The organism is Telluria sp. ZB2R32 (assembly GCF_059685715.1).
Genome location: NZ_JCASIG010000003.1, coordinates 112,512 through 167,878 on the forward strand (window position 1 = coordinate 112,512; position 55,367 = coordinate 167,878).

A 55,367-nucleotide genomic window follows, 5' to 3' on the forward strand; every position below is an offset into this window, starting at 1 on the left:
CCGCATGAAACACGCCAAGCCGCGCCGAGTGCCCGGTCGAGAACACATTGATCCCACAATGCCGGCAAAAATAGTGGCCATCGCGCTTCGCAGCGAAGCGGTATTCGCTCAAGGCAGCCGCGCCCGCCAGCAGCCGGAACGCACTGGACGGCACCTGCACCGCCCAGAAGCGCATCTTCGTGCAGATCGAGCAATTGCATTTGATAGTGCCGGCGGCGAGGTCGATGTCGGCCGCGTAGCGCACCGCGCCGCAGTGGCAGCTGCCGTGACAAATTCGCATCGTCCGCCTCGAAAACAAAACCTTCACTCTACCATTGCCGGCCCGCCAAGCGGACGCCGTCGCGCCGGCCCGCGCAATGGGCGTACAATGTTTGCTCGTCCAGAAAACCGCGCCCGCATCATGCTGAAAGTCGATCTTCACTGCCATTCCAATGTCTCCGACGGCGTGCTCGCACCCGCCGCCCTGGCCGCCTACGCGCGCAAGGGCGGGGTCGAGGTCTGGGGCCTGACCGACCACGACGAGGTGGGCGGCATCAAGCCGGCGCGCGCGGCGGCGCAGGCGCAGGGCATGCGCTTCGTGCCCGGCGTCGAAATCTCGGTCACCTGGGCCAACCAGACCGTACACCTGGTCGGCCTGCAGATCGACGAAGACAATCCGGCGCTGCTGGCCGGCCTGGCCAAGACCCGCAACGGGCGCGATGCGCGCGGACGCGAAATCGCCGCCCAGCTGGAAGCGGCCGGCATCCCCGGCGCCTATGAAGGCGCGCTGAAATTCGTCGGCAATCCGGACCTGCTCTCGCGTACGCACTTTGCGCGCTACCTGGTCGAATGCGGCAAGTGCGACACCACCACCGAGGTATTCCGCCGCTTCCTCACCGAAGGCAAGCCCGGCTACGTGCCGCACCGCTGGGCTTCGCTCCCCGAAGCCATGGGCTGGATCCAGAGTGCCGGCGGCATTCCCGTGATCGCGCATCCGGGACGCTATAAATTCTCGCAGACGGCCGAGGACGCGCTGTTCGACGAATTCCGCCAGCTGGGCGGAAATGCGATCGAAGTGGTGACCGGCAGCCATACGCCGGACCAGTACGCCACCTATGCCGAGGTGGCGCGGCGTTACGGTTTCCTGGCCTCGCGCGGGACCGATTTCCATGCGCCGGGAGAGGCACGGGTGGAGTTCGATGCCTTGCCGCCGTTGCCGGCCGGTGTGACGCCGGTGTGGCACGATTGGTTCTGAGCACGCACGCCTGACTGGGCGATACAATGGCGCTGTGCATCTGCCGTCGTGAACGATGCACCGTGTTAGCGTGGTCATTTGCAAGAAAAAACCAACACCATGATCGCGGCCGCTTTAAGCCCAGCATAAGCCTCCCACCCTTGTATTTCCCCTCGGGCACCCCTATCTTGGCATCCTGTTAATGTCAATCGCCCCGGAGGCATCCCCATGAAGCGCATCGTGTTATTCCTCGCCACCAACCTCGCGGTTGTGCTGGTGCTGACGGTCGTCCTGAACCTGCTGGGGGTCGGGCGCGCGGTTTCGGCGCAGGGGATCGATGTCGGCGCGCTGGCCGTGTTTTCGCTGGTGGTGGGCTTTACCGGTTCCATCATTTCGCTCTTGATGAGCAAACCGATGGCCAAGTGGTCCACGGGCGCGCGCGTCATCGAGCAGCCGCAGAACTCGACCGAACTGTGGCTGGTGAACACCGTGCGCCAACTGTCCGAGCGCGCCGGCATCGGCATGCCGGAAGTGGCCGTCTACGATGGCGAGCCGAACGCGTTCGCCACCGGCGCCTTTAAAAACTCGGCGCTGGTCGCCGTGTCGACCGGCCTGCTGCAAGGCATGAACCGCGACGAAGTCGAAGCCGTGCTCGGCCATGAAGTGGCGCACATCGCCAACGGCGACATGATCACCCTGACCCTGATCCAGGGCGTGGTGAATACCTTCGTCGTGTTCTTCGCGCGCGTGGTCGGCTATTTCGTCGACAAGGTGCTGCTGCGTAACGAGGGCGGGCGCGGCATCGGCTACATGGCAGCCGTGTTCGTGTGCGAAATCCTGTTCGGTCTGCTAGCATCGATCATCGTCGCGTGGTTCTCGCGCAAACGCGAATTCCGCGCCGACGCCGGCTCGGCGAAACTGCTGGGCAGCACGGTGCCGATGCAGAACGCGCTGGCGCGCCTGGGCGGTTTCCAGCCTGGTGCGCTGCCTTCTTCCATGAGCGCTTCGGGCATTTCCGGTGGTGGCGGCGGCTGGGGCGCGCTGTTCTCGACCCACCCGCCGATGGAAGAACGCATCGCGGCATTGCAGGCACTGCGCTAAGAAAAAGACATCGAGAGAGGAGTTTGAATGGGCCAGTTTTTCCATATTCATGCTGAAAATCCGCAGAAGCGCCTGATCGCGCAGGCGGCGCAGATCCTCCGCGCCGGCGGCGTGGTCGCGCTGCCGACCGACTCGGCCTATGCGCTGGTATGCCAGCTGGACGACAAGGCGGCGGTGGAGAAACTGCGCCGCGTGCGCGGCATCGACGACAAGCACCACCTGACGATGCTGTGCCGCGACCTGTCGGAAATCGCGCAATATGCGCGCGTCGACAACGTCCAGTACCGGCTGCTGAAAGCCACCATGCCGGGGCCCTACACGGTGATCCTGGAAGCGACGAAAGAGGTGCCGCGCCGGCTGTCGCATCCGTCGCGCAAGACGATCGGCCTGCGCGTGCCGGAAAACCTGATCACGCTGGCGCTGCTGGAAGAACTGGGCGAACCGCTGATCGGCACCACCCTGCAACTGCCGGGCGACGAATACATGCTGTCCGATCCGGACGAAGTGCGCGCGCGCCTGGAAAAGCAGATCGAGCTCGTCATCGACGGCGGCGCCGGCACGCTGCAAGCCACCACCATCATCGACCTCACCGGCTCCGAACCCGTCCTCGTGCGCGAAGGGCGGGGCGACCCCGCAGCATTCGGCCTGTAACGGCTCCGCCCACAAGCCGGGCCTGTGCGCCCGGCTCTGCTAGAATCGCTCCCTTATGGATGAAATCATTCGCAATATCGCAGTCTATGCGCTGCCCGTTCTATTCGCGATTACCCTGCACGAAGCCGCCCACGCCTACGCTGCCCGCTATTTCGGCGACAACACGGCGTATGCGCAGGGACGCATGACGCTGAACCCGATCTCGCACATCGACCTGTTCGGCACGATCATCATTCCGGTCGCGCTCTACCTGACCTCGGGCTTCGTGTTCGGCTATGCCAAGCCGGTGCCGGTCCAGTTCGGCAACCTGCGCAATCCGAAGCGCGACATGGCCTGGGTGGCGCTGGCCGGTCCGTTCGCCAACTTCGTGATGGCGGTGATGTGGCTGATTCTCGCCGTGGCGCTCACCGCGCTGGACGTGGCCGAGGACTTCCCGCACAAGGTGGCGCAGGCCGGCATCGTGACCAATCTGCTGATCTTCGCGTTTAATCTGTTCCCGCTGCCGCCGCTCGACGGCGGACGCGTGGTGACCAGCATGCTGCCCAATACCCTGGCCTATAAATTCGCCAGGATCGAGCCGTATGGCTTCTTCATCCTGCTGGCGCTGCTGTGGTTCGGCGTGCTCTCGTTCTGGGTGCAGCCGGTGATGTGGCTCGGCGCCCAGGCGGTGAAACTGATCGCGTCGCCCATCACCTTCCTGCTGACCTGATGCACGCATCCATCGACAATCCGTCCCTGTGGGTGCGCCGCTTCGCGGGGAGCGTGCCGGCCGGCGAAGTGCTCGACCTGGCTTGCGGCAGCGGGCGCCACGCGCGCCTGGTCGCGGGACTCGGGCATCAGGTGCTGGCAGCCGACCGCGACCCGCAAGCGCTGGCCGCCGCGGCCGGTGCCGGCATCGACACCCTGCAGATCGATCTTGAAGCGGAGGGCGCGCGCTGGCCGTTCGAGCCGGGCCGCTTCGCCGGCATCGTGGTCACGAATTACCTGCACCGGCCGCTGTTTCGAAACTTGCTGGACAGCCTGGCGCCGGACGGCGTGCTGATCTACGAAACTTTTGCGCTCGGCAACGAAGCCTTCGGCAAGCCGAGCAATCCCGCCTTCCTGCTGCGGCCCGGCGAACTGCTGGAACTGGCGGCGCAGGGTGGTCTCACCGTGCTGGCCTACGAGGATGGCGTGGTCGCCGATCCGAAGCCGGCGCGGGTGCAGCGCCTGTGCGCGGCGGGGCGCGCCTTCACTCAAACCGAGGCCAAGCTCGACCATTTAGTTGGTCGGGAATGAACCATATTGGCGGACGATCCGCTACAATCAGATTTTTCCTTTACCGCACGTACCACTGATTATGATTAAGGGCAGCATTGTAGCAATCGTCACGCCGATGTTCGAAGACGGCAGCCTCGACAAGGATGGCCTGCGCAAGTTGATCGACTGGCATGTGGACGAAGGCACCGACGGCATCGTCATCGTCGGCACCACCGGCGAATCAGCCACCGTCACCCCGGAAGAGCACGTCGAACTGATCAAGCTGGCCGTGGACCACGTGGCCGGCCGCATCCCCGTCATCGCCGGCAGCGGCGGCAACTCGACCCTTGAGGCGATCACGCTGACGCGCGCGGCCAAGGAAGTCGGCGCCGACGCTTCGCTGCAGGTGGTGCCGTATTACAACCGTCCGACCCAGGAAGGCATGTACCGCCACTTCAAGGCGATCGCCGAAGCGGTCGACCTGCCGGTCATCCTGTACAACGTGCCGGGCCGTACGGTTGCCGACATGAGCAACGACACCATCCTGCGCCTGTCGACGATCCCTAATATCGTCGGCGTGAAAGATGCGACCGGCAACATCGGCCGTGGCATCGAGCTGCTGAAGATGGTCGACAAGTCCTTCGCCGTGTATTCGGGCGACGACCCGACTGCGATGACGCTGATGTTCTGCGGCGGCGCCGGCAATATTTCGGTCACCGCCAACGTGGCGCCGCGCGCCATGCACGCGCTGTGCGAAGCGGCCATGGCGGGCGACGTCCAGCGCGCCGTCGCCATCAACAACAGCGTGCTCGAACTGCATGCCAAGCTGTTCGTCGAGCCGAATCCGGTGCCGGTGAAATGGGCCCTGGCCGAGATGGGCAAGATGCCGTCCGGCCTGCGCCTGCCGCTCGCGCCCTTGTCGAACGCTTTCCACGACACCGTCCGCGGCGCCCTGCGCAGCGCCGGTCTCGTGCAATCCTGATTACAGATCTGACACCGTAACGATATGACTAAAAGCAACAAGACGACGACCTCCGTTTCCGCGCCTGTGCGCGTGCTCGCCATCGGCGCCGTGGCGCTCTCCATGGCGGCATGCACCACCGTTTTCGAGTCCGACAAGGTGGACTACAAGTCGTCCAAAAAGGCCGCACCGCTGGACGTGCCGCCGGACCTGACCCAGCTGCAAAAAGACAATCGTTACGCCGTGCCTGAGCGCGGCATCGCTACCGCATCCGGCATGCAGGCGGGCGCGGCTGTGCAACCAGGCGCTGCTGCAGGCGTTGCTATTCCCGCCGCTAGCGGCGCGGCCATCGGCCCGGTCTCGACCGATGCCGTGCGCGTCGAACGTGCCGGCGACCAGCGCTGGCTGGTGGTCAAGCAATCGCCCGAGCAACTGTGGCCGCAGGTGCGCCAGTTCTGGACGGATGCCGGCTTCGTGCTGGAATCCGAATCGGCCCCGACCGGCGTGATGGAAACCGAGTGGAACGAAAACCGCTCGAAGATCCCGCAAGACATCGTGCGTCGCACGATCGGCCGCGTGTTCGACAGCGCCTATTCGACCGGCGAGCGCGACAAGTTCCGTACCCGCCTCGAGCGCCTGCCGGACGGCTCGACCGAGATCTACATCAGCCACCGCGGCGCCGAAGAAGTGCTGACCGGCGCGCAGAAGGAAACAACCACCTGGACCGTGCGTCCGAACGACCCGGCGCTCGAAGCCCAGTTCCTGGCGCGCCTGGTGGCCCGCCTGACCGGCGCCACCGAGCCGGCCGCCGTCCAGGCCGCCGAGGCGACGGTGGCGAATGCCGCCGTGGCGCCGCAGCATGCGAAACTGCTGGGCGACCGCGTCGAAGTCGACGAAGGCTTCGACCGCGCCTGGCGCCGCGTCGGCCTGGCGCTCGACCGCGTCGGCTTCACCGTCGAAGACCGCGACCGCGTGCAGGGCGTGTACTTCGTGCGCTACGTCGATCCGGAAGGCGCGAACAAGGAAGGCTTCTTCAAGCGCCTGTTCAGCTTCGGCGATTCCGACAAGGCCAAGGAAGCCCAGCGCTACCGCGTGATCGTCAAGGCCGAGCCGAACGCCGCCGTCAGCAACGTCACCGTGCAGGACAACACCGGCGCGCCGGATACGTCGGCGACGGGCAAGAAGATCCTGTCGCTGCTGAATGACGAGCTGAAGTAATCATCATTCAGTCTCAGACGAGCCGGCCCTGTGGCCGGCTTTTTTTATGTCGAATCAGTAGTGCACCGTAGGGTGGGCACTCGTGCCCACGCGGTCGAACGCATGCACGTCGAAACGCAGACCAAAGGCGTTACGCGTGCGTTGGATGAATTTTCACACGTTGCGGCACGCACCGGTACGACCGCGTGGGCACGAGTGCCCACCCTACGGTACACCACCGCCAGACGAAAAAAAACCGGCCCGCAGGCCGGTCTTTCCTGTCAGCGGGTAGCTGATTACTTCTTGGCAGCGTCAGCAGCGACGTCAGCAGCGGTCGAAGCGGCCGAAGCAGCGTCAGCAGCAGCAGCCGAAGCGGTTGCAGCGGCAGCAGCAGCGTCAGCAGCTGGGGTAGCAGCAGCGTCGGTGGTGGTGGTGGTCGTGGTGGTGTCGGTCGTTGCAGCTGGAGCGGCAGCGTCGGTGGTGGTCGTTGCAGCAGGTGCTTCAACAGCAGCTGGGGTGGTGGTGGTGGTGGTTTCTTCTTTTTTCGAGCAAGCAGCCAGAGCAACAGCCATCAGCGAAACGATCAGCAGGGATTTTTTCATGGTTTTTCCTTAATTAAGTTTAGTACTTGTGTTGCGATGAATAATTACCGGTAATTATCGCTCTTTTGGAATTCTCGTGGCTTTCGTACTGGTAACAGTGCTTGATAGACAACGGAACCTTCCTAACCCGATATTATAGCCAAATTTACCGAATCGCAATAGAAAACCAATGCCAAAATGGAAGTATTTTGTGACTTGATAAGCTTCATTTTGTTACAAGATGCTACAAACATCAAGATTTCTATTTGCGTATCGATTTAAATCAAATTTACAGTCCGGTGACAGTCGGTGAGAGTGTCGAACTCGACTCTTCCCACAATGCCTCGAAACGGTGCGCCGGCAGTTCGACCGCAGCCGGACTACCGAACACGGCCTCGCCACGCATGTGGTCGCAGTGAAAACGCCGCACCACATGCATGCCATCGGCCAGTGCGAACGAATCCGACAGATGCCGCAACGAGCGCGGACTCTGGCGGCATTCGATGCGCTCGTCGTAATAACGCGCGAGCCCCAGAAAGCGTGGACACGATTGTTGAATAAATGTGATGTCGTGCAAAGCCAGGCGCAACCGGCCGCCGCGCTGGAAGAAGGCGCGCAGCGTCGCTTCGACGTCCGGCGCGCCCAGCGGAAAGGCGGCGAAATCGCGGTCGAACAGGTCGAGCCGGCTGGTAGCACGTGCCAGCAGCGCGCGCCATTGCACCTGCAGCTCGCGGCGCGTATCGAAGCGGACGCTGGCCGGCTCGCTCATGACATCCTCAACCCAGCTCGACCCAGCCGTCCTGGTACCAGGTGTACAGCGCCTCGAGCACGTCGTCCGATGCCTGCGCCAGCGCTTCGCCCGAGAGGCGCCGTTCGTTGGCGAGCACGTCGAGGACAATTTTGTCCGCACGGTTGACCGCGAACGATTCGCCGTTGATGAAGACGTGCTTGCCGCGGTACAGCATCAGCGACTTGGCCGACAGTTTCAGGCCGCGTTTGGCGGCCGCCTCCATGAAGCGGCCGACCACCAGCGGCTTGGGTGGCGGCGTGAAGAACACATTGTGCTTCGGCTCGGACATGTATTCGCCGAAGAACACCGTCACGTCTTCCTCGTCCCAGCGCACCTTGTTGAGTTCTTCCGTCACCGAGGCCAGCATCTCGCGCGGGATCTCGGCCGGGTTCTTCGCCGGCTGCAGGCCGGGGTCGGCGTAACGGCCGGGCAGGTCGATCGAGTCGGCCATGAACTGCAGGAAGGCTTCGCCCAGTTCCTGGAACGAAGGCGCGCGGAAACCGATCGAATAGGTCATGCATTCGCCCTCGGCCACGCCGTCGTGGGCGTAGTGCGGGGGCAGGTACAGCATGTCGCCCGGTTCGAGCACGAATTCTTCTTCCGGGGTAAAGTTCGACAGGATCTTCAGCGGCATGCCGTCGACCAGCGACAGGTCTTGCTGGGCGCTGATCTTCCAGCGGCGCTTGCCCTGCGCCTGCAGCAGGAACACGTCGTAGGAATCGAAGTGGGGGCCGACGCCGCCGCCGTCGGTGGCGTAGCTGACCATCAGGTCGTCCAGGCGCGCATCGGGCAGGAAGCGAAACTCGCGCAGCAAGGCATCGGCGCGTTCGTCGAGCAGGTTCACGCCCTGCACCAGCAGGGTCCATTCGCGCTGGGTGCGCGGCGGCAGTTCGGTCAGCGGGCCATGCTGCATGTCCCACTGGCCATCGACATTGGTGACCAGGCGCGACTCGACGTGGTTCATGCGGGCCGCTTCGGCCAGCTTGTCGAACTTCAGCAGCGGCTTGAAGCCGGGGATGGCGTTGCGGATCAGCAGGGGCTTCTTGTGCCAGTAATCGCGCAGGAATTGCGCGGGGGTGATGTTCCCGAGGAGCTGTAATTTTTTCATGCGCCATTATAACCAGCGCTATCGGAGCGGCAGCGGACGAAGGGTTATAATTTGCCCCTTACAACGAAAGGAAATGCGATGAAGATTGCCAAGAATACGGTCGTGACGGTCAACTACAAACTGTCGGATGCACAGAACAACCTGATCGAAGAAGGCGCGCAGCCGATGGTTTACCTGCACGGCGGTTACGAAAACACCCTGCCGAAGATCGAAGAAGAACTCGACGGCAAGGAAGTTGGCTATTCGTCGACCCTGCAAGTGGAACCGGACGATGCCTTCGGCGACTACGATGCCGAACTGGTCAAGGTCGAAGACCGCAAGCTGCTGCCCGAGCCGCTGGAAGTGGGCATGCAGTTCGAAGGCATGGCCGACGGCGCGCCGGACGACGAGCCGATGATCTTCACCGTCACCGAAATCGCCGACGACAAGGTCGTGCTCGACGGTAACCACCCGCTGGCCGGCATCGCCCTGCGCTTCGAATTGTCGGTCGTCGACGTGCGCGCCGCCACCGAAGAAGAAATCGCCCACGGCCACGTGCACGGCGCCCACGGCCACCACCATGGTGAAGACGCGGACGACGGCGAAGAGGGCGACCACTTCCGTAGCCAGCCGCTGCATTAATCGTTGGATCGACCGGGGACGAACGTCCCCGGTTTTCACTCTGCCGCGTCCTTGACGCTGAACAGCGCCTTTTCGCCCGGCGTCACGTCGATCTCGACCGCATCATTTCCTACCGATACGTGCCCGACATTGTCGCGCCACGCGATCGCCGGCTTCGCCTTCTTCGGCAAGGCCTCGCTGTCCACCAACAACACCTTGCCCTTGAAGCGCTGCGCCAGCGATTGCACCTGCTTGCGCACGGCCGCAAAACCATCCTGCGCCACCGGTGCGCGGCGCAGCAGGCCGCGCAGGCCGGTCGGTTCGAGCTGCGGGGGTTTCATGTCGCCTTCCGAGAACAGCACGATCGCATCGACCTTGTCGCGCCGCGCCAGCGTGAACAGGCGGTTGAGCCAGAAGCGCGTCGCCACCAGCCGGTCTTCGTATTCGCTGTTGCGCCCGGCCGCGGCCAGGTAGTGGTTGTTGTTGGCCGGGAGATTGACGGTGGCGTACAGCACCGAGTCGACGCTCCAGTGCGCGTTCTCGGCATAGCTGCGAAAACGCGGGCTGGCCGACAGGCGCGTCAGCTCCAGCTTCTTCGCACCCGGGGCATTCGGTTCGCCGTGGAAGAGTTCGCGCAGCCGGTTCAGGCGCTCGACGGCGTTGGTGCGGCCGGCCGAGTTGCGGCACTCGGTCCAGTCGCTGCCGGCGGGCAGCACGATGACGGGACGCTTGGCCTTGTCGAGCAGGTCGCGCCGCTCCTGGTACAGCTTGTCGCCGCATGGCTCGCTGGCCGCCTTGATGCCGGTGACGACGACAAAGGCGAGCGACTTCTCGCTCGTCTCCGCCAGCGCCTCCTTGAAGCGGGCATCGCCCGGCCGGGCAAAGCTGTGGCCGATGACGCCAAAGCGGTGCGCATCGTCCCCTTTGCGGTCGCCATCGCGCGCGCCGGCCGGCGCCGACAGCACCGCCGCCAGCGCGGCCAACAGCAGCAGGGGACGCGGGCGCGGCATCAGGCCGGGTCGCGCATGACGGCCAGGCGCTTGAGCTCGTAGAGCCGCTCGAGCGCTTCGCGCGGCGTGAGGGCGTCCGGGTCGAGTTCGTCCAGGGCGGCGGCCAGCGCGGGCGGCATGGCTGCTTCAAGCGCAGGTGCCGGATCTTCTTCAACCCCGTCGCAAGGCAGCGCGAACAGGTCGAGCTGCGGCGTGGTGCCGACCGCCTGCGATTCGAGGCGCGCCAGGTGCTTGCGCGCGGCCTTGATCACGCCTGGGGGCACGCCCGCCAGCTGCGCCACCTGCAAGCCGTAGCTCTGCGAGGCCGGGCCGTCCTGCACCGCGTGCAGGAAGACGATGGTGTCCTTGTGCTCGACCGCCGACAGGTGCACGTTGGCCGCGCTCGGGTGCATCTCGGGCAGCTGGGTCAGTTCGAAATAGTGGGTCGCGAACAGGGTGAAGCTGCGGCTGTTGTCGATCAGGTGGCGCGCGATCGCCCAGGCCAGCGCCAGGCCATCGAAGGTCGAGGTGCCGCGCCCGACTTCGTCCATCAGCACCAGCGAGTGTTCGGTGGCGCTGTTGAGGATCGCGGCCGATTCGGTCATCTCGACCATGAAGGTCGAACGCCCGCCGGCGAGGTCGTCGTTGGCGCCGATGCGGGTAAAGATGCGGTCGATCGGGCCGATTGTCGCACTCGTCGCCGGCACGTAGCTGCCCACGTAGGCCAGCAGCACGATCAGCGCGGTCTGGCGCATGAAGGTCGATTTGCCGCCCATGTTCGGGCCGGTAATGAGCAGCAGGCGCCTGTCGTTGGACAGCTTGCAGTCGTTGGCGATGAAGCGTTCGATCTGGCGCTCCACCACCGGATGGCGGCCCTCGACGATCGAGAGACAAGGCGCGTCGACCAGGGTCGGCGCGCACCAGTTGTGGCGCAGCGCGTGGCTGGCCAGCGCCACCAGCGTATCGATCTGGGCCAGGCCCTGGGCGACACGCTGCAGGTCGCCGATGTGCGGCGCCAGGCAGGCCAGCAGTTCGTCGTACAGCGCCTTTTCGCGCACCAGCGCCTTGTCCTGGGCCGACAGCGCCTTGTCCTCGAAGGCTTTCAGTTCGGGCGTGATGTAGCGCTCGCAGTTCTTCAACGTCTGGCGGCGGCGGTAGTCGTCCGGCACCTTGTCGGCCTGGCCGTTGGTGACCTCGATATAGAAGCCGTGCACGCGGTTGTACTCGACGCGCAGGTTGGCGATGCCGGTGCGGGCGCGCTCGCGCGTCTCGAGGTCGACCAGGAACTGGCCGGCGTTCTGCGACAGCGCGCGCAACTCGTCGAGTTCGGGATCGAAGCCGCTGGCGAACACGCCGCCGTCGCGCACCATCGCGCTTGGCTCCTCGGCGACCGCGCGCGCCAGCAGGTCGAGGCAGGGTAGCGGCGTATCGATGGCGTCGTGCAGCGTGCGCAAGAGGCCGGAATCGCCCGGGATGAAGCAGCGCGCCACCTGCTGGCGCAGGGCCGGCAGCTGCTGCAAGCCGTCGCGCAGGCTGGCCAGGTCGCGCGGACGCACCGTCAGCAGCGCGATGCGCGTCGTGATGCGCTCGATGTCGGGCACGTCGTTCAGGGTCGTCGACAAGTCGCTGGTTGCATCGCCCTGGGCCAGCGCCTCGATCGCTTCATGGCGCGAGCGCGCCACGGCCTGGTCGCGCTTGGCGTGGTGCAGCCAGTGGCGCAGCAGGCGCGAGCCCATCGGCGTGCGGCAGCCGTCGAGCAGCGAAAACAGCGTCGGCGACTCCTGGCCGCGGATGGTTTCGGTCAGCTCCAGGTTGCGGCGGGTGGCGGCATCGAGGCCGATGAATTCGTTCTCGCTCTCGACCGCCAGGCTGTTCACGTGCTGCAGGCCGCGGCCCTGGGTCGATTGCGCATAGCGCAGCAGCGCGCCGGCGGCGCCAAAGGCGGCGCCGAGACCATCGGCGCCGAAGCCGGTGAGGGTGGCCACGCCCAGCTGATCGAGCAGCGCCTTGTGGCCCTTGACCACGTCGAAATGCCATTCCGGCACGCGCTGGGTGTGGGCGAACGGATTTTCCTCGAACATGTCGCCGTCGTCGGCGCGCAGGATCTCGGCCGGAGAGATGCGCTCCAGTTCCTGCGCCAGGCGCGCCGCCACCGTGCGCTCGTCGCCAGAAAATTCCATCAGGCGCAGCGCGCCGCTGGCCAGCGACAGCCAGGCCAGGCCGACCGTGCTCGACTTGCGCGCGGAGACGGTGCATAGCGCCAGCAGCGCGCGCTCGGCCTTTTCGGGCAGCAGGTCGGAGTCGGTCAGGGTGCCGGGCGTGACCACGCGCACCACCTTGCGCTCGACCGGACCTTTACTTGTCGCCGGGTCGCCGATCTGCTCGCAGATCGCGCACGATTCGCCGAGTTTCACGAGTTTGGCCAGGTAGCCGTCGAGCGAGTGGAAAGGCACGCCGCACATCCTGATCGGATTGCCGCCGGACGAGCCGCGCGCGGTCAGGGTGATGCCGAGGATGCGCGCCGCCTTTTCGGCGTCGTCGTGGAACAGCTCGTAGAAGTCGCCCATGCGGTAGAACACCAGCATGGTGGGGTAATCGGCCTTGATGCCCAGGTATTGGGCCATCATCGGCGTAATCTTACCTTTGGATACTTCACTAAGGCGTTGATCTTGCTGGAAATGTTCAGATAGGTTCATGTTCTGTAAGGACTTTTAAGCGCTTTCGGCTTTTTTGGTTATGGTCTCGACACTCCACAACACATCACTACACTCACCAGTTTAGCGTAACTTTTCGCGTGCGCTCAGCAGTGCGTTACGCTACACTCCTCGACTCATTCCACTGGCGCCGCAAAAGCTACGCCGAGACTACGCCGAGGTCAAAATGCAATTCGATGCGAAGGCCGCCAAGCTCCTCGAGCCCGGCCAACACTTTACCATTTCCGACTGTCCAGGACTTCGACTTGAGGCCACTGCATCGACGCGCTCGTGGGTATACCGATTCAAGAGTCCAGTCGACCAGCGCATGCGTCAGGTGAAGATCGGCGCCTGGCCAAAGGTCTCGGTCTCGGCCGCGGTGGCGGAATGGGAGAAGCTTCGCGATATCCGTGCAGCTGGCCGTGATCCGGCCGAGGAGCGGCGAGCCGAGCGGCAGGAAGAGAAGGCTGCGGAAGAACGCGCGCGGGCAGCTGCAGCCAGCCGGCTGACCGTGCGGCGCCTATGTGACCAGTACCTTGAAGGACACGTCGATCGGCACCGCAAAGCGAAGGGTGCTGCAGAGGTTCGCCGGCTGTTCGATCGCATGCTGGGAGATTTTGGCGACCTGGACGCCGCCAAGGTCACGCGCGCGCAGGCGTTCAGCCTACTCGAATCCTTCCTGGATACGCCGGTGACAGCGGCGAACCTGCGCGGGGAACTGGGCGCCGCCTGGGACTACGGTCACGACTCCGGCCGGCTCGACGAGAATGCACCGAACTGGTGGCGGTTGATCATGCGCGGGAAGCTTCGCAGCAAGGGGCGCATTCGGGAAGGCGAGTCGATCGGGACGGACAAGCGTGTGCTGACGCCGACGGAGATCGGGCAGCTCATCCAGTGGATACCGAACTTCTCGCGCCTGGTCGGCGACGTGGTGACTTTATACCTGTGGACGTGCGCCCGAGGCGGCGAGATCGTTACGATGGAAGCGTCGGAGATATCCGTCGAGAGCGATGGCATGTGGTGGACACTGCCGAAGGCGAAGACTAAGAACTCCTGGCGCGACCAGGCTACGGATCTGCGGGTGCCGTTGGTCGGCCGGGCCGAGGCCATCGTCAAGCGCAGGCTAGCACTGGTGGAGTCGGGTTACCTGTTCCCCTCCTCGGGTCGCAGTGGATACACGGAGCAGAAGAACATCAGCGCGTCCGTGTGGATGCATCAACCCTATGCGAAAACCCGGCCAGATTACGTGCGGCCGCGGCTTCCAGTAACGCATTGGTCAGTCCACGATTTACGGCGAACCGGGAGGACGCAGCTGGCAGCCTTGGGGTGCCGAGATGAGATTGCTGAAGCAGTGTTGGGACACATGCCGAGCGGGATCGTTGGCGTTTACAACCTACACCGGTACGATGCTGAGCGGCGTGAATGGCTCGGTACGCTCAGCGACCATTATGAGAAGTTAGCCAAGGTTTAATGCTGCTTTACTAAAATATAAAATGAAAACCTACCCGATGTCTGATAATCCACCGTCGGTACCGAAAATTATATCGTCGTATTTGGCAAGTTTTTTTATTACGTCTGGGTCATCAATTTCTTGCTTAACTTTTCTGTAAACATTTGGATTCTTATTGAATTCACGAATGGCTGTTACGATTAATCTTTGCGTGCATTTTTCCGCCATGGGGAGAAAGTACATTATTTGCCGAAAAGCATTTTCACTGATGGGTGAGTAAGCTATGTGTCCAACATCAAGTTTATTTCGCAAATATCGGATTGATGCAAATATTTCTATAAATCTTTCATGCACTGACCATTTGCGAAGCAATCTCTTCATGTCGTCGACATTTGGCCCTAATTCTAACGTTAGAGATTCTACAGCTTTGCAGACGTTCAGCATTCGCTCAGCATAGAAATGGTAGCTATAGTTAGAGACTGATTCCAACAAGAAAGACTGCGAAAGATACCGGATGCCAGAGACGATTTGAATAGGCCAATCGAGGGCCGACGGCAGAGTTTCAAGGAAATATTTCTTGAGATTCTGATGTGTGTCACCCGCGGTCGAAAAGGGTACGCCGAGGGCCTCTTTCAGTCGTACTTGGAAAGGAACGGAGTTAACCATCCCGCTCATATTACGAATTGAAACGGGCGTCACGGAAATGCCAGAAAACGAAGCGGGGAACGTTTCGATGATCGACTGAACAACAAAGAAGAATACCTTTAGATCGTCACAAATGAATTCGAACGTGGCAAGTGATCCTGTGATTTTTAAGTCTGCCTCGCCATACTTCCCACTAAATTCGAATGGGTCGAAACGCACAGGTTCACCTGTGCTCGTTCGCGATACTCCTCTAAAAATATCGCCTTTTATCTTAATGGTTTGGCTTTCAATTTTATTGGGAAATTCGCGTAAAGAATCCGTAAATTCGGCGTCGCCGAATAGCTCTGGAGGGGTAAGGTCGACATTAATCGTCACCTCGAAAGGTAAGCCAAAAGCTGTTGGATCTTTTTCGAAGGCAACTTCGCGATGGGGTAGTTGATACAGCAGCATTATTCACCTCGATAGGGAAAGGATTTTGGAGGAAGCCCGGGTCATTGTATCCCGCAAACTCCTGAGTGCTATGAGTTTGTCATTTCCTCCGCTGCGCTGCCGGCCTCAATGATTACGGCGTGCTGTGTTAGGTGGAGGTGCAAGTTCGGAGACAGGTCGCGCTTCAGCCCACTCTTCGACTTCACGTACTAACCATGCTACGCGGCGACCGGATAGCTGGCGTGGCCGCGGGAACTTTTCTTCGCGGACAAGGCGCTGGACTGTCGTCGCCGCAAGGGCGACTGCAGTGGCGACGGCTTCGAGCTCAAGGTATAAGGGCTTCACGGTCACTTACGCTTTCGTTTGTTCTGTGGATGGGCTGGTGCCCAGTTGCTTCGCTTTGGGCTTGCGGCGGCCCGAACGTTTTCTCATCAGCCTGTCGCGGACAATCCTGTCCAGGGCGTCGCCGAGCGTCATGGGCTTGAACTGGATGAACTTCACGAGGGCCTGCTGCACTTCGAGTGAGACTACTGCCTGGGGCAGTACGGTCTTGCCCTCGGCTTCGAGCTTTGCCAGGCGGCGCGCCTGCCGCTCGGACCCACTCAGCGCCTTTCCGGTCGGTGGCCGGCCTTTCCTCTTCGAGCCTTTCGCCGGCTCTGGTCCCGTGTTAATGGACGTCATGGTCGTTTCTCGCGTCAGGAATTAACGTGAAATTTCACGAATATTCTGTGGAGCTTCTGTGAGTGCATCAGCCATCACATCGGGGGGCTTTCGGCGTCCGGAGTACACACTGGTTGCACTTCGTGTTCGTGCCGGTGAACTGCGTATGGGAGCGGCGCCTGCGGCACGGGCCTTGGCAGTTGCGCATCGGCGAGTAGGCGCCCACCGGGCTTTCCCTCTGGATGCCTGCGTGCCGGCCCATCGTCGCACCTGGATTGAGGCACGCTGCCGCCAGACGCCGCTGGTCCCAGCTGCTGATCTGGCGGGTCACGATGCGGCTCCTGCGCGCGCACGGCCGCGCCATCCCAGCCAGTGCCACTCGAGGACCATGTTGTCGTAGCGGCCGCTCGAACGGCGTGAGAAGTTTTCGACGCCTTCGGTACGCATTTGCGCCTCGAAGCGCTCACGCTCCTGCAATGTCTCTGCCATGCCCAGCGTGCCGCCTTTCTGCTGCTGGCCCAGCGCCTGCAGCTGCGCGTGGTCCATCGTGTCCGCGACCACGTCAGCGAAGCAGAGCACCTGGTACTGCGGATCTGGGAGACCAAGCAATGCAGCCGCGCGCTTGACCAAGTAGTCGCCGCTGACCAGGGTTCCGGCGAACGTGGTCATCTCCACCAGCAGCGCGCGAACGTCTGGCGGCAAGACCGCCGCGGCAGATGCGATTGGCGTTTTTGTGGTGCTCATCATTTCTTCCTCGTTTTCTTTTCGGGCGCCGGCCCGCACAGGACCGATCCCCATAACACTTCTGAACCCAGAAACGGCTCCGGCATACCTGGGCGTTCAGCTCCGAAATAGACCTCCTTGTCCAGCGCGCGACCCTCGCTCACCAGGCGGTGAAGGACGTGGCCCATGCAGAAGCCGATCTGGTGGCGATCGCGAATGTCGGCGAAGTCATTCCAGTCCAACCATTCGCCCGGGCGCTCGTTCAACCTGGCCTCGAGCTCGAGCTTGACCGGCGAGGAGAACGCCAGCTCGTACCGCGCGTACACGCCGGCCGGCATGCCGTAGCGGGGCCGTGCTTGTTCGAAGAGGGCGAGCTGGCTCACGCTGCTGCCTTTGTCGCGATGTCGCGCTTCATTACGCCGGTACCTCTTGCGCAGCAGCAGCCACCGGTTGATCCTGTTCCAGGTACTTGAGCGTGTGCTCGAGCCAGGCCGCGCCGTGTTTTTGGTACATGGTCAGGTGCAGGTGAATGACAGCCGCCTGCTCGTGCTCGGCTTTCCGCTCGACGCGGTGCCCCAGCTCGCGCAGGCGTTGCGCCGTACGGATGCAAGCGAAGTTCGGGCGCCCTAAGATGATCAAGGTCTGTTCGTCGAGCGGCAGCAGTGCTTCCTGGGGCGCCTCGGGCTCCTCGGTGGGTGACGCCGGCATGTGTGCCCAGTGCGTGACGCACTCATCGGGGATCGGTGAGGAGTCGATCTCGCGCCAGATGCCGCCGTCGCGGTAGGCCGTGTACACCTCTTTGTCGTCCAGGGCGACCAGGACGGTCGTGTCGTCATCCGGAAAGCCGCTGGCCACCGGGTGCCAGTCGATCGCAATGGTCGTGATGCCGCAGGTTCGCATGTCCATGTTGTGGCTCCTACGCGCCGACGCTGGCGCAAAAGACTTCGACCTCGGCTACGGCCTGGCGGAAGTGGTTGACTGCCACGTTCGGCAGCTGGCTGTCCAGGCGTGCGACCGCCTGGCGAATGCGCGCGGCTTCGTCGTCGGTGACGTGGATGCGGCCTTCCTCTTCGAAGCGATCGCAGATGTCCGACAGGGCCTTGTTCGCGTCGTCGATCGCCGGGCTGTCCATCTTCGCGCGCACCAGCGTGGCCAGCATCTTTGTCAGCTGGTTGTAGGTGTCCGGGGTAGGATGGGTGATCAGTGCTTCGCCTGCCATGCGCAGCTGGAGCGCCAGGCGGCTGTAGGTCTCGGCGGTCATCGGAATGCGCGCGTCCTTCTGGAATGCTCGTTTGTGCATGGCAGGGTCTTTCGTTACGGTTTGCCGAAGAGGACGGTGAAGCCGTTCTCGCGTGCCTGGTTGACGTAGGCCTGGAAGGCATCCTCGATGACGTTCTCGGCGCGGTCCAGCTCGTACCAGAACTTGACCTTGCCGGCGCCCAGGCGGTACTTGAGGCGCGCACGTACCTTGTAGCCGTCGCCGTTCTTGAAGAGGCGGGCGCCGATCGCGAACTCGCGCGGGATCTCGATTGAGCCGCCGGTGGCGCGCGCGTCGATGGTTTCGTTGTAGGTGAATTGCACCTGGCCGTTGTCGAGACGGCGTTGGCTGCTGAAGTTGACCTCGGTCTTGGCCTGCAGCGTCAGCGCGACCTGCAGCAGCGTTTCGCCCGACGGCTCGACCACGTCGGCGATGTTGTCTTCGAGGAAGATGGCGAACTCTTCCTGTTCCATCACCTTCTTGTTGTGGCGCATCCAGGTCTCGAACTCGCGGCTCAGCTCGGCCTTGAAGATGGCGAGGTAGTCACGCCAGCCGGCCGCCTCGTCGCCGTGCACGTGATCGTTCAGCACCGCGGTCAGCGTGCGCGCTTCTGGATCCGCGTAGATGTAGACCTGGCCGGTCTCGCCCTGGTCGGCGCAGAACACGTTGAAGCTCGCGATCTCGCTCAGGTGAACGGTGCCGGTCTTGCGGCGTGGGCCGTCGCCGATCTTCTCGATCGCGCCGGTGAGGTCGATGTGTTTGTAGCCTTCGGGCACCACCAGGTGCGTGGTGCCTTCGACTTCCTGGAATGCCGCGGCTGCATTCGCCAGGGCGCCGATCTCTTGGATGGCCTGGGCCAGGCCGTTATTGTTGTCGTTCACTTCGTTGCTTCCTTAAAGGTGGTGGGTTGGGATGGGGTGGCGTCGCGCAGTTCGAGGTTTCCCTGGCGCGGGTGATTGCGTGACAGGTCGTTGGCGTCGGTCAGCCAGAAGAAGTCCTCGCCGCGCTCGGGGTTCGGCAGCTTGATCGTGACGGCGTCGGCGATCACGATCTTGTCGACGTCGGCGCCGCGGCCGGCAGGGCGGACCTTCAGCTTCAGGGTGAGCTCGCCACCCTTGCCGGTTTCCTTCACCTTCTCGAGGAGGGTGGCCAGCTGGTCGCTCAGCTCGGCATGGGTGCGTCCGTCGCGCAGCTCCTGCAAAAAGACGGCGAATGCTCTCTTGCTCATGGGGTGGGGTGATCCTTTCTAGTCGTTGTCGTTGGCTTGCAGCTTCTTCACGTCGATGCGCGCGCGGCGCTGCATATGCCGGCGGGCGACTGCCTCGAGGATGATCTTGAGGCTGGGGTTCTTGAGCATCTCGTCCAGCGGCTGCGGGGTGCGCAGCATGTGGTGTGCGACTTCCAGGGCGGCGGCGTCGGGCGAGATGCGGTGCATGTCAGGTCCTGTTGCGCGAATATTCGAGGCGGTTACCAGCCATGCGAAAATCGAAACTCATCATTTTTGATAGGAGGTCAGAATGAAGCTGTCCGACGTAGCGCGGGGTGTGCAGGTGGGTCTCGACAAGGAGCTGACCGTGTCCGACCTTGAAATCCTGATCGCGGCGCTCATGACCGCGCGGAGCAAGACCGACCCTGCTGTTCACCCTATGCCTCCAACAGCTGCAGACGCACACGCCCGATCACCGGTCGTCGTCCAGCGTGATCCGGACATCACCTTCGCCGCCCTTGCTGATGGCGGGATCCGGCTCTGGCTTCGCCACACCGGTGCCGGCTGGCTGGCAGTCCAGTTCTCGCCTGAGAAGGCCAGGCTGTTCCGCGATTACCTGATCAAGTGGGTTCCCGGTGCTGCACCGGTCAATCTCATCAATGATCAGTCGGTCGGGGGTAACAACCTGCAGTGAGCCGTCCACCGCCAGGTCGTTCTCGGCGGCGCGGAAGGCCATCCAGGCGGCGTAAGGCACGGCGGACACGGCTTTCGACAGCCAGTAGGAGCGGCGCTCTTCCGTGAGGCTGTTCCACCAGTCGATGCCGAGCTGGACGTCGCTTACCACCGGCTCACCTGTCGCAGGAGCCGGCGGCTGGGTGGTCGCCATCAGGTTCCAGAGCACCGCGTCCAGTTCGACCTCACCCATGTGCGCCATGGTCCCGGACAGCTTCGCGATGAAGCTGTGCAGGCGGCGGTCGCTATCGGTTGGCTCGGCAGCCGTAGCCTGGTGTGCACAGTCCATGATCGCCTTGCGCAGGGACGTGATCGTGGCTGGGCCGGTGTTGAATACGCCTAAGCGGCGATCGCCCAGATCGGCGAGCGCGTTGACCGCACCGGTGTGGAACACCATGTTCGGGATATCCATTAGCGGCCACCCGCGATGACGGTGATGCCGCATGGCTCATCGCCAAAACGTTCAGCTGCGCGGTCCCAGGCTTCAGCCGCGGACTGGGACTCGTCGTCCCGGAGGTATTCGGTTGGGTGTCCGGCGGCGCGGACGATGACGTGGAAGGTGCGCATCCTCTATCTCCAGGTATATATCGTGGAGATAAATATACACGAATGAATAGAATGCGCAATACGCGAATGGATAAATTGTGGTGCGGGTTATACGCGAGGAGGACCCGAGACGATTGCGGACGAAAAAAAAGCCTGCGCATGGCAGGCTTGTTGTTGACGGATTATCTTTAAGCGCTTGAGAGGTTCGCTCCGCACCGACCGCAGTCGCTTGCATCGCCACTTGCCATACTTCGACACTTGGGGCAAATAGTCACCGCAGTCGGTGCCTGGGCTGGCGGTATAGTTCGCGCTAGCGGGACAGCCGGCTGGGTACGAACTGGGCCGGGGGCGGTATCGGCCCCGGTTGGGCGCATTGAAGAAAAGCCAGTAAGAATGGCGCCGACAACTGCCAGGACGCCCGAAAAAATAAGTAGATTCTGTCGCTGCGCCATTCTGTCAACGTTTGCGACGGTCATGGCAGGCGTCGTAACGCCATATCCGAGATCGCGAGCAGGAACGTCAATGCCGACGTCCATGTTTAACGCATAACCTCCTAGAAGCAGGCCGGCCACCAAGATAAGGATCCCAAAATATTTCATGATGTCTCCAGTCAGGATTCGGCATCTAAGCGTGCCGTTCGCTGATCAATTATAGAGGGTGTTTGATCACGCAATCTCGCCAATTATTGCTAGAACGGCAGAGGCTCGTCTGGACTCGACGGCGGTAGGCTTAGGTCGACCTCGGATAGTGTCAGATTTTCCAACTGGATGAGGGCAAGCAGGCGGTGTGTCTGAAACGGAGCGTACGCTCGGTAGCCGTTTGGCTCTACCGACACCAGCATAATTGGATGCGTAGGGAAGTATGGCTGAAGTCGCCGGAGGAGCTGGTCACCGGGGGCGGCTGACGTATATGCTGAGTCCACGATAACAACCATGATCGGGGCGCCATAAGGATCGATCTCAGCCGCCTGCGCCTTCAGATGAAGTCCACTTGCATACGGACCACGCGACCAACGATTTCGGTGTCTTCTTCAACGGGGCGGCGGCCATATGCGGGAGCGCGATTGTCTGATGCCAGGTGCCATCTGTTTCCCTCACGTTCTAGCCGTTTCACCAACGGTTTATGGTGGTGATTTACGGCGAACAGTTCTCCGTCTAGCGGCTGACGATCAGCAGTGTTCACGATTACGACGTCACCCTCCCGCATGGTCGGGTACATGCTTTCGCCTTTCACCCGGAGGGCAACCAATTTTGCCGGGTCGAGCCGTTTCCCTTGGACCCAGTCGAGTGGCAAGCTTAAGGCAATCCCATCTTCGTATTCAAAATCACCATCGACTCCATCCACGCCTGCATGGATCACCCGCGTCAGCATTCGCACCCCTACAAACTTCCCACTGTCTTTTTCATCCACGATTACGCGGATTGCAGCCGCTGCCGTTTCGTCTGTGTCCTGTCGCGCCTGTCGTTGCATCGGTCCGATGCCTTCATACAGCCACTGGAACGCAACATTGCATGCCTCGGCCAGGGAAGTCACAGTATGTGCTTCCGGTCCCTTTTTCCCAACACCCTTCAGTATTCGGTTGATCGTCGGCTGGGGAATCCCTGAAAGCCGCGACAGTGCGTTCTGCGACGGTATCCCAGCCGCTTTCATTGCCTCGTCAAGTCTTTGTCCAATTGTCATTCGCAGACTATACGCACGCGTATAAATCGGATGCAAGGCTCTATTCATTTAAGTATTGCGACTCTATCCATTCGTGTATAGACTGTCGGCATGGATAAAGACCCTTCGACCCTTCTCCGCGAACTCAAGCTTTCGACTGGCTGGAGCGAGACCCGTCTGGCGACTGAGATCAAGACGTCCCAGCCAACAGTCAATCGCATCCTGAACGGGCAGGCAAGGTGTCTCAGCACTACGCTTACCGCCATAACGAGGTTGCATGGCGTCCACTGTGCGGAGGCGCTAATGCGGCGGTCAGGTGACAAAGAAGGGTGAGTTGACGTTTCCATAACTGAATCATTGCAGCAGAGCAGTCCTAATACACCATTTTCTGAAGGGTTTCCCGCATGAACCATCTCGACGCATTCCACAAAACTGTCCACGGCGCCCCTGGCGGCTGTGAGGCGATCGCGCCGCGCATGGGCATGTCGGCGGCCATCCTGCGCAACAAGGCAAACCCGAACAGCACGACCAACAAGCCGTCGCTGGATGAGGCCGATCGGCTGATGGGTCTCACCGGCGTGCACGACATTCTGCATGCCCTGGCTGCAAATCACGGCTACGTGTGCGTGCGTATGGAAGAGGGCGCGAGCGCCGGGGACATGGCCGTGCTCGAGATGATCACCCAAGTGTGGCAGACGAACGGGGAAGTCGGTACCGAGATCAACCTGGCTCTGGCTGACGGGCACCTCACCCAGGCCGAGATGGATCGGATTCGTGAAAAGGTGCGGCTCGCCCAGCGCGCTTTGGAAGGCGTACTCGCTCGCCTCGGCGGGATGGCGCAGCGCTGAATCGCGCTCTCCTATTGCCCCTGTTCCCCCCAAAGAAAAGCACGATGCAAAATAACGCCCCGCTACAAAATACGCCACACGAAAACGACCGTCCACACGATACGGCAAGGAAACCGATTGAGCGCCGTCACATCCGCAAGGGACTGCGCACGGAAATGGAAAGCCTGCGCGTCCTGGCCCACTACCAGGGCATGCTGATCGAACTGCTGCAAGAAAAGGCTGAGTATGGCAACGCTTGAGCAAGTCATCGACCAGATGACCGGCTCCGGCTTGCCGAGCCTGCCGTCTGGCCACCCGCTGCTCGACGGGAAGATCCATCGCTTCGGGCGGGCAAAGAAAGCCTGGTACGTGCTGCGCGAGCTGACGCTCAGCAGCGGCCGCCGTGTCGTCACCGGCGCCTATGGCATCTGGCAGGGCCAGGACCAGAACGCGGTACCGGTCACGATCGACTGGGAAGGAGTCACGCCAGCGGAGCGCGCCGAGGCCGAGCGCAAGCAGGTCGAGCACCATCGCGTTACCGAGGAGCGCAAACGCCGCGCCGCCGAGCTGGCCGCAGGCCGCGCCCGTGCCGACTGGCGCGGCGCCAGCGAGAAAAGCCATGCTTACCTCGAGCGCAAGCGCGTCGGCACCGAAGGCACGCGCGTCACGGCAAGCGGCCAACTGCTGGTACCCGCGCGCAAATACAGCACCGCCAGCGCGACGCTGTCGGCGCTGCAGCGGATCGAGGCTGACGGGGCGAAGCGCTTTAGCACCGGCGGCGACATGATCGGCGCCTGCTGCCTCCTCGGCACCGCTCCCGCCGGCACGCCGCTGATCGAGATCGGCGAGGGCTATGCGACGGTCGAAACCGTGCGCATGGCGACCGGCTTCGACACCCCGGCGATGGTCGCCTTCAACGCCGGCAACCTGCTGCCGGTTGCGCAGCAGCTGCGGCGCGACTTCCCGGATGCGCACCTGCTGTTCCTGGCCGACGACGACATGCGCATCGTCGCGCGCCTGGCCGAAGCCCTGCAGCAGGATTTCGACGCCGAGTGGGTTCCCGTCATCGACGGCGCCGATCACGAGATCCAGTCCAAAGGCGGCGACATCGTGCGCGTGCGCGCCACCTGGCGCAAGGACGCCACCGGCACCGACTACATCGAGGCCGATATCCGCGCCGGCCGGCAGGTCTCGCTGCGCAAATTCGAGAATGCCGGCATTTCGCGTGCCCGTGCCGCAGCCCGCGCTGTCGGCAATGCTTCCGTGGTCTGGCCCCAGTTCGCCGACCGCGTCGACGACAAGTGGAGCGACTTCAACGACCTGTACCTGGCCGAATCGCTTGAGACCGTCCGCGACCAGGTGGTCGCTGCGCGCTCCCGCGCCCTCATCGGCGAAGCGGTGGCCGCCGCAGTCGGCGATGACATTCCAGCGCATTTTGACGATGTGCCGCTCGGCGATGTCGCCGACGTGTTTCCCGCCTCCCTTCCTGTGCAGGGCGCCCAGCCGACTTCCCCCGCTCCCTCTGGACCAGAGGCGCCGGTGATGACGGGCATCTTTACGCTGCAGTGGGCAATTGCGCACTGCGCCCTGGTGCAGGGTTCGACCGACGTCTGGGATTCGCTGAACAAGCTGCGCATGAAGCGGCCCGCGTTCGTCGACATGGTCGGCAGGGAAGGCGCACTTGCCTGGTCGTCGCATCCTGATCGCCGCAATATCAGTCCGCGCAACCTTCCGAAGACGATCCGCGGCGTCGCCGTCGACGATGGGGGGGCGGGGGCGGGGGCGGACAACCATATCGTCATGATGCTGGAGCGGTACACCCTGCTGTACGGAACCAAGACCGTGTGGGACGCCGACAAGCGAACGGTCATCGCCTACGATGCGATGACCCTGGCGCGCGGCTCGGATCTGGCGACGCGCTGGCTGGGCCACCCCATGCGGCGCGAGATCGACCTCGACAAGTTGGTGTTCGATCCAACCCAGCGTGTCGACCTGGACACGCACATCAACATGTTCGAGGGCTTCCCCCTCACGCCGAAGAAGGACGAGGCGAAAGCCCAGCTGGCCCTCGGCCTGCTGCACAGCCTGTGCAGCAGCGAGGCGAACTGCGACGAGATATTCCACTGGGTGCTGTGCTGGCTGGCCTACCCGCTGCAAAACAAGGGTGCCAAGATGCAGACCGCGCTGCTGTTCTTCGGCGAGAAGCAGGGCACGGGCAAAAGCTTGTTTTTCGAAGGCATCGTCAAACCGATCTACGGCGCGCACGGCGCCACCGGTGGCCAGCATCAGCTCGAGGCCCAATACACGCACTGGCGGTCGCAGAAGCTGTTCGTGCTGTTCGAGGAGATCCTTTCGCGCCAGGACAAGTACTCGCACTTCGGCCTGATCAAGCACATGATCACCGGCCGCGACATGCCCATCAGCCAGAAGTTCAAGGATGACCGGACCGAGGCGAACCACATGAACGTGGTGATGCTGTCGAACGAATTCCAAGCGGTACCGATCGAGCCCGAGGACCGGCGCTTCCAGGTGGCCGAGGCCCGCAATCCCCTCGACCCCTCGTTGCTGGCGAAGATCCAGGATGCGCTCGGCAACGGGCTGAGCGAAGCGTTTTATGCCTTCCTGCTCGAATATCCCCTAGGCGACTTCACGCCGCACACGAAGCCGGTCATGACATCCTCGAAAGAACGCATGATCAACTTCGGCCGGCCGGACTGGGAGGCGTTCTACCTGGCCTGGCAGGCCGGGGACCTGAGCGTGCCGTACTGCTCGTGCCAGTCCGAGCACCTGTACGTGATCTACGTGCGCTATTGCAGCCGGTTCGGATTCAAGGCGCTCTCCCTGACGAAGTTCTCCGAGCTGATCGCGCAGCGGGTGCCGAAGAGCCGCCAATGGATCACGCCTGAAGGCGAGAGCAGGAAGCGGCTGCTGACGGTGTTCCAGGTCCCCCAGCCCCCCGAGGCGGAGGAGGAAACGCTGACCGACCTGTGCAACACGTTCTACAAGATGGCCGCGATCAAGGGCACGGCATGAAACTCGCTCATCCAATAACAGGGGCTAACGTACAAGCGGACTCGGCTGTAACGCTGAAACGCAGTATCCATGCGGGTTCTACAGGGTTAACAGGGTTAACAGGGGTCGAGCGCGCGCACGTACTGAATTCCAATCTCAATCGCCACGTTTCAGTAAATCCTCGTGTGTGTAGTACTACCACGTTAACCCTGTTAACCCTGTTAAGAGACAGTATCCATGCGGGTTTCAGCGTATCAGGGCTGCAAGCTCCGACTGATAACCCATGTAAAGGTCGCCAATGAGAATCAGCATCGAACACAATTTCCCGAACGTCGCCGCGAACATCCGCGAATTCGGACGCCAGGGTGAGTTCGCCGCCGCCGTCGCGCTCACCCGCACGGCCCAGGACGTCCAGCCCGCGATCAAGAAAGAAATGACCCGGGCATTCGACCGGCCGACCAACTACACCCTCAACAGCACCTTCCTCAAGCGCGCCACGCGCGGCAACCTGGAGGCACGCGTCTGGCTGAAGGACAACCCATCGGGCAAGGGTGCGCCGGCAGACCGTTACCTGGCGCCGCAGATCTTCGCCGGCGAGCGCCGCCAGAAGGGCATGGAACGCCTGCTCCAGTCGTCCCGCCTCATGCCTGCCGGCTGGGTGGCCGTGCCGGCCGTGGGTGCCCAGCTGGACGCGAACGGCAACGTCAAGCGCAGCCAGATCATCCAGATCCTGTCGCAGCTGAAGCTGCAGCGCGGCGCCGGCTACGAATCGCGGGCATCGGGTAGCGCGGCGTCGAACCGCACGATCGCACGCCAGGGCGTCACCTACTTCGCGCTGGCCCAGCCGCGCCGCGGGCTGCAGCCTGGGGTGTACATGAAGAAGAAGGTGGGCATGGGAACGACCGTCAAGCCGGTCTTCATCTTTGCCAGGCGTGCCAACTACCGGCCGATCTTCAAGTTCTTCGAGGTGGGCGAAGCGACGGCGCGCGCGCGCTTCCCTGGGCACTTCAATGCCGAGCTGACGAAGGCGCTGGCGACAGCCCGCCGAAGGTAGGTTTCCCCTTGTAAATGTTGCATAGGGGCACCCCCCCCGGGGTTAGGTTCTTCCCAGCAACATTTAGGCAAGGGTAATTCAGGCCTCGACGACGCACTAGCGGAACCCAAAAACATTTCCTGACAAACATCCTGACAACGTACCGAAACACATGCCGAAACTGACAACCATTGCCGAGTGGGCCAAGCTGGTGGGAATTTCCCGCCAGTCCGCGTATGACGCGGTCGACCGTTGCGAGATCCCGGTCACCGACGGCAAGGTGGATGCCGAATATGCGACCCACCGCTACGAGACCAACACCCGCAAGCGCGCGAAGGGCAACAAGCCTGACCTGCTGGCAAATGGGGCGCAGCCCTCAAGCGTGGCGGGCGCGGGAGGTGCCGGAGGTGCGGAGGCGCCTGCCAAGATCCCTGGGTACGATTCGAGCCGCGCGCGCAGGGAGGCGGCGGAGGCAGCCGTCGCCGAGATCAAGCTGGCGGAGATGGCCGGCCTGTACCTCCTCAAAGCGGACGTGGACTCAGTCGTGTTCGAGGTGGCGCGGGCGCTGCGCGATGGGCTGATGAACTACGGCCGCCGTGTCGCTGCCGACGTTGCGCCGCTGACCACTGCCGATGAATGCGAGGCCGTCATCGATCGCGAGACCCGCACGCTGCTGGAAAGTATGGTGCACACGTTCAGCGAAAAGCTGTCCATCCAGATCGAGGATGCGCTCGAATGATCGGCCTGGCACCAGCAGCTGGAGTCGCACGGCAGGCGTTTGCGCGCGGACTGATGCCCGACCCGAACATGATGGTCGACGCCTGGGCCGACCGCTACATGATCATCCCGAAGGAATCCGGCGCGAACGAGTCCGGCAAGTACCGCACCAGCCGCACGCCGCACGCGCGCGAGGTGATGATCGCGCTGTCGGACGCGCACTGGTGCAAGGTAGTCGCGCTGATGGGCGCCTCCCAGATGCTCAAGACGCAGGTGGGCTTGAACTGGTTTTGCTCGACGGTGCACCAGTCGCCGGCGAACTTCCTGTGGATCCTGCCGACCGGGAAGCTGGCCAAGCGGACCAGCGCGCGGGTGAGCAAGACCATCGCCGCAGTACCGGAGGTGCGGGAGCGGGTGGCCGGGCCCCGCTCGCGCGATTCGGTCAACACGCTCGACACGAAGGAATACATCGGCGGCTCGCTGCACATCGTCACCGCCGGCGCCGCAGCGAACCTCTCCGAGATCCCGGCGCGCCGGGTGCTGTTCGACGAGGTCGACCGCGCCGAGGCGAACGTCAACGGCGAAGGCGACCCGGTCGCGCTGGCCAAGGCCCGCCAGACCACGTTCGAGCGCAATCGCAAGTCCTATTTCCCCAGCTCGCCCACGGTCACCGGTGCATCGATTATCGAATCGCTGTACCTGCAGGGCACGCAGCAGGAGGCGTTGGCCGAATGCGTGCACTGTGGCCACGCGCAGCCGCTGGTCTTTGAGCGTCTGGAGCAGGACGACAGCGGCCAGGCCATCTACCCGTGCAGCGACTGCGGCGCGTACATGGTCGAAACCGATAAGGGCCGCATGTTCGCGCGCGGGCTGTGGTCCGCCGGCGTGCCTGGTGATGGCGAGACCGTCAGCTTCACGATCAACGCCATGTTCGCGCCCTACGGCTGGATCCCCTGGAGCGCGCTGCTGCTCGAGTACCGCGCGGCCCGCGCCAAGCTGGAGGAGGGCAGCGAGGAGCTGATGATCACGTTCTACAACACGCGCCTGGCGCGCTGCTGGGAACGCAAGAAAGAGCAGACCAAGGCCGGCGAGCTGCAGGCCCGGGCCGAGGCCTACAAGATGGGCGAGGTGCCGAAGGGCGGCCTGATCCTCACCGGCACCGTCGACACCCAGCCGGACCGCTTCGAGCTGAAGGTGCTGGCCTGGGGCGAGGGCATGGAAAGCTGGGTGGTCGACTATCAGGTGATCGCCGGCTCGCCGTCGGATGTGGAGACGCAGGAAAAGCTCGACCAGGCACTGCTCGGCCGGTACCGCCACGCCGGCGGGCGCATGCTGTCGATCGCCGCGGTGTTCATCGACTCGGGCGGCGCCAACACCCAGGACGTCTACAACTTCACGCGCACCCGCCAGCACCGGCACGTGTACGCCATCAAGGGTGCCTCGACGCTGAACAAACCGATCCTGAGCGCGAAGCCGTCGCTGGTCGACGTGAACTGGCAGGGCAAGGTGATGCCGCATGGCGCCAAGCTGTGGCTGATCGGTACCGACACCGCCAAGGACTACCTGGCCGCGCGCTACCACCTCACCAGCGGCCCGGGCGCGATCCACTTCCCGAACGACCTGCCGAAGGAATACTACGAGCAGCTGACAGCCGAATACTGCGTTACCGCCTTCAAGCGCGGGCGCAAGGTCCGGGTCTGGGAAAAGAAAAAGGCAGACCGCAACGAGGCGGGCGACCTGATGGTGTACGGCGTGGCCTGCGCGCAGTACCTGGGCCTGCACAAGAAGACGCCGGCGCAGTGGAAGGTGCTGCGCGACTTCGTCGATCCGGACACGCCCGACCTGTTCGAACAGGCGCCGGCACCACCGGCAGCAGACGACCCGCCACCAGCAATACCTGTCGCACCAGCAGCATCCACTCCAGTACAAGAAACGAAAAGCGAACCATGGCCGCCAACACCGAAATCCACGTCGACAACCAGCATGCCGCGCCGGCCGGCCGGGAGACAGTGGTAGCGAACGAGGTCTTCAGCAACCCCGACCTGGTCGACGCCATCTTCGCGTTCATTGCAGCCGAGTTTCCGGACTTCGCGCCGCGCGCGGCCGTGCTGAAGGAAGAGGTGCGGCGCGAGTTTAGTGGAATCGAAATCTACATCCCTCAGCGCTCTACTGCGCAGCGCGAGCGCATAACTAAGGAAGTATTGGCAATGTTTAATGGCCGTAATGCTGCCGAGGTCGCTCGCCGCCTAAACATAGGTAGAGCAACCGTATATAGAATCATCAAGCAGGACGGCGGGAGAAAGTAGCGTCACGTCAGCCGTGTCTTGCCGTTGTTGTCTAGAACTACCCAGTGGACTTCCTTATTAATGTAGTGCAAACTATCAATCTTTACTTTATGCAATTTGACTCCTATGAACAATAGCGCAATAGAAAAGGCCCGCCGGAAGCGTCTGGTTACCATGGTGCTGCCGGCTGCAACCGGCTTCTTTACTGTGGCTTTTGTAAACGAGTTTCGCGAGGTCTTATATTTTTATCCATTTAGGGCTGAGATCTGGCTCATACTCGGCTACACGTTTATAGCGTTCTCGGCTTTTATGGTTCTTATGACTTACCTTCAGGTGGGCTTTAAGGGTTTTATTGGTGATCATATGGCTGAAATAACGGAGGCGCCGATAGAACGTTTGATTGGTGAGCTTCAAGAGGAACTGAGAGAAAACAGCGCGAGAGTAAGATGGATCTTGACTCAATTAGACAACAAACCTGCAGGGATAATTACTGAAGAGGAACGAAAGAAAATCACCAATCAATTACGTGCAAGCATTGCTGCCGAAACCAATTCGCAGATTTTTGCGGAGTTTAAGGCTAATGCAGATAAAGAACTGCAAGCGTCCGCTAAGCAACGTGACGTGCGAGAAATGCTTGGGATTTCTCGCGCTCGTTTAGAGCGAGAGCTAGCCGCTCTTGGGCGGAGAGGAAATATTAACTTAGCCTTTGGGGCAATTACTACAATTGTTGGGATCGCTATTCTTGGTACGAGCGTTTATTCGGAGTTGACTGCAAACAAAGATATCTGGGCGTTTGCGACTCACTTTTTACCTCGTCTAACGCTAGTCGTATTCATCGAAATTTTTGCCTATTTTTTCTTGAGTTTGTACAGGAATAATTTGCAGGAAATCAAATATTTTCAAAATGAGCTTACAAACGTTGAGTCAAAACAGGTTGCGCTAATTGCTGCGCTGAATTTGGATGATCTTGCGGCAATCAATAAAGTTCTGGCCGTCCTTTCAGAAACTGAAAGAAACCATATCATTTCGAAGGATCAGACAACAGTTGAGCTTGAAAAAGTAAGGGTTGATCGATCGTCGCAGACTGATATGCTTAAAATCATTTCGGATCTATTTCAAAAGAAAAACGGGTAATATTTGTTGTTGCGATAACTTTTCTCAATCCTGTCTAGGTGATTTAGGTGGGAGAGAGTAAGGTGAAAATTGTCTCAATTTTCCGGGAATTGAGACTGCGATGACGCTACCCTTGGCGGCATGGCCCTTTCCCAAACTGACCTCGACGCGCTCGATTCCGCAATCGCCTCCGGCACGCTGTCGGTGGAATTCGACGGGCGCAAAATTACCTACCAGACCACCGCCGCCCTGATCGCCGCGCGCAACCACGTCGCGACGGTGGTCAACGCGGCGGGCCGCACGCGCGGCCCGGGCGTCTTCCGCTTCAACTTCACCACTTCCAGGGGCGACTGATGCCGAACGTTCTCGACCGGATCGTCGGCTGGGTCAGCCCGCACGCCGGCATCGCCCGGCACTTCGCCCGCCAGCAACTGGCCCGCGCGTACGAAGCGGCCAGCCCGCGTGATGCCTGGCGGCCACGGCGCGCCGGCGCGAGCGCGAATGCCGACCACAAGGCCGACGCCCGCACCGTGCGCACCAAGGCCCGCGCCCTGGTGCAGAACGTGCCCTACATCCGCGCCGGCCTGGAAGGCTTGGTCTCTGCCGCGGTCGGCACCGGCATCCTGCCGCGCGCCACCGGGCGCGAGAAGGACGTCCTCAACAAGCTGTTCGCCGAATGGTCAAAGGTCTGTGACGCCGACGGTCGTTTCGATTTCTTCGGCTTGACCAAGGCGGCCGACACGGCGATGGAGCAGGACGGCGAGGTGCTGGTGCGCCTGCGCTGGCGGCGCGCTTCGGATGGCTTGCCGGTACCACTGCAGCTGCAGCTGCTGGAAATCGATTGGCTCGACGACAGCAAGACCGGCACCTACCAGGGCAACACGATCATCAACGGCATCGAGTACAGCCCGCTCGGCGCCGTGGCAGCGTATTGGCTGTGGGACCAGCATCCTGGCGAGGTGAGTACCGTGCGCGGGCGCGCGCAAAGCCAGCGCGTCTCGGCCGACGTCATCGTGCACCTGTTCTCGCCCGAGCGGCCAGGGCAGGGCCGCGGCTTCTCGCGGTTCGCGTCGGTGATTTCGCGTGTGCGCGACCTGCAGCTGTACGAGGACGCCGAGCTGGCGCGCAAGAACCTGGAGACGCGCCTGTCGGTCCTGGCCAGCGGCGATATGACCCAGATGGAAAACCCCGCCGGGCTGGGCGGCGCCGGCGAGGGCCAGGGCGCGCGTGACCTGGGCGACCTGGGCGGCGGCACTGTCGTCGGCATGCCGGCCGGGATGAACTTCACCGTTGTCGAGCCGAAGGCGGCGCCTGGCTATGTCGACTACGTCAAGTACCAGCTGCACCTGATCGCCGCCGGCATCGGCGTGCCCTACGAGATGCTGACCGGCGACATGACCGGCGTGAACTTCAGCAGCGCGCGCGTGCGCCTGCTCGACTTCCGGCGCTCGGTCCAGCAGCTGCAGTGGCTGGTCCTGATCCCTAAGCTGCTCGAGCCGCTGTGGGGCGCGTTCGTCGAAGCGGCCTACCTGGCCGGCAAGGTAAAGAGCCGCGACAAGTCGGTCGACTTCAGCCCGCCGAAGTGGGACTACGTCAACCCCGAGCAGGATGTACAGGCTGACCTGGCCGAGATCGGCGCGGGCCTGTCGAGCATCAGCGAGAAATTGCGGCAGCGCGGCTACGACCCAAAGGTGGTGTTCGCCGAGCTTGAGTCCGACATCAAGGATCTCCAGGGCCGGGGCATTCTCGACGTGCTGCTCTTTATGCAACGCGGGAACATGCCGACCGAGCAAGGCACCAAGGCCAAGCCTGCGAAACAGGTCTGATTGTCGGCCGGAAAAGTTGTCTCAGTTTTCCGAGAATTGAGACAACGCAATCCGCAGAATGGGTGCATGACGACGCCCACGACCCAACCGCAGAACGCCACCCGGACCGCGACCGATCCTCGGAACATGCCGATGCTTACGCGCGCGGCCGAGCTGGTCCCCAGTACCTTCAACGACCAGGACAACACGGTAGACGTGGTCTGGACCACGGGCGCCCGCGGACGCCGCTACGACTGGTGGACCGAAACCCAGTATGAAGAGGAGCTGGCCGTCACACCGGAAGCGGTCGACATGACGCGCTTCGATGCGGGCACCATCCAGGTCTTCGACAGCCACCGCACCTATGGCGGGGTTGGCGCGATTCTCGGCGTGGCCATCCGTGGCGATATCCAGAATGGTGTGGGTACCGCAACGCTGCGCCTGTCCAAGCGCGCTGAGATCGCGGACATCGTCAACGACATCAAGGCCGGCATCATCCGCTCGATCTCCGTTGGCTACGTCGTTACCAAATACGAAATCACGCGCGCCATCGATCGTACCGACGGCGGCACGCTCCCGCTCTACCGCGCGGTGTCGTGGCAGCCACATGAGCTCAGCTTTGTCGGCATCCCGTTCGACGCTGAAGCAAGTACGCGCAGCGCACCGACCAATGGCACGCCGTGTGAATTCTTTACCCGGGCGCCCGCCCAATCGTCTGTTCCACCATCACAGGAAAATCCTATGTCCACGACCCAGTCGGGCGCCTCGACCCAAGCGCCTACCGATGCAACCCGCACTGCCGCTCCAGCACCTGCTCCGGCCGCCGCCGCGCCGGCGAGTCCGCCAGCCGGTGAAGACGCGGCAACCCGTGCCGCTACCGATGCAGCCGCGCGTGCGGCCGACATTACCGAAATCTGCACCCGCCACAATGTGGGTCACCTGGCAGCGGGCCTGATCCGAAGCGGTAACTCCGTCGATCAGGCGCGCAGCGCAGTGCTGGACGAGCTGGCCCGCAGCGACGCCGCCGCCGGCGGCCACCACAACACCCGCATCCAGGTCGTGGGCGATGAGCAGCAGGTGCGTATGGCCGGTATCGAAGAAGCGATGATGCACCGCGTGCACGCGGGCGCCCAGCTCACCGACAACGGCCGCCAGTACCGCGGCATGAGCCTGCTGGAAATCGGGCGCGACTTCCTCGAATCGCGTGGCATCCAGACCCGCGGCATGGATCGCCTGCGTCTGGCCACCGAAGTGCTGCAATACCGGTCGGGCATGCACGGCACCAGCGACTTCGCGAACATCTTCGCCAACGTGGCGAACAAGCGCATGCGCTCGGCCTATGAAGAAAACCAGGGCACCTACACGCGCTGGGCCCGCCGCGCTCCGAACGCCCCGGACTTCAAGAACATCAACATCGTCCAGCTGTCGGGCGCGCCGGAACTGCTGCGCACCAACGAGCACGGCGAGTTCAAGTACGGCACGATGGTCGACGGCGCCACCAGCTACGCGCTGGTCACCTATGGTCGCATGGTCTCGCTCACCCGCCAGGCCATCATCAACGACGACCTGCGCGCCTTCGAGCGACTGGTGACCGCGTTCGGCGCAAGCTCGAGCCGCCTGGAAAACCGCCTGGTGTACAGCCAGCTGACCGCCAACCCTGCGATGGGCGACGGCAAGGCCCTGTTCCACGAAGACCACAAGAACCTCGGCACCGGCGCCGGCTCGGCGCTGCAGCTGGCCGCGCTGAAAGCGGGCCGCACCGCGATGCGCCTGCAGAAGGGCCTGCAGGGCGAAGAACTGAACCTGTCGCCGAACTTCCTGATCGTGCCGGTCTCGCTCGAGCAGGACGCCTACCAGCTCACCAGTGCGAACTACGTGCCGGCCAAGCAGGGCGATATCAACGAATTCCGCAGCGGCGGCCGCACCGCGGTCGAGCCGATCGTCGAGCCGATCCTGGACGGCGCCAGCGACAAGGAATGGTACCTGGCCAGTAACAACAGCCAGATCGACACCGTCGAGTACTGCTACCTGGACGGCGCCGAAGGTCCGGTCATCGAAAGCCAGGCCGGCTTCGAGGTCGACGGCGTCACCTGGAAATGCCGCCTCGACTTCGCCGCCAAGGCGGTCGACCACCGCGGCCTGTACAAGGGCGCCGCTGCGTAAGCGCGCTTCACCGAAACCATCAACCAGGGAAACCATATGCGCAACAAAATTCAGAAGGGCCGCGTCATCACCGTCACCGCCCCATACGGCCTCAGTGGCGGCATGGGCGTGCTGGTCGGCGCGCTGTTCGGCATCGCCGCGGGCGACGCGCTCCAAGGCCAGCCGGTCGAGATCGACCGCGAAGGCGTCTTCGACATCACCGCTGTCACCGCCGACGCGGCCGCCCAGGGCGCCAAGGTCTATTGGGACAACGCCGCCCGCAAGATCACCACGACCGCTGCCGGCAATACGCTGGTCGGCGCCCTGACCGAAGCCAAGGGCGGGGCGGCGAGCGTCGCGCGCGTCTGCCTCGACGGCGTGATCCGCTAAGTCGCCCATGAACTTCGCCGCCATCGAGGCCGTCACCAACGCCGCCATCATGCGGCACCTGGCCAACGCCGAGGTGCGCATCGCTGGCACGGTCGTGCCTGGGATTTTCCAGCGTCCGTCCGTTGTCGTTGGCGGCGGTCCGGGGGCGGCGGACACCAGCCCGACCGTCAAGGTCGCCAGCGCGGGCCTGCCGGCGAACCTGGTGGACGAACTCATCAAGATAAACGGCGTGCCCTACATGGTCGTCCTGCCTGCTCCTGACGGCACCGGCATGACGATCCTGACCGTGGAGTGCGCCCAGTGACGACAGCGTTTTCGGGCATCGTCGCCGCAGTGATGGCCAAGCTGTCGGAAGCCCCGGCCGTGTGCGACGCCATCTACCGCGCGCGTTCGAACGCCATCCCCGAGACACTCGACCGGGCCATCAGCGTGCAGTTCGACCAGTCTCTGCCGAACCGCGGCGTCATGCACGGCGGCCCGATCGACTGGAGCAGCCGGATCACCGTCGATTGCTTCGCGCGCAGCGTAACGGAGACGGGCGACCTGGCCGTCGATCCGCTGCTCGAAGCGGTGTTCGCCCGCTTGGCGGCGGACGCAACGCTCGGCGGCCTCGTGGGCGACCTGGCGATCGCAGGCGTCGAAGCCGACAACACGTCCGAAGGCAAGAAAGCCGGATGGGTGCGCATCACCTACATCGCAGAACACCGAACCAGCAATTCCACCCTGGAGCAAGAATGAAAACGAAAAACGAAGAACAAGTGGTCGCCGACTCGCGGCCGATCCCGCCGCCCCCGAGCGGCGGCAGCTGGACCTTCGACCGTACGAAGTGGGAATGGGTCTCGAACGACCCTGTCGATCAACCAGCACCTGAAGTGAAGGAATAAGCCATGGGCGCAACTACCCGTCGCATCCGCAACACCGTCATCCTGGTCAAGATCGCGACCAACGCCGGCGAGGATGCCGCACCGACCGGCGCCGCCAATGCGGTGCTGATCTCGGAGATGTCGATCACCCCGCTCGAGCTCGAGAAGATCGCCAACCCCACCATGAAGGGCTTCTTCGGTGCAAGCGCCGACCTGATGGGCGCCGCCAGCGTCAAGATCGATATCACCGTGCCACTGGCCGGGTCTGGCGCCGCCGCGACGCCGCCAGCCTGGGGCAAGCTGAACATGGCCTGTGCCATGGCCGAAGGCGCGCTGACCGTGCCGAACCGCGTCGAATACACGCCAGTCTCGACCGGCCTGAAGGATGCCACGATCTATTACTACGACGACGGTGTCCTGCATAAAGCGATCGGCTCGATGGGCAACATGTCCCTGTCGGCGAAGAAAGGCGGCACGCCTTCGCTGAAGTATGAATTCACCGGCGTGGCCGGTGCGATCAGCGCAGAGTCGAACGCGGTTCCCAGTCTGTCGGCATGGAAAAAGCCGGTCGCCATGATCAAGGAAAACGTGGTCGACATGACCTTCGGCGGCGTCTACGCGGCTGGCGCGATCGACGGCGGCACCGTCTACCCAAGCACGGGCCTGGACGTCAACCTCGGCAACAAGGTCGAGTTCCATTCGAACCTGAGCCTGAACGAGGCCGACATCACCGACCGCGAAGTGACCGGTTCGACCGAGCTGCAGCTCACCGCCGCCCAGGAAGTGGCCATGCTGGCGAAAGTGCGTGCTGGCGAAGAGATCAGCGTCGCCCTCAAGATCGGCCTGGTCACTGGCAACAGCATCCTGATCTACGGCCCGTCCGTGCAGCTGTCCAACCCGAAGAAAAACGATGTCCAGGGCATCCGCTACGTCGGCTTTGATCTGAAGTTCATCCCAGTCGCCGGCAACGATGAAATTCGCCTGGTCTGCCTGTAAACGGGAATGGCGCACGCTGCTGCGCCACCTGGTTTGCTACACCCTCCACCTACTTATCGAAATAAAGAACATGCCTAAATACAAACTTGCAGTCGGCAATCTGGTCCGCGTCCCGATGATCTTCGAGATCCAGGACGGCGAAAAGACCAAGCGCTTCAACTTCTCGCTCACCTGCGAGCGCCTGTCCGTGGATGAATTCCAGGCAAGCAACAAGAACAGCGACGGCATCACGACCAACGAAAAGATCCAGGAAACGATGATCCGGATTACCGAAGGCTGGGTCAACCAGACCTTTGTACTCGACGAAACCGGCCAGCCCGCGCCGTGCGACCAGGAAGCCAAGGAAATCATGTTCCAGACGCCCAACGTCCTGGACATCGCAGTGACCTCCTACATGAAGGAAGTGGCCGCCAAAGCAAAAAACTAGTGGAAGCCGCGCGGTTGCTGGCTGGCGGGGAACTGCGGTTCCCATCAGCTGACGATCCGCCGGCCGCCGCGCGCCTCGACGCGGACGCGGCCGGATTCGGCTTCTACGTGGTTGGCGACGATGCGCCGCTCGAGGATGAATTCTTCCTCTGGCCGGAAAACTGCGGGATCTGGAGCTTGTGGCTCTCAGTGCAGACGCAGTGGTTCACCGACAACGGCATCCGCACGCGGCTGGACTACCAGGGGGTCCAGGTCTGCATGGACAGCCGATTGATCAAGAAAAAAGACAAGCCACGATATTTCGAGGCGCTCCAGGCGATGGAATTTGCCGCACTCGATGAGTGGGCCAAACGACGAGATAGGTAACGGCAGACTATGGCATACAGCGGGACCCCTGGAGCAATCATCCGCATCGGCGTCGACGGCGCCGCTGAATCCCGGCGCGAGATCGACACGGTCGCGCGCACGATGAGCAATCTGTCGAACACCGTCCAGAATGCCATGCGCAACCTGGCCGCCTCGGTCGGGATCGGCGCCGGCATCGCCGGGATCGTCCAGATGTCGGACGAGTATGCCAAGTTCACGGCGCAGCTACGCCTGGCAACCCAGTCACAGCGCGAGTATGGCGCCGCCTATGCGGATGTGAAGCGGATCGCCAACGATGCCCAGCAAGGCTTGGCGTCGACGGGTGTGCTCTACGCCCGCATCGCGAACGGCACGCGCGAACTGGGCACCACCCAGAAGCAGGTCGCCGCCATCACCGAAGTCGTCAACATGTCGCTCAAGGTGTCGGGCGCGACCGCCTCCGAAGCGGCGTCGGCGCAGCTGCAGCTGTCCCAGGCCTTCGCCTCGGGAACCCTGCGCGGTGAGGAATTCAACGCTGTCAACGAGGCGGCCCCGCGCCTCATGCTGGCCTTGGCCGATGGCATTGGCGTGCCTGTTGGCGCGCTCAAGAAAATGGCCGAGAACGGGGAGATCACGTCGAAGATCATGGCCGACGTGCTGCCCAAAGCCCTGGCGACCCTGCGCGAGGAAGCAAAGCAGATCCAGACCATCGGCGGCGCCTTCACGGTGCTGAAGAACAACGCCATGGAATTCATTGGCATGGAGGCGAACGCCAGCGGCGCGGTCGCCACCCTGACCGGCGCGATCGGCCTGCTGGCCGACAACCTCGCGCTTATCGCGGGCGCAGTCGCCACCGTCACCACGGCGAAGCTCGCCACCTGGCTGGGCGGCATGATCACCAGCACGTACAGCGCCGTGACGGCGAACCGCGCCCACGCTGCATCGACGCTGGCATCTGCCGTTGCAACGACCGAAGCCGCATCCGTTTCGGCAGCCGCGAAGCTGGCCGAAGCGCAGGCGAACGTGCGCGCGACCGCCTCCGAGATGACGCTGGCGAACGCCCGTGTCGCCGAGCTGCGTGCGTCGGTGCTGGCGGCGGAGGGCGCGGTCGCGCTCGCCATCGCCACCAATGGCCTGATCCCGGCCCAAGCGCGCGCGATCGCGCTTGCCGAGGCCAATACCGTCGCGCTGGCCGCACAGGCTGTTGCCGGCAATGCCGCGACCGTTGCAGCAAATGCCCACACGGTGGCTCTTGGTGCCCAGGCTGCGGCCGCCACCATCGGTGCGCGCGCGATGGGCATCCTGCGCGGCGCCGTCGCGTTCCTGGGCGGCCCGATCGGCGCGATCGTCACCTTGCTGGGTGTCGGCGCGATGGCCTGGCAGGTATGGGGCGATAAAGGCTCCGAGGCGGAGAAGAAGGTCACCAGCACGCTCGCGGAGGAGATTGACGATTACCTGGCGAACCTCCAGAAGCAAATCGACAAGCTGAAGGAACGCAACGAACTGGCCGCCAAGGGCATGACGCCTGCTGCGGCGCCGGCGACGGATGGCGAGAAGAAGCGCGAGCAGATCCTCGCCGAGATCAACCGTATCTCGAAGCAAACCGACCTCGACGTCGTGACCAAGACCGAAATGCTGCGCGTCTGGGGCGGCCGCCTCAATGTGGTCACTCAGGAAATGGCGAACCTTACTGCTGAGCAGCAAAAGAACAAGGACCTGGCGTTTGCGCCCAAATATGCCGAGTGGCTGGGCAAGAACGGGACTGCCGCCGATAAAATCAAATACGAGCTGGAAGAGCTGCGAAAAGAGTATGGCCGCGTAACGCCGGAAATGGAAAAGTTCGTGCGTGCCAAGCATGCCGACAAGGGTGCCGCCGCCACCGTAAAGCAGGAGGCGAGCGCCTACGCCACGCTGATGACGTCGATCCGGGAAAAGATCGCGGCCAACGAGCTCGAGGCGGCCGGCTACTCGAAAATGACCGACGCCCAGAAGATGACGATCCAGCTGGACGCGGCGATCGGCACGGGCAAGAACAAGCTGTCGAAGGACCACATTGAGGCTGCCCGGGCGCAGATCGCCGTCGTCGCCGCGCAGGACGCCGCGCTGGTATCGGCGGCTAACGTCAAGAAAGCCGTGCAGGAACTAAACGATGACCGCAACAGCGCCTACGCCGCGGTGATGGGCGAGGTAACGGCCAACGAGGAGTTGGTCGCCACCTACGGTATGACTAAACTGCAGATCGAGCAGCTGACGCTGGCCCGCCTCGAGGACCGTCTCGCGCAGCGCGCGGCGCTCGAGCTCGACGCCGAAGAGGTCGCCCAGCTGGAGCGGATGATCGCGGCGAAGCGCCGCAACATGACTGCTGTCGGCAAGCTGGACGTGCTCGAGCGCGGGTCCGACGTCACCAAGGCGAAAGAGCTGCTGGACATCATGACGTCGATCGACGAGGTCACCAGGTCGGCAGCTGCCGGCATGGCGGAATCGTTCGGCCGCGTCGGCTCGGCAATCGGCGACATGACCACCGCCTTGAGCGGATACGGCCGTGCGCAGGCGGCGATCGCCGCGCAGCTGGCCGCCGAAAAGAAGGATGCGGCCAACGACCCGGTCAAGATCAAGGCGGCCGAGATCCGGGCCAGCCAGGCCGCAGCCTCGGCCCAGATCCGCCAGTACGGCGACATGGCCAAGGCCGCAAAGGGCTTCTTCAAGGAGAATACCGCCGGCTACAAGGTGATGGAAGGCGCCGAGAAGGCGTTCCGGGCCTATGAAATGGCGATGTCGATCAAGAGCATGGTCGAGAAGTCCGGCTTGCTGACGGCCTTCACCGGCCTGTTCGTCGCTTCGAAAGCGACCCAGACCGCCGCCGAGGGCACATCGACCGCGGCGTCGACGGCGATGGCTGGTACCCAGGCCAGCGCCTGGGGCGTGACGGCCGTGGTCAAGGCGATCGCGTCGATGCCGTTCCCGCTGAATATTGCCGCCGGCGCCGCTACCCTGGCCGCCGTCGTCGCCATCGGCGCCAAGATGATGGGCAGTCTTGGCGGTGGTGGCAAGAGCCTGGCCGAGTCCCATCAGGAGGCCCAAGGTACGGGCTCGGTGCTGGGTAAGCCATCGGCCAAGTCGGAATCAATCGCGCGATCGCTCGAGCTGGCGGCATCGAATTCCAGCATCGAACTGAACTACACCGCTGGCATGCTCCGGTCGCTGCAAAACATCGAATCGTCCCTCGGCGGTCTGGGCAACCTCATGGCGCAGAACGGCCTGACGGGTACCGACTACGGCTCGCTGAACCAGAAAAGCAAATGGGACAACGTCGGCCTGAGCGTTGCCGGGACCATTGGCGGCGGCCTGGCCGGCGCCGCGCTGGGCACCTCGATCGGTATGGGATCGTTCATGTCGGCCGGCGCGGCTCTCGGCGGTCCGATTGGCCTGGTCCTCGGCGGCCTGCTGGGCGCCATTGGTGGGAGCTTCCTGGGCAAGGCGGCGAGCAAAGTCTTCGGGGGCAAGCAAACCGTGGAAGACGTCGGCTTGACGATGGGTTCGGCCCGCCTCGCCGACATCCAGGCCGGTGGCATTAATGCCCAAAGCTACACCGACATCAAGAAGGACGGTGGCTGGTTCCACAGCGACAAGCGCCGCACGGAACTGTCCAGCCTCGGTGAAGAGATGAACCAGCAGTTCGGCCAGGTCATCACCACGATGGCCGACGCCGTCGCGCAGGCTGGCTCACTCCTCGGCCTGGAGAGCGACCAGTTCAACGCGCGCCTGTCCAGCTTCGTGGTCAACGTCGGCAAGATCAGCATCAAGGACATGGACGCCGACGAGATCCAGAAAGAGCTCGAGTCCGTGTTTTCCAAAGTCGGCGACGACATGGCGCGCTGGGGCGTGCAGGGACTGTCGCAATTCCAGAAGGTGGGAGAGGGCTACCTCGAAACCCTGGTGCGGATCTCGGCCAATTACGCGAACCTGGACGGTACCTTGCGCTCGATCGGCATGGAGTTCGGTGCGACCGGTCTGGCCAGCATCGCCGCGCGCGAAAACCTGATCCAGCTAGCCGGCGGCATCGACTCGCTCGCCGGCAAGGCAGCATCGTTCGGCGAGAACTTCCTCACCGAGCAGGAACGTCTGGCGCCGCTGCAGAAGTACGTGACGGACCAGCTGGCCAAGATGAACCTGGGTTACATCGACACCCGGGAGGAATTCAAGAACCACGTGCTGGGCCTGAAGCTGGTCACCGCGGCCGAGCAGCAGCAGTTCGCGCAGCTGATGGATCTGGAGAGCGCGTTCGCCAAAGTGACCGCGCAGGCCAAAGACCTGTCCCGGTCCGCCCAGGACATCGCCGACGAGCGCGCCGACCTGCAAAGCGAATGGGACGAACTGACCATGACGTCGGCGCAGCTGCAGGCCAAGGCGCGCCTGGCTATCGACCCGAGCAACCGCGCGCTGTTCGACCAGATCGCCTTGCAGCGTGACCTGAAGGCCACCACCGAAGCCGCATCCGAAGCGCTCAAGGGCACCGTGGAGCGCCTGGGCGCTACCCAGGCGAGCACCTTGGCATACCGCGATTCGCTGCTGGTGGGCACGCTGTCGACGCTGACCCCGATGGAAAAGTACCTGGAAACCCAGCGGCAGTACACAGAAGCGCTCAGGAAGGCCGAGGCGGACCCGTCGGACTCCGCAGCCGCGTCGGCCGCCCAAAGCGCCGCCACGGCGTTCCTGACGGCCTCCCAGGTCATCAACGCATCGAGCGCAGCCTTCGTCGGCGACAAGTCGAAGGTGATGGGCGACATGGGCCGCCTGGCCGCGATCGCCGGCCAGCAGATGACCGACGCGCAGCGGCAGCTGTCCGCGCTCGACAAGCAGGTGGTCGGCATCGCCCAGTTGAACGACACCGCCGCCGCCATCCAGCAGGCGATCGCCAATCAGTCCGTGGGCGGGCCGGTGGTCGCGCCCCTGTTCGACGTGCAGCGGTATGCGGCCAGTTCGGGCGAGGCGGCTGGCGTGCTGGCGGCCGAGCTCAAGGCGCAGCGCGAGGCCAACGAAAAGATGCAGCGCACCCTGGATTATTTGCTCGAGGAAGCCAAGGGGCGCCGGCGCGATGCGGAGCGGCAGACGGAGGCGATGACCGGCGCAACTGAAGACGCTGGCAAGGGCTTCGAAAAGAGCATGGAAGCCGCGCTGGAAGAGGTCGCCCATATCGTCGCCAACCCAAGCCGTGTCGCGCCACGGTAAGTCGCCGCAGCAACAAATTTCAAAAAAAACCAATCAATTCTAGGGAATTCACGTAATGCCAAAGGTAACGGGAGTAGCGCGCGCATCATCAAATGCACCTTTGTCCGGCGCAACAGTCGAGGTGTACCGTACCTCGACCAGGGCCTACATCGGTAGCGCAGTGGCCGACGCCCAGGGCAATTATTCGGTAACTGTTCCGGATACGACCGCGGACTATTTCGCTCTCGCGTTCAAGGCCGGTCCGCCTTACCTGGCGGGTATGACCCGCCGCGATCTTGCTGGTGCGGCTGACCCAGTCGTGGTGCCGGATGAAGAAGTCCCGGTCGGCGATGGTACGACTGTCAAAAACATGTGGACGGGCGAGCCTCGGGTCGACGGCGTTCTCGTCTCGGCGCGCATGAACACGACCAAGACCGCGAATCAGGCCCGCCTGGTCGTGTCGGAAAGTGCCGACCTGTCGAACCCGGTCAAGGGCTTCGTCGTCGCACCGGACCCTACTTATCGCATCGCCAAATTGTCGATTGCAGGCCTGTCGCCCGACAAGGACTACCACTACGCTGTTGAGATCGACGGCGTTCGCGATACTGTTACCAAAGGGCGATTCCGTACGCTTCCCCCTGTCGGCGTGGCCAAAAGCTTCAGGCTCGCGGTCGGCTGCTGCTCGAACCATACCTCCGGATCTACGGCAGGCTGGCCGGCCTGGCAGGCGATCCGCGAGCTGTCGCCGCGCCCAGCTGCGTTTCTGCACATCGGGGACATCACGTACGCCGACAGCACCTCGACCGATGTGGCTAACCACCTCGGCAAGTATGAGTCAGTTCTGTCGACTGCGAGCGGTGCAGCCACGCGTCATCAGACGATGCGGGAAATTAACACGCTGTACATCTACGACGATCACGATTTTGGCGACAACGACTTGACCGGGCTCGACGCAAGCGGCGTCCCGCTGGCATTCCGTAATCCGTCTGTTGAGGCGTTCCGTCGTCGCGTACCTGTTACGCCGCAGTCGGATGTCATTACCGACCCGGTCGACCATGTGCACGTTTTCGGACGGGTCAAGGTCATCATGAGCGACTTGCGCGCGGATAGGTGGACCGTCAGCACTGGCAATGTGTCCACCCGAAAGATGATGGGCGACGCGCAGAAACAGCGTTTCAAGAACCACATCACGGCAGCTAAGGCGGCTGGCCAGATTGTAATTTGGTGCAGCAGTTCGCCATTTGTCGGCAGTAGCTGGGGGCCGTACCAGGTGGAACAAGCCGAGCTGGCCGACTACATCAAAGCCGCCGGCATGGCGGGCCGAGTATTTGTTTTCTCGGGCGATATGCATGCGGCAGCGTATCACTCGGGCTATGACCTTGCGACTGGCGGCGGTTGCCCTATCCCGGTATTCAATATCGGTGCGATGCACAGCACGTACACGACGAAAGGCGGACCCTACACGTTTGGTCCTGTCGCGCAAACTGCCACGAGCAATTACGCGTACGTGGACATTGCTGATAACGGTGGCGACACCATCGGTGTGCATGTAGTGAGCAAGGCTGCGGCCGACGACAGTGTGCTGATGGATTACGCATTCACCTGCAGCCTGAACGGGCCGGCTGCTGACACGACGGCACCAAAGCTGACCCTGCCGACCGGCACGGCTACGGGCATCACAACCGCAACTACCGGCGTGACTACCGACACGGGCGAAGGCACGCTATACCGTCTGATCTCGACCAGCAGCACCGCCACCGCTGCGCAAGTCAAGGCAGGCGCATCGCAGGCCATTACCTCGGCGGGCGCCAAGTCGTACAACGAAACCGGCCTGTCCTCATCGACGACTTACTACACGCATTTCTTGCACCGCGATGCTAGCGGCAACGAATCGGCGGTTCTGAGTTCGGCCAGCTTCAAGACGCAGGACATTGCTGTCGCCACCAGGCTGCAGGCAACCGGCGGGACGTACACGGAGCCTGCCGGCGCCGACGGCGAATGGGAAATCCTGGTCGATACGGATTTCGTTGTCACTGAAGGCGGCTGGGCCGATGTGTTCATGATCGGTGGCGGTGCTTCCGGCGGTAACGGGGGGACGGGCTGCGGCGGTGGCGCAGCCGCAGGCGGCTGGAAGAAAGAGCGCATTTACATCCCAGCAGGGACGCACCGCGTAACTATCGGGCAGGGCGGCATTGGCGTCGTTGGCGTTCTGCGCGGGAACAATGGCACTGACACGTCACTGGGCAATCTGCTGTCGGTTCTCGGCGGCGGCGCAGGTGGTGGCACTACATCGGGATCATCCGCCAATACGGGCGGATCGGGCGGCGGCGGCGGCGGCGGAAGCGGTCCATATCCGGGCGCAGCAGGAACCGCAGGGCAAGGCAACGCCGGCGGCGCAGGTTTCGGCTCTGGAACCAACGCCGAGCGCGCCGGCGGTGGCGGTGGCGGTGCAGGCGGGCCAGGCGGCGACGCGGCTCTGAGCAAGGGCGGCAACGGCGGCCCTGGCATTGAGGTGTGGGGCAAGCGTTACGGTGGTGGTGGCCCTGGGGCAGTGGGCGGCAGTTCTGCCACCTTGGGCACCTATGTCGATGGGGCAGGTGCTCCTGGCGGCCTAGGCGCTGTGCCTGCTGATGCAACGCCAGGCACGGGCGCCGCTGGCGGCGGGCAGCGTAGCAACACACTACGCTCCGGCAATGGTGCAACCGGCGCAACCCGCGTTCGTCGAGCGACGGCACCGTAATGACCGACATCTACCTCTATGAAATTGAATCAGGTTCGGACATCGTGTTGCGCGACCCTGATGCGACGTCAGCACCTGTTGTGGATAGCACGCCGCCGAGCTTCATCGGCACGCTGACCTACACCGCGACCTCAAGCTCGATCACAGTCAGCTGGGCCGGCACGACCAGTGCCGACAACGTCGGCGTGGCTCGACGCGAGTACAGGCTCGGCGGCAGCGGACCGTACGCGGCCGCCACTGCTGCTGAAGAGACAGCCAAGGCACATACCTTCGCAGGCCTCGATTCGCACTCAACGTACCAGGTCGACGTGCGCTGCGTCGACACGAGCGGAAACGTCTCGGCGCCGCTGACGATCGCCGCGAAGACGGATGCGCCTGCGGCTGGCGGCGGAACGGACAATTACATCCGCGTCAAGCTGGGCACGCGCAAAGGCGAATTGCATCTCAACCTCGCAGTCGTCCATTGGTCTGTTTTCGCCCAGCTGCTGCCGTCGGGATTCAATGCGCCGGTTGCAAAGGGCATCAAGGTGATGACGCCCGGCTCGCCGCTGCTCGAGATCCGTGTACCTGCCGCCACGGTACCGGTAGGCTGGTACATGCTCGCATTGTCCGATCCTGATGGACTGACGACCATCCTGAGCCGCGTCCAGGTGACCGCATGACGACGCTGATTTTTGAATCGTCGTATGCGCCAGACGGCAGCGTGGTGTTCGATAGCCCGGCCATGCCGGACCCGGTCGAGGTCGTGCGCACCGTCAGCGACGCCGACTTCGCCGCCTGGCTGAAAAGCGATGCTGCGATCACGAACATCCTGGTCGAGACCTGGGCGCTCGTCGATGGCGTGCGCATCAGGTTCTGCTGGTCGACTAACGGCTATACCACTGCTGGCACGAGCAACCCGGTGTTCTACGCGCCGCTCATCTCGGCCAGCATCCCGTTCGAGGAGGCTATGTCGCTGACGTCGGCCGCCGAGCTCTCGGCCGGCGACTTCGAGATCGACAACACGAACGGTGTGAACGAGGCCTACGTCAGCTATATCTGGGCCGATGAGATCGTGGCGGTCGTGGGCGACCAGACCTGGGCGCGTGCCGACTACCGCAATATCTTCGTCGGCCATACCGCGGGCCTGGTGCGCAAGGGCAGGGGTAAGTTTGTCTTGCGCATGCGCGACATGACGGAAGGCCTGAACTACCCGCTCAGCGAGCGCACGTTCGGCGGCAATGGCTCGAACGCCAACCTCCTGATCCCCAATACGTTCGGTGAATGCTTCAACCCGGCAGGTGAGTGGAGCGACGCCAACGCGCTCGAGCGGCAGTGGCACGATGGTCCGATCGAAGGCATCCCCGAGACCCGCGCCAACGCGCTGCCGATTACCGAGCAGGTGATCGTCTCCGAGAGCACGGGCAAAGCGAAGCTGACCGCTTTCAACGAGACTTCCAACATCACCGCAACGGTACAGGGCGACAAGTTCGGCGGTGTTTTCCGCAAGACCATCGCGACCCTGGTGCAGCGCTTCATCACCGGGTACGGCAAGTACGCCGATCGTTACAGCTTGGCCAACATCGACGCGATCAATTTCGCCGCCTTCGACGCCGCCAACCAGCAGCCGGTCGGACTGCACGTGCGCGAAAGTCTGAACGTCATCGCCGCGTGCGCCATGCTGGCCAGCAGCGTCGGTGCCCAGCTCGTGCCGACGCTGAACGGCAAGCTACAGCTGATCCAGATCGCGCTGCCGGCGGCCGGGTCCGCGACCGAGATCCGTGCCGAGCACATGGTCGGCGGGACTTTGAAGCACGTCCAGCACATCGATCCGGTGGCGGCGGTCGAGTTGGGATACTGCAAGAACTGGACCCCGCAGCCGGGCCTGTCGAGCAATGTGCCGGCTGAACACCTTGCCTTGTTCGCGAAGGAATGGCCACTGACGGTGCTCCGGACCCGTCCGGACGTGATGCGCGATTCCAAGCTGCCGGGCACTGCCACGATGCGCCCGACGATGCTGCTCCTGCAAGAGGATGCCGAGGCCGAAGCCGACCGCTTGAACGCGCTGTGGGGTCCTGGTCGCGACATCTACGAATTTGAAGGCACCCCGGATCTGCTGCTGCTGGCCATCGGCGCAGGCCTGGTCGTCTACCACGAGCTGGACGGCATGATCGCCGGCGTCCAGGCCCAGATCATCTCCATCAAGCGCAACTGGTGGACGCGCAACGTCACCATCAGGTTCCTGAAATGATCCCATTCATCAATCCCATCGACCGGCTGCTGCAGGCGGCGCCGTCGCGCTATGCCCAGGCGTACGCGCGGCGCCTGAACCTGAGTGCCAGCGATCGCGCTTTCGTGGTCGCGCTCGATGCAACCGTTACCCCGTCGGCGATTGTGTTCATTGCAAGCCGGGTCGGCTTCGAAGGGGGCACGGTCGAGTTCTCGACCGACAACGGCACGCCGCTCACGGTCGACGGCGACGTCGCTACCCTGGTGCCGGCGGCGATGATGGGGCCGACGTGCGAGGTCGTGGCCACCGTCACGTACCAGGGCGAGCCGCACGTCGCCCGGCAGTTCATCACCAAACAACTGGCGTTCGATGCTTCCGTACCGCCGGCGCCCGCTGGCCTGGCCACCGCGGGGACGCTGGCCAGCATCCAGCTGCGCTGGAACCCGACCAATAACGTCAACATCGGCGCCGTCGAAATTTGGCGCGCGCTGACCAACGACCGGAGTGCGGCCGCGGCGATCGGGTCGACCGCGGGCCTGGCGCGCACCTTCGTCGATGGCATCGGCGCCGGCGGCTCGTTCTACTACTGGATTCGCTACGTCTCGAAGGCGAACGTGGTCGGCCCCTTTAATTCCGAGGCCGGGACGCTTGGTACCGCCGGCACGGACGCGGAATACCTGCTTGAGCTGCTGCAAAACGAAATTACGGAATCCCAGCTTCACCAGGATCTCGGCCAGAAAATCAACCTGATTACGGACTCGGCCGCGACCGTTGGCAGCGTCGCCTACCGGGTTGCGCAGGAGGCTGCCGCCCGTGCCGAGGCAGTCGCCGCCGAGGCCGGCGCCCGCGCCCAGGCGTTGGCCGCCGAAGCAGCCGCGCGCAGGAGCGGGATCGAGTCTGAAGCCTTCACGCGAGAGGATGCCGATGGCTTCCTCTCGTCACGGATCGACACGGTCGTTTCGAATGTTAACGGCAATGCTGCGGCGATCGCCTCCGAGCAAACCACCCGGGCCAACGCTGACGGCGCCCTGGGTACACGGATCGATTCCGTCGTCGCGACAGCGTCCGGAAACACCGCGGCCATCCTGGCTGAGCAACGGGCCCGTGCGGATGCTGATGGTGCACTGTCCACGAGGATCGACACGGTTGTTGCATCAGCCGGCGGCGCGAACGCGGCAGTGGTAGAGGAGCGTACGGCCCGTGTCAATGCCGACGGTGCGCTCTCGACCCGGATCGATGCCGTCGTCGCGACGGCCTCAGGGAACGCCGCAGCGATCTTGGCTGAGCAGCGGGCGCGCGCAGATGCCGACGGCGCCATGTCGTCCCGGATCGATTCGATCGTCGCATCCTCTGGCGGTGCGAACGCTGCGGTGGTGGAAGAGCGCAATGCTCGGGTGAGCGCGGACGGCGCGCTGTCAACCCGTATTGATACGGTGGTCGCCGCGGCATCGGGGAACACCGCGGCGATCGCCAGCGAAGCGCAGACCAGGGCCAATGCCGACGGCGCCCTGTCGTCGCGGATCGACACTGTGGTGGCATCGTCCGGACAGAATACGGCCGCCATTCAGAACGAGGCCACCACGCGCGCCAACGAAACAGGATCGCTTGCTCGGCAGATTTCCACTGTGCAGGCGACTGTTTCGGACCCGAGCACCGGGCTGGTTACTAAGTTCGCCGCGGTGCAGGTCCAGGCGCAGGCTGCAGTCGATGCGGTGGGCCAGGTGCAGGCGAAATACAGCGTCCAGGTAGAAGCGGATGGCGTCGTGGGCGGCACCGAGTTGCTCGGTGGCGGCGGCCGCGTCGATTTCGGCGTGCGCGCGAACACCTTCTTCGTCGCGGCGCCGGCCGGGGCTGGCATTCCCAAGCAAGTGCCGTTCGTGGTGCGCACCACCTGGACGGAAATCAACGGCCGGTGGTATCCCCCAGGTGCCTACATGGACAGCGCCTTCATTTACAACCTCAGCGGTGACCGGATCGACGTGAGGTCGATCGAGGCCAACAGGATGAACGTAGCCCAGCTCTCTGCAATCAGCGCGGACTTAGGCACCTGCACGGCGGCCCGGATTCAGTCCGCTGCTTCGGGCCAGCGCGTGGTCACTACCCAACTTGGCACGGTCATGTTCGACCAGTTTAACAACCGGAGAGTTCTTCTGGGAGACGACTCGCTATGGGGATAGGACTGATCACCTGGAAGGCTGACGGTACGCCGGTGGCGGCGGCCCAGGGCGCCGGCGGCGTTTTCGTTGAGATGCTTTCGGCCAGCCCAGGCCAGGGGAGCTTCACGAAATATTATTCGAACGCGATCGGTATGGTCCTCCGCGTCTACCAGGTGCAAGCCGGCGCATTCACCTGGACGACCGGCGTCGACGGATGGGGTGTCCCCTACATCACGTTGAACCAGTTGGAGGTTAAGAATGTGAGTGGCCCCGCAACCCTTATGGTGTTTGCCGAATGACGAACGTTTTCCAAATCCGCAATGACGCGAATAGGGTGGTGGTGGATGGTACCCACATGGTGCCCCAGTTCATCGGCAAGATCGTTACCAGGGACGATAACATCCGTTCGCAACAGGGAGCCGAACAGGGCTTTCAGTCGCGAAGTTACTCCGGTCTCGCCCCCGACTTCGGCGGCCGGAATGTCGTTATCTTCTGGACCCTTCCGGCTGACGTCTGGTGGTATATCCCGTCTCCGTTTATGAACGCCGGCGCGAGCGGCACTCCAAACGCGGGTATGTTCGCGCTTTGCCCGCCCGGGGCATTTATCAACGGCGTCCCCGAAGGCTATGTTTTTGCCTTGGGCCACGTCAATCACTCCGGGGTCAATCCGGCCCTGCGCACTTGGGACCCTGCCAGCGGCAAGCTGCTGTTCGATAGCGGGGCTCTTCACCTGGCAATCGAAGGCATCGGGTCGAACGTTTCATATCCGTACGGTTGGGATCGCAATGTTGGCTTGGGAATCGGCGGCAAGCGGGCATTCCTGGTACCGCATGTGACGCGGCACGCCGAACAGTTCGACGGATATTTGAACCAGCCGAACGAAATGGCGACAGCGCAGTCTTGGCTTGGAGTGATCAAGTATTCGGGGGGCGCCATTTTCACTCGCATGCTGCTGGCCTACAACATGGAAGTGAATGCTTCTAACCCAAGGTCACGCGGTGGCTACGACGAAGACCAGACTTTCGGAAATACAGACGGGCTATTGCTGCCCATGATTAACGCCTCACTTTACGACTGACACCATGATCCATAAAGAACTCATCGCCCAGGTCGGCGCCACGACCCTCGTCCATGTGGTCACTCAACTGAGCATCCAGGCCCAGGGCGATCAAGCCAGGGCTGAGGTCCGAAGCTATGCCAGTGAACAGTCGTTTATCAGCGGACATGGCAACCTGGACAACACGAACATCATCGTCCCGCTGCAGGGGCTCGCCGGCCCGATCATCGACCACGTCGAGGCCTGGCTGGTCAGTGCAGCCGAGAGCAAGTTCGCCGGCGGAACCGTCGTCCCTCATGGCCCGATCGGGCTCGCCGCGAGCAAGGCCCGCAAGATCGCGGTGCTCAATTCGTGCTGCAGCCTGGCCATCATGAACGGCTTCCGGTCGGACGCCCTGGGTGAGCCTTACTACTACCCAGCAAAAAAGCAGGACCAAGACAATCTGCTCGCCTCGGTGACCGACTCCCTGATGCCGAATTTGCCCGGGAACTGGACGACGCCGCTGTGGTGCATGGACGTCGACGATGTCTGGGCGCGGCGCCCGCACACCGCGGCCCAGACCCAGCAGATCGGGCGCGACGCTGCGGCGGCCAGGCAGGAGGCGCTGACCAAGAACGAGCAGCTGCGAGAGCAGGTCGACGCGGCAACCGCCGAACAACTCGACGCGATTGTGTGGTGACCCGATGCCTAACCTGATCATCATGAATAAAAACGTCGCGTCCCGGGCGTCCCTGTCGGCGTCCCCAGTCGCACCCGGGATGTCGGCGGCCGCGATGCTGAACGATACGAAGTCGAACGTTTGCCGCGCGACCGGTACCAGCATCGAAATCGTCATGACCTGGGACGTCGCCGAGCGCATCGGTGGAGTGCACTTCCCCTGGTGTAACGGCTCGCCGGCGACGACGATCGAAGTGTTCGGCTACTCCGACAAGACGGGCGTCACCAAGGTGCTCGACACGGGCGTGCAGCTTGCCTGCCCAGCCCGGCCACGCGAACTCCTCCCGCCCTGGACGCCCGTCAGCGCGGCCAGTGCGTATGCCTGGGGCGGTGGTGCACACGCCTTCGCCTGGTTCAACAACACCAGCGTCAGGCGCTTGGTCATCCGGCTCAAGGACCCGGGCAGCCTGCAGGGCTACCTCGAGCTGTCGCGGATCTTCGTGGGCGAAGCTTTCTCCCCTGACGAAAACGCGTCATACGACCCGGCACGGACGCCGGTCAGCACCGGGACCTCGTACTACACGGATGCAGGGGATCGGCGCTCGGTGAAGGGCACCAAGCGATGGAAGCTGTCAATCAACTTGGACACCATGACCGAGCGCGATCGCTCGTTCATCTGCGACATGCAGGTGGCCAACGACATCGACGGGCCAAGCATCATCGACCTGTACCCGGGCGATCCGTCGGCCGAGCGATCGCGCGCTCACCGGATGTACGGCGCCCTGGTGCAAACTTCTGCAATGCGCCGACCGAACTTCGCGCAGCACGCTACCACTTTGGAGTGGGAGAGCATGTAGGACACACGCTCGAATCATTGTCTCAATTTTCCGAGAATTGAGACAATGCAATTGTTAACGTGGGGCCATTCTTTCATCGAATGCGCCTAAAGTCCCAGTGGCCACGCAGCGCATTCACTCCAACAAAGTGCAACGCGTACAAGGCCTCCAATGAGCAAAATAAACGCCCCCGGGCTGACCAGCTATGCCGGTGGTTTAGTGTCAATCGGGGCGTCGCTGACCCTGGCCCAGTGGGGCATCATCGCCGGCATCGTCACCGCGCTGCTGACCTTCGCGCTGAATGCCATTTACACCTACCGCAAGGACGCGCGCGAACAGCGTCAGGCGGACCTCGAGGAGCGTGAGCGCAAAGCGCGTCTTGCCGCTCTGGGAGTACCGCTGTGAAGCTCGAACAGCTCATTACCATTGGCCACGTCCGCCCCGGCACGGCGGCACTCTTCATCGATCACCTGAACAATGCGATGACGCGCTTCAGCATCACCACGCCAAAACGCCAGGCCGCTTTCGTCAGCCAGCTGCTGCATGAATCGCAGGGCCTGACCCGGATGATCGAGAACCTGAACTATCGGCCCGAGGCGCTGATGACGGTGTCCGGCTTCAAAGGCCGCTTTACCCGGGCCCAGGCCGACAAGCTCGGGTACATCCCGGGCGAGCAGAAAGCCGACCAGGAGATGATCGCCAACATTGCTTACGGCAGCCGGCTCGGCAATGGCCCGATCCATTCGGGTGACGGCTGGCGGTACCGCGGCCGCGGCCCGATCCAGCTGACCGGCAAAGACAACTACCGCCGCTGCGGCATCGCGATCGGTTACGACCTAGTGACGTCGCCGGACCTGCTGTCGCGGCCGGACGTCGGCTGCCTGGCCGCCGCCTGGTTCTGGCACGAGGGTAACCGTACAGGGACCAGCCTCAACCTTCTCGCCGACGCCGGCAAGATCATCGCGCTCTCGCGCGTTGTGAACGGCGGCGACATTGGCCTAGCCGAGCGGTGCAGTATCACCGACCGATTCATGGAGGCGTTGGCATGAGCAGGTTTCTGACCCGCTGCGCGCTCGAGGCAGCAACCGACCAGGACGACGGCCGCTGGATCCTGTGCAAGCCGCTGGTCTACGAATCGGACGCGGCCAAGCAGACGATCACCGTGCCAGCTGGCTTCCAGACCGACCTCGCATCGGTACCGCGGCTGCCGGTCGTGTACCTGCTGACCGGTGATACCGCGCGCTCGGCCGCCGTCGTGCACGACTGGCTGTACAGCTCGCGCCTGGTGTCGCGCAAGATCGCTGATGAGGTGTTGCGGGAGGCGTCAGAAGTGAGCGGCGTGCCGGCCTGGCGCCGCTGGCTGATGTGGGCTGGCGTGCGCGTGGGCGGCTCGTCGCACTACGCGCCCGCACCGGCCCAGGTAGAGCCTGGAAGCGAATGGTGATCTGATGGAATTCCACCTGGCCACTTCGCACGGCGATCTGCACCTGTTCAGCACCCAAGATGGACGGAGCGTGCAATTCCCGGCTGCTATACTGGATGCCCATCCAGTAAAAGCCGTGTATGAGATTCAAGGAACCGCTGCCCAAGGTAACCCTGCAGGAGATCCAGGACCGCAATCCTGACTCGCCCGATGTGCGTGCGCTCCTGTGGGAGATCGCGCGCCTTCGATCGCTCGTGCTGTATGCCGACCAGCTGCAGCGCATGCTGACGACGCTGCCTGGGCCGCAGGGTGAGGTACTCGATACGCTGCGTGAACGGCTCAAGGATGAGCCATGCGTAACGGAGTTCCCGCGGCTGCCACCCAATGCTTAGCTCCTGTCCTCGCCGTCATCGAGGTCGACGAACTTAATCTGGTCGATCCTTGCGATCACCTCGGCCAGCGACTGGTTCACTGCCTCGAAGAAGGCGCGGTGCCTTTCATTGACTAGCACTTGGCCGGGCCAGTCGGGTTCCCGATACACCCTGATCGTTTCGTCGAACAGTTCACTGAGCGGTGATTCTATGACCAGCACGCGCTCTTGATCGTCGCCAGCCCCCGCGATCATCTGCGGCAAGACCGTCTTCGGGGTCGAACTCGATACTCGGCTGCTTCTGCTTCTTGATCAACACTGGATC

General features: G+C 63.0%; 61 protein-coding genes (1 of these 61 only partly in view). 41 read left to right on the forward strand and 20 right to left on the reverse strand.

Annotated features, from left to right (window positions below; all coding sequences use genetic code 11):
* Positions 1 to 427, reverse strand: partial view of a GFA family protein gene (locus AC56LG_RS09840; protein ID WP_497165937.1) — the 5' portion only. The gene continues 119 nt to the left of window position 1, outside the view; only the first 427 of its 546 coding nucleotides appear in the window; its start codon is at positions 425 to 427; its stop codon lies off the left edge, out of view.
* Here AC56LG_RS09840 and AC56LG_RS09845 point away from each other — a divergent pair.
* The 7 genes from AC56LG_RS09845 (at position 401) to bamC (ending at position 6,383) form a co-directional block, all read left to right on the forward strand.
* Positions 401 to 1,234 carry a 3',5'-nucleoside bisphosphate phosphatase gene (locus AC56LG_RS09845; protein ID WP_497165938.1) on the forward strand — a complete coding sequence of 278 codons (834 nt, stop codon included), beginning with the start codon at positions 401 to 403 and terminating at the stop codon, positions 1,232 to 1,234. The two genes, AC56LG_RS09840 and AC56LG_RS09845, sit on opposite strands and share 27 nt — an antisense overlap.
* A gap of 207 nt (positions 1,235 to 1,441) precedes the next feature.
* Entirely contained in the window at positions 1,442 to 2,314 is an 873-nt protein-coding gene (gene htpX, locus AC56LG_RS09850) for a protease HtpX (protein WP_497165939.1), read from the forward strand.
* 27 nt (positions 2,315 to 2,341) lie between these two features.
* A complete protein-coding gene (locus AC56LG_RS09855; protein WP_497165940.1) occupies positions 2,342 to 2,965 on the forward strand; it encodes an L-threonylcarbamoyladenylate synthase in 624 nt (207 codons plus the stop codon).
* A 55-nt stretch (positions 2,966 to 3,020) separates the two neighbouring features.
* Positions 3,021 to 3,674: a site-2 protease family protein gene (locus AC56LG_RS09860; RefSeq protein ID WP_497165941.1), complete on the forward strand. Its 654-nt coding sequence runs from the start codon at positions 3,021 to 3,023 to the stop codon at positions 3,672 to 3,674.
* The gene (locus tag AC56LG_RS09865; RefSeq protein WP_497165942.1) at positions 3,674 to 4,243 is read left to right on the forward strand and encodes a class I SAM-dependent methyltransferase; all 570 of its coding nucleotides are present in this window, start codon (positions 3,674 to 3,676) and stop codon (positions 4,241 to 4,243) included. The genes AC56LG_RS09860 and AC56LG_RS09865 overlap by 1 nt, the downstream gene beginning before the upstream one ends.
* 61 nt (positions 4,244 to 4,304) lie before the next feature.
* Positions 4,305 to 5,186, forward strand: coding sequence for a 4-hydroxy-tetrahydrodipicolinate synthase (gene dapA / locus AC56LG_RS09870; RefSeq protein WP_497165943.1), 882 nt, complete (start codon positions 4,305 to 4,307; stop codon positions 5,184 to 5,186).
* Positions 5,187 to 5,210: 24 nt separating this feature from the next.
* Positions 5,211 to 6,383, forward strand: a complete 1,173-nt coding sequence (gene bamC / locus AC56LG_RS09875; protein ID WP_497165944.1) for an NlpB/DapX family lipoprotein — start codon at positions 5,211 to 5,213, stop codon at positions 6,381 to 6,383.
* Between the two features lie 275 nt (positions 6,384 to 6,658).
* Here the strand turns inward: bamC and AC56LG_RS09880 are convergent, their stop codons facing one another.
* From AC56LG_RS09880 to AC56LG_RS09890, 3 genes are all read right to left on the reverse strand, one after another.
* Complete coding sequence (locus AC56LG_RS09880; protein WP_497165945.1) at positions 6,659 to 6,964, reverse strand: hypothetical protein; 306 nt, start codon at positions 6,962 to 6,964, stop codon at positions 6,659 to 6,661.
* 268 nt (positions 6,965 to 7,232) lie between these two features.
* Positions 7,233 to 7,712: a DUF7931 domain-containing protein gene (locus AC56LG_RS09885; RefSeq protein WP_497165946.1), complete on the reverse strand. Its 480-nt coding sequence runs from the start codon at positions 7,710 to 7,712 to the stop codon at positions 7,233 to 7,235.
* Positions 7,713 to 7,719: 7 nt separating this feature from the next.
* Positions 7,720 to 8,841: a ribosomal protein uL16 3-hydroxylase gene (locus AC56LG_RS09890; RefSeq protein WP_497165947.1), complete on the reverse strand. Its 1,122-nt coding sequence runs from the start codon at positions 8,839 to 8,841 to the stop codon at positions 7,720 to 7,722.
* 78 nt (positions 8,842 to 8,919) lie between these two features.
* Between AC56LG_RS09890 and AC56LG_RS09895 the strand changes: the two genes are divergently transcribed.
* Positions 8,920 to 9,462: an FKBP-type peptidyl-prolyl cis-trans isomerase gene (locus tag AC56LG_RS09895; protein ID WP_497165948.1), complete on the forward strand. Its 543-nt coding sequence runs from the start codon at positions 8,920 to 8,922 to the stop codon at positions 9,460 to 9,462.
* Between the two features lie 35 nt (positions 9,463 to 9,497).
* Here the strand turns inward: AC56LG_RS09895 and AC56LG_RS09900 are convergent, their stop codons facing one another.
* Both AC56LG_RS09900 and mutS read right to left on the reverse strand, forming a co-directional pair.
* Positions 9,498 to 10,451, reverse strand: a complete 954-nt coding sequence (locus AC56LG_RS09900) for a hypothetical protein (RefSeq protein ID WP_497165949.1) — start codon at positions 10,449 to 10,451, stop codon at positions 9,498 to 9,500.
* Positions 10,451 to 13,057 (reverse strand): DNA mismatch repair protein MutS, encoded by a 2,607-nt coding sequence (gene mutS / locus AC56LG_RS09905; RefSeq protein WP_497165950.1) that lies wholly within the window; start codon positions 13,055 to 13,057, stop codon positions 10,451 to 10,453. The genes AC56LG_RS09900 and mutS overlap by 1 nt, the downstream gene beginning before the upstream one ends.
* Before the next feature lie 253 nt (positions 13,058 to 13,310).
* Here mutS and AC56LG_RS09910 point away from each other — a divergent pair, with 253 nt between their 5' ends.
* Entirely contained in the window at positions 13,311 to 14,594 is a 1,284-nt protein-coding gene (locus tag AC56LG_RS09910) for a tyrosine-type recombinase/integrase (protein WP_497165951.1), read from the forward strand.
* A gap of 30 nt (positions 14,595 to 14,624) precedes the next feature.
* Here the strand turns inward: AC56LG_RS09910 and AC56LG_RS09915 are convergent, their stop codons facing one another.
* From AC56LG_RS09915 to AC56LG_RS09975, 13 genes are all read right to left on the reverse strand, one after another.
* Positions 14,625 to 15,668 (reverse strand): hypothetical protein, encoded by a 1,044-nt coding sequence (locus AC56LG_RS09915; protein WP_497165952.1) that lies wholly within the window; start codon positions 15,666 to 15,668, stop codon positions 14,625 to 14,627.
* 105 nt (positions 15,669 to 15,773) lie between these two features.
* On the reverse strand, positions 15,774 to 15,998 hold the full coding sequence (locus AC56LG_RS09920) for a helix-turn-helix transcriptional regulator (protein WP_497165953.1): 225 nt from the start codon (positions 15,996 to 15,998) through the stop codon (positions 15,774 to 15,776).
* On the reverse strand, positions 15,999 to 16,328 hold the full coding sequence (locus AC56LG_RS09925; RefSeq protein ID WP_497165954.1) for a hypothetical protein: 330 nt from the start codon (positions 16,326 to 16,328) through the stop codon (positions 15,999 to 16,001).
* A 306-nt stretch (positions 16,329 to 16,634) separates the two neighbouring features.
* Positions 16,635 to 17,054: a hypothetical protein gene (locus AC56LG_RS09930; protein ID WP_497165955.1), complete on the reverse strand. Its 420-nt coding sequence runs from the start codon at positions 17,052 to 17,054 to the stop codon at positions 16,635 to 16,637.
* Positions 17,051 to 17,413: a hypothetical protein gene (locus AC56LG_RS09935; protein ID WP_497165956.1), complete on the reverse strand. Its 363-nt coding sequence runs from the start codon at positions 17,411 to 17,413 to the stop codon at positions 17,051 to 17,053. The genes AC56LG_RS09930 and AC56LG_RS09935 overlap by 4 nt, the downstream gene beginning before the upstream one ends.
* 31 nt (positions 17,414 to 17,444) lie before the next feature.
* On the reverse strand, positions 17,445 to 17,936 hold the full coding sequence (locus AC56LG_RS09940; protein ID WP_497165957.1) for a hypothetical protein: 492 nt from the start codon (positions 17,934 to 17,936) through the stop codon (positions 17,445 to 17,447).
* Positions 17,937 to 17,946: 10 nt separating this feature from the next.
* Entirely contained in the window at positions 17,947 to 18,330 is a 384-nt protein-coding gene (locus tag AC56LG_RS09945; RefSeq protein ID WP_497165958.1) for a hypothetical protein, read from the reverse strand.
* Positions 18,331 to 18,344: 14 nt separating this feature from the next.
* A complete protein-coding gene (locus AC56LG_RS09950; protein ID WP_497165959.1) occupies positions 18,345 to 19,169 on the reverse strand; it encodes a DUF2303 family protein in 825 nt (274 codons plus the stop codon).
* Complete coding sequence (locus AC56LG_RS09955) at positions 19,166 to 19,516, reverse strand: YfdP family phage-associated protein (RefSeq protein ID WP_497165960.1); 351 nt, start codon at positions 19,514 to 19,516, stop codon at positions 19,166 to 19,168. Before AC56LG_RS09955 ends, AC56LG_RS09950 begins: the two co-directional genes overlap by 4 nt.
* Before the next feature lie 18 nt (positions 19,517 to 19,534).
* Positions 19,535 to 19,723, reverse strand: a complete 189-nt coding sequence (locus AC56LG_RS09960) for a hypothetical protein (RefSeq protein WP_192051858.1) — start codon at positions 19,721 to 19,723, stop codon at positions 19,535 to 19,537.
* A gap of 244 nt (positions 19,724 to 19,967) precedes the next feature.
* Positions 19,968 to 20,639, reverse strand: coding sequence for a hypothetical protein (locus tag AC56LG_RS09965; RefSeq protein ID WP_497165961.1), 672 nt, complete (start codon positions 20,637 to 20,639; stop codon positions 19,968 to 19,970).
* Complete coding sequence (locus AC56LG_RS09970; RefSeq protein ID WP_497165962.1) at positions 20,639 to 20,794, reverse strand: hypothetical protein; 156 nt, start codon at positions 20,792 to 20,794, stop codon at positions 20,639 to 20,641. Before AC56LG_RS09970 ends, AC56LG_RS09965 begins: the two co-directional genes overlap by 1 nt.
* A 954-nt stretch (positions 20,795 to 21,748) precedes the next feature.
* Entirely contained in the window at positions 21,749 to 22,501 is a 753-nt protein-coding gene (locus tag AC56LG_RS09975) for a S24 family peptidase (protein ID WP_497165963.1), read from the reverse strand.
* Between the two features lie 42 nt (positions 22,502 to 22,543).
* Between AC56LG_RS09975 and AC56LG_RS09980 the strand changes: the two genes are divergently transcribed.
* The 32 genes from AC56LG_RS09980 (at position 22,544) to AC56LG_RS10135 (ending at position 55,064) form a co-directional block, all read left to right on the forward strand.
* Positions 22,544 to 22,765 (forward strand): helix-turn-helix domain-containing protein, encoded by a 222-nt coding sequence (locus AC56LG_RS09980; RefSeq protein WP_497165964.1) that lies wholly within the window; start codon positions 22,544 to 22,546, stop codon positions 22,763 to 22,765.
* 71 nt (positions 22,766 to 22,836) lie between these two features.
* Positions 22,837 to 23,280 carry a phage regulatory CII family protein gene (locus AC56LG_RS09985; RefSeq protein WP_497165965.1) on the forward strand — a complete coding sequence of 148 codons (444 nt, stop codon included), beginning with the start codon at positions 22,837 to 22,839 and terminating at the stop codon, positions 23,278 to 23,280.
* A 44-nt stretch (positions 23,281 to 23,324) separates the two neighbouring features.
* Entirely contained in the window at positions 23,325 to 23,519 is a 195-nt protein-coding gene (locus AC56LG_RS09990) for a hypothetical protein (RefSeq protein ID WP_497165966.1), read from the forward strand.
* On the forward strand, positions 23,506 to 26,292 hold the full coding sequence (locus tag AC56LG_RS09995; RefSeq protein ID WP_497165967.1) for a DUF5906 domain-containing protein: 2,787 nt from the start codon (positions 23,506 to 23,508) through the stop codon (positions 26,290 to 26,292). The genes AC56LG_RS09990 and AC56LG_RS09995 overlap by 14 nt, the downstream gene beginning before the upstream one ends.
* 277 nt (positions 26,293 to 26,569) lie before the next feature.
* Positions 26,570 to 27,325, forward strand: a complete 756-nt coding sequence (locus AC56LG_RS10000; RefSeq protein WP_497165968.1) for a hypothetical protein — start codon at positions 26,570 to 26,572, stop codon at positions 27,323 to 27,325.
* A 151-nt stretch (positions 27,326 to 27,476) separates the two neighbouring features.
* Positions 27,477 to 28,043 (forward strand): hypothetical protein, encoded by a 567-nt coding sequence (locus tag AC56LG_RS10005; protein ID WP_497165969.1) that lies wholly within the window; start codon positions 27,477 to 27,479, stop codon positions 28,041 to 28,043.
* Positions 28,040 to 30,037, forward strand: coding sequence for a phage terminase large subunit family protein (locus tag AC56LG_RS10010; RefSeq protein ID WP_497165970.1), 1,998 nt, complete (start codon positions 28,040 to 28,042; stop codon positions 30,035 to 30,037). The genes AC56LG_RS10005 and AC56LG_RS10010 overlap by 4 nt, the downstream gene beginning before the upstream one ends.
* Positions 29,968 to 30,327: a Mor transcription activator family protein gene (locus AC56LG_RS10015; RefSeq protein WP_497165971.1), complete on the forward strand. Its 360-nt coding sequence runs from the start codon at positions 29,968 to 29,970 to the stop codon at positions 30,325 to 30,327. The genes AC56LG_RS10010 and AC56LG_RS10015 overlap by 70 nt, the downstream gene beginning before the upstream one ends.
* A 105-nt stretch (positions 30,328 to 30,432) precedes the next feature.
* Positions 30,433 to 31,440: a hypothetical protein gene (locus AC56LG_RS10020; protein WP_497165972.1), complete on the forward strand. Its 1,008-nt coding sequence runs from the start codon at positions 30,433 to 30,435 to the stop codon at positions 31,438 to 31,440.
* A 120-nt stretch (positions 31,441 to 31,560) separates the two neighbouring features.
* Positions 31,561 to 31,773, forward strand: coding sequence for a phage head-tail joining protein (locus AC56LG_RS10025; RefSeq protein WP_192051844.1), 213 nt, complete (start codon positions 31,561 to 31,563; stop codon positions 31,771 to 31,773).
* The gene (locus AC56LG_RS10030; RefSeq protein WP_497165973.1) at positions 31,773 to 33,245 is read left to right on the forward strand and encodes a phage portal protein; all 1,473 of its coding nucleotides are present in this window, start codon (positions 31,773 to 31,775) and stop codon (positions 33,243 to 33,245) included. The genes AC56LG_RS10025 and AC56LG_RS10030 overlap by 1 nt, the downstream gene beginning before the upstream one ends.
* A gap of 66 nt (positions 33,246 to 33,311) precedes the next feature.
* Positions 33,312 to 35,387: a prohead protease/major capsid protein fusion protein gene (locus tag AC56LG_RS10035; RefSeq protein WP_497165974.1), complete on the forward strand. Its 2,076-nt coding sequence runs from the start codon at positions 33,312 to 33,314 to the stop codon at positions 35,385 to 35,387.
* Between the two features lie 36 nt (positions 35,388 to 35,423).
* Positions 35,424 to 35,756 (forward strand): DUF2190 family protein, encoded by a 333-nt coding sequence (locus AC56LG_RS10040; protein WP_192051842.1) that lies wholly within the window; start codon positions 35,424 to 35,426, stop codon positions 35,754 to 35,756.
* Positions 35,757 to 35,763: 7 nt separating this feature from the next.
* Entirely contained in the window at positions 35,764 to 36,060 is a 297-nt protein-coding gene (locus tag AC56LG_RS10045; protein WP_497165975.1) for a head-tail joining protein, read from the forward strand.
* The gene (locus tag AC56LG_RS10050) at positions 36,057 to 36,494 is read left to right on the forward strand and encodes a hypothetical protein (RefSeq protein ID WP_497165976.1); all 438 of its coding nucleotides are present in this window, start codon (positions 36,057 to 36,059) and stop codon (positions 36,492 to 36,494) included. The genes AC56LG_RS10045 and AC56LG_RS10050 overlap by 4 nt, the downstream gene beginning before the upstream one ends.
* Positions 36,491 to 36,640 carry a hypothetical protein gene (locus AC56LG_RS10055; protein WP_497165977.1) on the forward strand — a complete coding sequence of 50 codons (150 nt, stop codon included), beginning with the start codon at positions 36,491 to 36,493 and terminating at the stop codon, positions 36,638 to 36,640. Before AC56LG_RS10050 ends, AC56LG_RS10055 begins: the two co-directional genes overlap by 4 nt.
* A 3-nt stretch (positions 36,641 to 36,643) precedes the next feature.
* Positions 36,644 to 37,615 carry a phage tail tube protein gene (locus AC56LG_RS10060; protein WP_497165978.1) on the forward strand — a complete coding sequence of 324 codons (972 nt, stop codon included), beginning with the start codon at positions 36,644 to 36,646 and terminating at the stop codon, positions 37,613 to 37,615.
* Positions 37,616 to 37,685: 70 nt separating this feature from the next.
* Positions 37,686 to 38,042, forward strand: coding sequence for a hypothetical protein (locus tag AC56LG_RS10065; protein ID WP_497165979.1), 357 nt, complete (start codon positions 37,686 to 37,688; stop codon positions 38,040 to 38,042).
* Entirely contained in the window at positions 38,042 to 38,407 is a 366-nt protein-coding gene (locus AC56LG_RS10070) for a DUF1799 domain-containing protein (RefSeq protein WP_497165980.1), read from the forward strand. Before AC56LG_RS10065 ends, AC56LG_RS10070 begins: the two co-directional genes overlap by 1 nt.
* A 9-nt stretch (positions 38,408 to 38,416) precedes the next feature.
* Positions 38,417 to 43,615 (forward strand): tape measure protein, encoded by a 5,199-nt coding sequence (locus tag AC56LG_RS10075; protein ID WP_497165981.1) that lies wholly within the window; start codon positions 38,417 to 38,419, stop codon positions 43,613 to 43,615.
* A 160-nt stretch (positions 43,616 to 43,775) separates the two neighbouring features.
* Complete coding sequence (locus AC56LG_RS10080; protein WP_497165982.1) at positions 43,776 to 46,334, forward strand: glycine-rich domain-containing protein; 2,559 nt, start codon at positions 43,776 to 43,778, stop codon at positions 46,332 to 46,334.
* Positions 46,334 to 46,996 carry a hypothetical protein gene (locus tag AC56LG_RS10085; protein WP_497165983.1) on the forward strand — a complete coding sequence of 221 codons (663 nt, stop codon included), beginning with the start codon at positions 46,334 to 46,336 and terminating at the stop codon, positions 46,994 to 46,996. The genes AC56LG_RS10080 and AC56LG_RS10085 overlap by 1 nt, the downstream gene beginning before the upstream one ends.
* Positions 46,993 to 48,564, forward strand: a complete 1,572-nt coding sequence (locus AC56LG_RS10090) for a hypothetical protein (RefSeq protein WP_497165984.1) — start codon at positions 46,993 to 46,995, stop codon at positions 48,562 to 48,564. The genes AC56LG_RS10085 and AC56LG_RS10090 overlap by 4 nt, the downstream gene beginning before the upstream one ends.
* The gene (locus tag AC56LG_RS10095) at positions 48,561 to 50,720 is read left to right on the forward strand and encodes a hypothetical protein (RefSeq protein ID WP_497165985.1); all 2,160 of its coding nucleotides are present in this window, start codon (positions 48,561 to 48,563) and stop codon (positions 50,718 to 50,720) included. The genes AC56LG_RS10090 and AC56LG_RS10095 overlap by 4 nt, the downstream gene beginning before the upstream one ends.
* On the forward strand, positions 50,711 to 50,998 hold the full coding sequence (locus AC56LG_RS10100) for a hypothetical protein (protein WP_497165986.1): 288 nt from the start codon (positions 50,711 to 50,713) through the stop codon (positions 50,996 to 50,998). Before AC56LG_RS10095 ends, AC56LG_RS10100 begins: the two co-directional genes overlap by 10 nt.
* Positions 50,995 to 51,777: a hypothetical protein gene (locus tag AC56LG_RS10105; RefSeq protein WP_497165987.1), complete on the forward strand. Its 783-nt coding sequence runs from the start codon at positions 50,995 to 50,997 to the stop codon at positions 51,775 to 51,777. Before AC56LG_RS10100 ends, AC56LG_RS10105 begins: the two co-directional genes overlap by 4 nt.
* Positions 51,778 to 51,781: 4 nt before the next feature.
* On the forward strand, positions 51,782 to 52,435 hold the full coding sequence (locus tag AC56LG_RS10110) for a DUF4376 domain-containing protein (protein WP_497165988.1): 654 nt from the start codon (positions 51,782 to 51,784) through the stop codon (positions 52,433 to 52,435).
* A 4-nt stretch (positions 52,436 to 52,439) separates the two neighbouring features.
* The gene (locus tag AC56LG_RS10115; protein ID WP_497165989.1) at positions 52,440 to 53,270 is read left to right on the forward strand and encodes a hypothetical protein; all 831 of its coding nucleotides are present in this window, start codon (positions 52,440 to 52,442) and stop codon (positions 53,268 to 53,270) included.
* A 150-nt stretch (positions 53,271 to 53,420) separates the two neighbouring features.
* A complete protein-coding gene (locus tag AC56LG_RS10120; RefSeq protein WP_497165990.1) occupies positions 53,421 to 53,654 on the forward strand; it encodes an HP1 family phage holin in 234 nt (77 codons plus the stop codon).
* Positions 53,651 to 54,298, forward strand: a complete 648-nt coding sequence (locus tag AC56LG_RS10125; protein WP_497165991.1) for a glycoside hydrolase family 19 protein — start codon at positions 53,651 to 53,653, stop codon at positions 54,296 to 54,298. Before AC56LG_RS10120 ends, AC56LG_RS10125 begins: the two co-directional genes overlap by 4 nt.
* On the forward strand, positions 54,295 to 54,693 hold the full coding sequence (locus AC56LG_RS10130) for a DUF1353 domain-containing protein (RefSeq protein WP_497165992.1): 399 nt from the start codon (positions 54,295 to 54,297) through the stop codon (positions 54,691 to 54,693). The genes AC56LG_RS10125 and AC56LG_RS10130 overlap by 4 nt, the downstream gene beginning before the upstream one ends.
* Before the next feature lie 119 nt (positions 54,694 to 54,812).
* The gene (locus tag AC56LG_RS10135; RefSeq protein WP_497165993.1) at positions 54,813 to 55,064 is read left to right on the forward strand and encodes a hypothetical protein; all 252 of its coding nucleotides are present in this window, start codon (positions 54,813 to 54,815) and stop codon (positions 55,062 to 55,064) included.
* Here the strand turns inward: AC56LG_RS10135 and AC56LG_RS10140 are convergent.
* On the reverse strand, positions 55,061 to 55,306 hold the full coding sequence (locus AC56LG_RS10140; protein WP_497165994.1) for a hypothetical protein: 246 nt from the start codon (positions 55,304 to 55,306) through the stop codon (positions 55,061 to 55,063). The two genes, AC56LG_RS10135 and AC56LG_RS10140, sit on opposite strands and share 4 nt — an antisense overlap.
* Positions 55,307 to 55,367: the final 61 nt, after the last annotated feature.

Bases quoted from the DNA above. Each gene is read 5' to 3' on its own strand.
- AC56LG_RS10005 (WP_497165969.1), top strand. From the start codon at position 27,477: ATGCCGAAACTGACAACCATTGCCGAGTGGGCCAAGCTGGTGGGAATT.
- AC56LG_RS09930 (WP_497165955.1), bottom strand. From the start codon at position 17,054: ATGATGAGCACCACAAAAACGCCAATCGCATCTGCCGCGGCGGTCTTG.
- AC56LG_RS10130 (WP_497165992.1), top strand. From the start codon at position 54,295: ATGAGCAGGTTTCTGACCCGCTGCGCGCTCGAGGCAGCAACCGACCAG.
- AC56LG_RS10100 (WP_497165986.1), top strand. From the start codon at position 50,711: ATGGGGATAGGACTGATCACCTGGAAGGCTGACGGTACGCCGGTGGCG.
- AC56LG_RS09995 (WP_497165967.1), top strand. From the start codon at position 23,506: ATGGCAACGCTTGAGCAAGTCATCGACCAGATGACCGGCTCCGGCTTG.
- AC56LG_RS09940 (WP_497165957.1), bottom strand. From the start codon at position 17,936: ATGGACATGCGAACCTGCGGCATCACGACCATTGCGATCGACTGGCAC.
- AC56LG_RS09885 (WP_497165946.1), bottom strand. From the start codon at position 7,712: ATGAGCGAGCCGGCCAGCGTCCGCTTCGATACGCGCCGCGAGCTGCAG.
- dapA (WP_497165943.1), top strand. From the start codon at position 4,305: ATGATTAAGGGCAGCATTGTAGCAATCGTCACGCCGATGTTCGAAGAC.
- AC56LG_RS10090 (WP_497165984.1), top strand. From the start codon at position 46,993: ATGACGACGCTGATTTTTGAATCGTCGTATGCGCCAGACGGCAGCGTG.
- AC56LG_RS09855 (WP_497165940.1), top strand. From the start codon at position 2,342: ATGGGCCAGTTTTTCCATATTCATGCTGAAAATCCGCAGAAGCGCCTG.
- AC56LG_RS09980 (WP_497165964.1), top strand. From the start codon at position 22,544: ATGGATAAAGACCCTTCGACCCTTCTCCGCGAACTCAAGCTTTCGACT.
- AC56LG_RS09880 (WP_497165945.1), bottom strand. From the start codon at position 6,964: ATGAAAAAATCCCTGCTGATCGTTTCGCTGATGGCTGTTGCTCTGGCT.
- AC56LG_RS09990 (WP_497165966.1), top strand. From the start codon at position 23,325: ATGCAAAATAACGCCCCGCTACAAAATACGCCACACGAAAACGACCGT.
- AC56LG_RS09895 (WP_497165948.1), top strand. From the start codon at position 8,920: ATGAAGATTGCCAAGAATACGGTCGTGACGGTCAACTACAAACTGTCG.
- bamC (WP_497165944.1), top strand. From the start codon at position 5,211: ATGACTAAAAGCAACAAGACGACGACCTCCGTTTCCGCGCCTGTGCGC.
- AC56LG_RS10075 (WP_497165981.1), top strand. From the start codon at position 38,417: ATGGCATACAGCGGGACCCCTGGAGCAATCATCCGCATCGGCGTCGAC.
- AC56LG_RS09960 (WP_192051858.1), bottom strand. From the start codon at position 19,723: ATGCACCGCATCTCGCCCGACGCCGCCGCCCTGGAAGTCGCACACCAC.
- AC56LG_RS10020 (WP_497165972.1), top strand. From the start codon at position 30,433: ATGAACAATAGCGCAATAGAAAAGGCCCGCCGGAAGCGTCTGGTTACC.
- AC56LG_RS09925 (WP_497165954.1), bottom strand. From the start codon at position 16,328: ATGACGTCCATTAACACGGGACCAGAGCCGGCGAAAGGCTCGAAGAGG.
- AC56LG_RS10055 (WP_497165977.1), top strand. From the start codon at position 36,491: ATGAAAACGAAAAACGAAGAACAAGTGGTCGCCGACTCGCGGCCGATC.
- AC56LG_RS10065 (WP_497165979.1), top strand. From the start codon at position 37,686: ATGCCTAAATACAAACTTGCAGTCGGCAATCTGGTCCGCGTCCCGATG.
- AC56LG_RS10015 (WP_497165971.1), top strand. From the start codon at position 29,968: ATGGCCGCCAACACCGAAATCCACGTCGACAACCAGCATGCCGCGCCG.
- AC56LG_RS10035 (WP_497165974.1), top strand. From the start codon at position 33,312: ATGACGACGCCCACGACCCAACCGCAGAACGCCACCCGGACCGCGACC.
- AC56LG_RS09910 (WP_497165951.1), top strand. From the start codon at position 13,311: ATGCAATTCGATGCGAAGGCCGCCAAGCTCCTCGAGCCCGGCCAACAC.
- AC56LG_RS09955 (WP_497165960.1), bottom strand. From the start codon at position 19,516: ATGAGCAAGAGAGCATTCGCCGTCTTTTTGCAGGAGCTGCGCGACGGA.
- AC56LG_RS10030 (WP_497165973.1), top strand. From the start codon at position 31,773: ATGCCGAACGTTCTCGACCGGATCGTCGGCTGGGTCAGCCCGCACGCC.
- AC56LG_RS10010 (WP_497165970.1), top strand. From the start codon at position 28,040: ATGATCGGCCTGGCACCAGCAGCTGGAGTCGCACGGCAGGCGTTTGCG.
- AC56LG_RS09945 (WP_497165958.1), bottom strand. From the start codon at position 18,330: ATGCACAAACGAGCATTCCAGAAGGACGCGCGCATTCCGATGACCGCC.
- AC56LG_RS10060 (WP_497165978.1), top strand. From the start codon at position 36,644: ATGGGCGCAACTACCCGTCGCATCCGCAACACCGTCATCCTGGTCAAG.
- AC56LG_RS10115 (WP_497165989.1), top strand. From the start codon at position 52,440: ATGCCTAACCTGATCATCATGAATAAAAACGTCGCGTCCCGGGCGTCC.
- AC56LG_RS10045 (WP_497165975.1), top strand. From the start codon at position 35,764: ATGAACTTCGCCGCCATCGAGGCCGTCACCAACGCCGCCATCATGCGG.
- AC56LG_RS09865 (WP_497165942.1), top strand. From the start codon at position 3,674: ATGCACGCATCCATCGACAATCCGTCCCTGTGGGTGCGCCGCTTCGCG.
- AC56LG_RS10105 (WP_497165987.1), top strand. From the start codon at position 50,995: ATGACGAACGTTTTCCAAATCCGCAATGACGCGAATAGGGTGGTGGTG.
- AC56LG_RS09975 (WP_497165963.1), bottom strand. From the start codon at position 22,501: ATGAATAGAGCCTTGCATCCGATTTATACGCGTGCGTATAGTCTGCGA.
- AC56LG_RS09965 (WP_497165961.1), bottom strand. From the start codon at position 20,639: ATGGATATCCCGAACATGGTGTTCCACACCGGTGCGGTCAACGCGCTC.
- AC56LG_RS09890 (WP_497165947.1), bottom strand. From the start codon at position 8,841: ATGAAAAAATTACAGCTCCTCGGGAACATCACCCCCGCGCAATTCCTG.
- htpX (WP_497165939.1), top strand. From the start codon at position 1,442: ATGAAGCGCATCGTGTTATTCCTCGCCACCAACCTCGCGGTTGTGCTG.
- AC56LG_RS09900 (WP_497165949.1), bottom strand. From the start codon at position 10,451: ATGCCGCGCCCGCGTCCCCTGCTGCTGTTGGCCGCGCTGGCGGCGGTG.
- AC56LG_RS10120 (WP_497165990.1), top strand. From the start codon at position 53,421: ATGAGCAAAATAAACGCCCCCGGGCTGACCAGCTATGCCGGTGGTTTA.
- AC56LG_RS09970 (WP_497165962.1), bottom strand. From the start codon at position 20,794: ATGCGCACCTTCCACGTCATCGTCCGCGCCGCCGGACACCCAACCGAA.
- AC56LG_RS09985 (WP_497165965.1), top strand. From the start codon at position 22,837: ATGAACCATCTCGACGCATTCCACAAAACTGTCCACGGCGCCCCTGGC.
- AC56LG_RS10110 (WP_497165988.1), top strand. From the start codon at position 51,782: ATGATCCATAAAGAACTCATCGCCCAGGTCGGCGCCACGACCCTCGTC.
- AC56LG_RS10095 (WP_497165985.1), top strand. From the start codon at position 48,561: ATGATCCCATTCATCAATCCCATCGACCGGCTGCTGCAGGCGGCGCCG.
- AC56LG_RS10000 (WP_497165968.1), top strand. From the start codon at position 26,570: ATGAGAATCAGCATCGAACACAATTTCCCGAACGTCGCCGCGAACATC.
- AC56LG_RS10025 (WP_192051844.1), top strand. From the start codon at position 31,561: ATGGCCCTTTCCCAAACTGACCTCGACGCGCTCGATTCCGCAATCGCC.
- AC56LG_RS10040 (WP_192051842.1), top strand. From the start codon at position 35,424: ATGCGCAACAAAATTCAGAAGGGCCGCGTCATCACCGTCACCGCCCCA.
- AC56LG_RS10085 (WP_497165983.1), top strand. From the start codon at position 46,334: ATGACCGACATCTACCTCTATGAAATTGAATCAGGTTCGGACATCGTG.
- AC56LG_RS09915 (WP_497165952.1), bottom strand. From the start codon at position 15,668: ATGCTGCTGTATCAACTACCCCATCGCGAAGTTGCCTTCGAAAAAGAT.
- AC56LG_RS09845 (WP_497165938.1), top strand. From the start codon at position 401: ATGCTGAAAGTCGATCTTCACTGCCATTCCAATGTCTCCGACGGCGTG.
- AC56LG_RS09860 (WP_497165941.1), top strand. From the start codon at position 3,021: ATGGATGAAATCATTCGCAATATCGCAGTCTATGCGCTGCCCGTTCTA.
- mutS (WP_497165950.1), bottom strand. From the start codon at position 13,057: ATGATGGCCCAATACCTGGGCATCAAGGCCGATTACCCCACCATGCTG.
- AC56LG_RS10135 (WP_497165993.1), top strand. From the start codon at position 54,813: ATGAGATTCAAGGAACCGCTGCCCAAGGTAACCCTGCAGGAGATCCAG.